This is a genomic window from Leifsonia sp. NCR5, from assembly GCF_002105485.1.
Lineage (GTDB): Bacteria > Actinomycetota > Actinomycetes > Actinomycetales > Microbacteriaceae > Leifsonia.
Map to the genome: position 1 here is coordinate 1 of NZ_NCSR01000025.1, position 56540 is coordinate 56540.

56 protein-coding genes (1 of these 56 running past the window's edge) are annotated in these 56540 nt (G+C 69.9%); 36 read left to right on the forward strand and 20 right to left on the reverse strand.

Features of this window, described 5'->3' with window-relative positions; genetic code table 11:
- Positions 1-160: 160 nt before the first annotated feature.
- Positions 161-1021 (reverse strand): tryptophan 2,3-dioxygenase, encoded by an 861-nt coding sequence (gene kynA, locus B7438_RS16955; protein ID WP_085370864.1) that lies wholly within the window; start codon positions 1019-1021, stop codon positions 161-163.
- Positions 1018-1233 carry a hypothetical protein gene (locus tag B7438_RS20395; protein ID WP_143466024.1) on the reverse strand — a complete coding sequence of 72 codons (216 nt, stop codon included), beginning with the start codon at positions 1231-1233 and terminating at the stop codon, positions 1018-1020. Before B7438_RS20395 ends, kynA begins: the two co-directional genes overlap by 4 nt.
- On the opposite strand from B7438_RS20395, the gene B7438_RS16960 reads away from it, so the two are divergent.
- The 6 genes from B7438_RS16960 to B7438_RS16985 all read left to right on the forward strand — a co-directional run bounded on the left by B7438_RS16960 (position 1220) and on the right by B7438_RS16985 (position 8110).
- Positions 1220-2158 carry a phosphate/phosphite/phosphonate ABC transporter substrate-binding protein gene (locus B7438_RS16960; RefSeq protein ID WP_085370865.1) on the forward strand — a complete coding sequence of 313 codons (939 nt, stop codon included), beginning with the start codon at positions 1220-1222 and terminating at the stop codon, positions 2156-2158. The genes B7438_RS20395 and B7438_RS16960 overlap by 14 nt on opposite strands.
- A gap of 214 nt (positions 2159-2372) precedes the next feature.
- Positions 2373-3227: a phosphonate ABC transporter ATP-binding protein gene (gene phnC / locus B7438_RS16965; RefSeq protein ID WP_085370866.1), complete on the forward strand. Its 855-nt coding sequence runs from the start codon at positions 2373-2375 to the stop codon at positions 3225-3227.
- Positions 3227-4828: a phosphonate ABC transporter, permease protein PhnE gene (gene phnE, locus B7438_RS16970; protein WP_085370867.1), complete on the forward strand. Its 1602-nt coding sequence runs from the start codon at positions 3227-3229 to the stop codon at positions 4826-4828. Before phnC ends, phnE begins: the two co-directional genes overlap by 1 nt.
- Complete coding sequence (locus B7438_RS16975) at positions 4825-6033, forward strand: TIGR03364 family FAD-dependent oxidoreductase (protein WP_247597180.1); 1209 nt, start codon at positions 4825-4827, stop codon at positions 6031-6033. The genes phnE and B7438_RS16975 overlap by 4 nt, the downstream gene beginning before the upstream one ends.
- A 59-nt stretch (positions 6034-6092) precedes the next feature.
- The gene (locus B7438_RS16980; RefSeq protein WP_085370869.1) at positions 6093-6947 is read left to right on the forward strand and encodes a phosphonatase-like hydrolase; all 855 of its coding nucleotides are present in this window, start codon (positions 6093-6095) and stop codon (positions 6945-6947) included.
- 125 nt (positions 6948-7072) lie between these two features.
- Complete coding sequence (locus B7438_RS16985) at positions 7073-8110, forward strand: alcohol dehydrogenase catalytic domain-containing protein (protein WP_256922093.1); 1038 nt, start codon at positions 7073-7075, stop codon at positions 8108-8110.
- A 71-nt stretch (positions 8111-8181) separates the two neighbouring features.
- Here the strand turns inward: B7438_RS16985 and B7438_RS16990 are convergent, their stop codons facing one another.
- The gene (locus tag B7438_RS16990) at positions 8182-10278 is read right to left on the reverse strand and encodes an Ig-like domain-containing protein (RefSeq protein WP_085370871.1); all 2097 of its coding nucleotides are present in this window, start codon (positions 10276-10278) and stop codon (positions 8182-8184) included.
- A gap of 268 nt (positions 10279-10546) precedes the next feature.
- Between B7438_RS16990 and B7438_RS16995 the strand changes: the two genes are divergently transcribed.
- Genes B7438_RS16995 through B7438_RS17005 form a run of 3 tightly spaced genes read left to right on the forward strand, consistent with a single transcriptional unit; the run spans position 10547 to position 13212 of the window.
- A complete protein-coding gene (locus tag B7438_RS16995; RefSeq protein WP_085370872.1) occupies positions 10547-11704 on the forward strand; it encodes a 3-oxoacyl-[acyl-carrier-protein] synthase III C-terminal domain-containing protein in 1158 nt (385 codons plus the stop codon).
- A 1-nt stretch (position 11705) separates the two neighbouring features.
- Positions 11706-12398: an iron-containing redox enzyme family protein gene (locus tag B7438_RS17000; RefSeq protein WP_085370873.1), complete on the forward strand. Its 693-nt coding sequence runs from the start codon at positions 11706-11708 to the stop codon at positions 12396-12398.
- Position 12399: 1 nt separating this feature from the next.
- Entirely contained in the window at positions 12400-13212 is an 813-nt protein-coding gene (locus B7438_RS17005; protein ID WP_085370874.1) for a hypothetical protein, read from the forward strand.
- 5 nt (positions 13213-13217) lie between these two features.
- On the opposite strand, the gene B7438_RS17010 is transcribed toward B7438_RS17005, so the two are convergent.
- Entirely contained in the window at positions 13218-14498 is a 1281-nt protein-coding gene (locus tag B7438_RS17010) for a sodium:proton antiporter (RefSeq protein ID WP_085370875.1), read from the reverse strand.
- Positions 14499-14574: 76 nt separating this feature from the next.
- Here B7438_RS17010 and B7438_RS17015 point away from each other — a divergent pair, with 76 nt between their 5' ends.
- Entirely contained in the window at positions 14575-15186 is a 612-nt protein-coding gene (locus B7438_RS17015) for a uracil-DNA glycosylase (RefSeq protein ID WP_085370876.1), read from the forward strand.
- A gap of 58 nt (positions 15187-15244) precedes the next feature.
- On the forward strand, positions 15245-15859 hold the full coding sequence (locus B7438_RS17020) for a TIGR00645 family protein (protein ID WP_085370877.1): 615 nt from the start codon (positions 15245-15247) through the stop codon (positions 15857-15859).
- 6 nt (positions 15860-15865) lie between these two features.
- Here the strand turns inward: B7438_RS17020 and B7438_RS17025 are convergent, their stop codons facing one another.
- From B7438_RS17025 to B7438_RS17035, 3 genes are all read right to left on the reverse strand, one after another.
- Positions 15866-17371 (reverse strand): alpha-N-arabinofuranosidase, encoded by a 1506-nt coding sequence (locus tag B7438_RS17025; protein ID WP_085370878.1) that lies wholly within the window; start codon positions 17369-17371, stop codon positions 15866-15868.
- A gap of 103 nt (positions 17372-17474) precedes the next feature.
- The gene (locus tag B7438_RS17030; RefSeq protein ID WP_085370879.1) at positions 17475-18479 is read right to left on the reverse strand and encodes a LacI family DNA-binding transcriptional regulator; all 1005 of its coding nucleotides are present in this window, start codon (positions 18477-18479) and stop codon (positions 17475-17477) included.
- Between the two features lie 96 nt (positions 18480-18575).
- On the reverse strand, positions 18576-19583 hold the full coding sequence (locus tag B7438_RS17035; protein WP_085370880.1) for an aldo/keto reductase: 1008 nt from the start codon (positions 19581-19583) through the stop codon (positions 18576-18578).
- A gap of 140 nt (positions 19584-19723) precedes the next feature.
- On the opposite strand from B7438_RS17035, the gene B7438_RS17040 reads away from it, so the two are divergent.
- The 8 genes from B7438_RS17040 (at position 19724) to B7438_RS17075 (ending at position 27198) form a co-directional block, all read left to right on the forward strand.
- Positions 19724-20740 (forward strand): zinc-binding dehydrogenase, encoded by a 1017-nt coding sequence (locus B7438_RS17040; RefSeq protein WP_085370881.1) that lies wholly within the window; start codon positions 19724-19726, stop codon positions 20738-20740.
- Positions 20737-21498 carry an SDR family oxidoreductase gene (locus B7438_RS17045; RefSeq protein WP_085370882.1) on the forward strand — a complete coding sequence of 254 codons (762 nt, stop codon included), beginning with the start codon at positions 20737-20739 and terminating at the stop codon, positions 21496-21498. Before B7438_RS17040 ends, B7438_RS17045 begins: the two co-directional genes overlap by 4 nt.
- Positions 21499-21643: 145 nt before the next feature.
- Complete coding sequence (locus tag B7438_RS17050; protein ID WP_247597178.1) at positions 21644-22966, forward strand: ABC transporter substrate-binding protein; 1323 nt, start codon at positions 21644-21646, stop codon at positions 22964-22966.
- A 1-nt stretch (position 22967) separates the two neighbouring features.
- A complete protein-coding gene (locus B7438_RS17055; RefSeq protein ID WP_085370884.1) occupies positions 22968-23909 on the forward strand; it encodes a carbohydrate ABC transporter permease in 942 nt (313 codons plus the stop codon).
- A 2-nt stretch (positions 23910-23911) separates the two neighbouring features.
- A complete protein-coding gene (locus B7438_RS17060; protein WP_256922094.1) occupies positions 23912-24820 on the forward strand; it encodes a carbohydrate ABC transporter permease in 909 nt (302 codons plus the stop codon).
- 28 nt (positions 24821-24848) lie between these two features.
- Positions 24849-26030, forward strand: coding sequence for a mandelate racemase/muconate lactonizing enzyme family protein (locus B7438_RS17065; protein ID WP_085370886.1), 1182 nt, complete (start codon positions 24849-24851; stop codon positions 26028-26030).
- Positions 26027-26365: an L-rhamnose mutarotase gene (locus B7438_RS17070; protein ID WP_085370887.1), complete on the forward strand. Its 339-nt coding sequence runs from the start codon at positions 26027-26029 to the stop codon at positions 26363-26365. Before B7438_RS17065 ends, B7438_RS17070 begins: the two co-directional genes overlap by 4 nt.
- Positions 26362-27198 carry an amidohydrolase gene (locus B7438_RS17075; RefSeq protein ID WP_256922095.1) on the forward strand — a complete coding sequence of 279 codons (837 nt, stop codon included), beginning with the start codon at positions 26362-26364 and terminating at the stop codon, positions 27196-27198. Before B7438_RS17070 ends, B7438_RS17075 begins: the two co-directional genes overlap by 4 nt.
- Here B7438_RS17075 and B7438_RS17080 read toward each other — a convergent pair.
- Positions 27183-28007 (reverse strand): FadR/GntR family transcriptional regulator, encoded by an 825-nt coding sequence (locus tag B7438_RS17080; RefSeq protein WP_256922096.1) that lies wholly within the window; start codon positions 28005-28007, stop codon positions 27183-27185. The two genes, B7438_RS17075 and B7438_RS17080, sit on opposite strands and share 16 nt — an antisense overlap.
- A 111-nt stretch (positions 28008-28118) precedes the next feature.
- Here B7438_RS17080 and B7438_RS17085 point away from each other — a divergent pair, with 111 nt between their 5' ends.
- Both B7438_RS17085 and B7438_RS17090 read left to right on the forward strand, forming a co-directional pair.
- Positions 28119-28700 (forward strand): PadR family transcriptional regulator, encoded by a 582-nt coding sequence (locus B7438_RS17085; protein WP_085370888.1) that lies wholly within the window; start codon positions 28119-28121, stop codon positions 28698-28700.
- A 13-nt stretch (positions 28701-28713) separates the two neighbouring features.
- A complete protein-coding gene (locus B7438_RS17090) occupies positions 28714-30390 on the forward strand; it encodes a DHA2 family efflux MFS transporter permease subunit (RefSeq protein WP_085370889.1) in 1677 nt (558 codons plus the stop codon).
- 64 nt (positions 30391-30454) lie between these two features.
- Here the strand turns inward: B7438_RS17090 and B7438_RS17095 are convergent, their stop codons facing one another.
- Both B7438_RS17095 and B7438_RS17100 read right to left on the reverse strand, forming a co-directional pair.
- Positions 30455-31327, reverse strand: coding sequence for a VOC family protein (locus B7438_RS17095; RefSeq protein WP_085370890.1), 873 nt, complete (start codon positions 31325-31327; stop codon positions 30455-30457).
- Between the two features lie 42 nt (positions 31328-31369).
- Positions 31370-31975, reverse strand: a complete 606-nt coding sequence (locus B7438_RS17100; RefSeq protein WP_085370891.1) for a TetR/AcrR family transcriptional regulator — start codon at positions 31973-31975, stop codon at positions 31370-31372.
- Positions 31976-32011: 36 nt separating this feature from the next.
- Between B7438_RS17100 and B7438_RS17105 the strand changes: the two genes are divergently transcribed.
- Positions 32012-32572: a hypothetical protein gene (locus B7438_RS17105; RefSeq protein ID WP_085370892.1), complete on the forward strand. Its 561-nt coding sequence runs from the start codon at positions 32012-32014 to the stop codon at positions 32570-32572.
- A 12-nt stretch (positions 32573-32584) separates the two neighbouring features.
- Here B7438_RS17105 and B7438_RS17110 read toward each other — a convergent pair whose 3' ends face one another.
- Complete coding sequence (locus B7438_RS17110) at positions 32585-33280, reverse strand: RraA family protein (protein WP_143466026.1); 696 nt, start codon at positions 33278-33280, stop codon at positions 32585-32587.
- A 97-nt stretch (positions 33281-33377) separates the two neighbouring features.
- On the opposite strand from B7438_RS17110, the gene B7438_RS17115 reads away from it, so the two are divergent.
- Positions 33378-35270, forward strand: a complete 1893-nt coding sequence (locus B7438_RS17115) for a heavy metal translocating P-type ATPase (RefSeq protein ID WP_085370893.1) — start codon at positions 33378-33380, stop codon at positions 35268-35270.
- A 159-nt stretch (positions 35271-35429) separates the two neighbouring features.
- Here the strand turns inward: B7438_RS17115 and B7438_RS17120 are convergent, their stop codons facing one another.
- Positions 35430-36341: a phosphoribosylaminoimidazolesuccinocarboxamide synthase gene (locus tag B7438_RS17120; protein WP_085370894.1), complete on the reverse strand. Its 912-nt coding sequence runs from the start codon at positions 36339-36341 to the stop codon at positions 35430-35432.
- A gap of 385 nt (positions 36342-36726) precedes the next feature.
- Between B7438_RS17120 and B7438_RS17125 the strand changes: the two genes are divergently transcribed.
- A complete protein-coding gene (locus B7438_RS17125; protein ID WP_256922097.1) occupies positions 36727-37137 on the forward strand; it encodes a GntR family transcriptional regulator in 411 nt (136 codons plus the stop codon).
- Positions 37138-37168: 31 nt separating this feature from the next.
- On the opposite strand, the gene B7438_RS17130 is transcribed toward B7438_RS17125, so the two are convergent.
- Both B7438_RS17130 and B7438_RS17135 read right to left on the reverse strand, forming a co-directional pair.
- Positions 37169-37561, reverse strand: coding sequence for an SHOCT domain-containing protein (locus B7438_RS17130; RefSeq protein WP_085370895.1), 393 nt, complete (start codon positions 37559-37561; stop codon positions 37169-37171).
- Positions 37562-37569: 8 nt separating this feature from the next.
- Entirely contained in the window at positions 37570-37998 is a 429-nt protein-coding gene (locus B7438_RS17135) for a DUF6325 family protein (RefSeq protein ID WP_085370896.1), read from the reverse strand.
- A gap of 215 nt (positions 37999-38213) precedes the next feature.
- Here B7438_RS17135 and B7438_RS17140 point away from each other — a divergent pair, with 215 nt between their 5' ends.
- Entirely contained in the window at positions 38214-39458 is a 1245-nt protein-coding gene (locus B7438_RS17140) for an FAD-binding protein (RefSeq protein ID WP_085370897.1), read from the forward strand.
- A gap of 96 nt (positions 39459-39554) precedes the next feature.
- Here B7438_RS17140 and purD read toward each other — a convergent pair whose 3' ends face one another.
- Positions 39555-40814 carry a phosphoribosylamine--glycine ligase gene (purD, locus tag B7438_RS17145; protein ID WP_085370898.1) on the reverse strand — a complete coding sequence of 420 codons (1260 nt, stop codon included), beginning with the start codon at positions 40812-40814 and terminating at the stop codon, positions 39555-39557.
- Positions 40815-40847: 33 nt separating this feature from the next.
- Between purD and B7438_RS17150 the strand changes: the two genes are divergently transcribed.
- The 10 genes from B7438_RS17150 (at position 40848) to B7438_RS17195 (ending at position 50553) form a co-directional block, all read left to right on the forward strand.
- Complete coding sequence (locus B7438_RS17150; RefSeq protein ID WP_085370899.1) at positions 40848-41204, forward strand: sterol carrier family protein; 357 nt, start codon at positions 40848-40850, stop codon at positions 41202-41204.
- A gap of 50 nt (positions 41205-41254) precedes the next feature.
- Positions 41255-41617: a hypothetical protein gene (locus B7438_RS17155; protein WP_085370900.1), complete on the forward strand. Its 363-nt coding sequence runs from the start codon at positions 41255-41257 to the stop codon at positions 41615-41617.
- 21 nt (positions 41618-41638) lie between these two features.
- Positions 41639-43213: an amidophosphoribosyltransferase gene (gene purF / locus B7438_RS17160; protein WP_085370901.1), complete on the forward strand. Its 1575-nt coding sequence runs from the start codon at positions 41639-41641 to the stop codon at positions 43211-43213.
- A gap of 27 nt (positions 43214-43240) precedes the next feature.
- A complete protein-coding gene (purM, locus tag B7438_RS17165; protein WP_085370902.1) occupies positions 43241-44362 on the forward strand; it encodes a phosphoribosylformylglycinamidine cyclo-ligase in 1122 nt (373 codons plus the stop codon).
- Between the two features lie 41 nt (positions 44363-44403).
- Positions 44404-45375: a glycosyltransferase family 2 protein gene (locus tag B7438_RS17170; protein ID WP_085370903.1), complete on the forward strand. Its 972-nt coding sequence runs from the start codon at positions 44404-44406 to the stop codon at positions 45373-45375.
- 102 nt (positions 45376-45477) lie between these two features.
- A complete protein-coding gene (locus tag B7438_RS17175) occupies positions 45478-46821 on the forward strand; it encodes a Calx-beta domain-containing protein (protein WP_143466028.1) in 1344 nt (447 codons plus the stop codon).
- Positions 46822-47008: 187 nt separating this feature from the next.
- Positions 47009-47995, forward strand: coding sequence for an ABC transporter ATP-binding protein (locus B7438_RS17180; protein WP_085370905.1), 987 nt, complete (start codon positions 47009-47011; stop codon positions 47993-47995).
- Positions 47992-48735, forward strand: coding sequence for an ABC transporter permease (locus B7438_RS17185; RefSeq protein ID WP_085370906.1), 744 nt, complete (start codon positions 47992-47994; stop codon positions 48733-48735). Before B7438_RS17180 ends, B7438_RS17185 begins: the two co-directional genes overlap by 4 nt.
- 25 nt (positions 48736-48760) lie before the next feature.
- Positions 48761-49942, forward strand: a complete 1182-nt coding sequence (locus tag B7438_RS17190) for a sensor histidine kinase (RefSeq protein ID WP_256922098.1) — start codon at positions 48761-48763, stop codon at positions 49940-49942.
- Complete coding sequence (locus B7438_RS17195) at positions 49939-50553, forward strand: response regulator transcription factor (RefSeq protein ID WP_085370908.1); 615 nt, start codon at positions 49939-49941, stop codon at positions 50551-50553. Before B7438_RS17190 ends, B7438_RS17195 begins: the two co-directional genes overlap by 4 nt.
- 42 nt (positions 50554-50595) lie before the next feature.
- Here B7438_RS17195 and B7438_RS17200 read toward each other — a convergent pair whose 3' ends face one another.
- The gene (locus B7438_RS17200) at positions 50596-50799 is read right to left on the reverse strand and encodes a DUF3073 domain-containing protein (RefSeq protein ID WP_055898390.1); all 204 of its coding nucleotides are present in this window, start codon (positions 50797-50799) and stop codon (positions 50596-50598) included.
- A gap of 145 nt (positions 50800-50944) precedes the next feature.
- Between B7438_RS17200 and B7438_RS17205 the strand changes: the two genes are divergently transcribed.
- On the forward strand, positions 50945-52018 hold the full coding sequence (locus tag B7438_RS17205) for an NAD(P)-binding domain-containing protein (RefSeq protein ID WP_085370909.1): 1074 nt from the start codon (positions 50945-50947) through the stop codon (positions 52016-52018).
- Between the two features lie 54 nt (positions 52019-52072).
- Here the strand turns inward: B7438_RS17205 and B7438_RS17210 are convergent, their stop codons facing one another.
- The 4 genes in view from B7438_RS17210 to B7438_RS17225 are tightly spaced (each overlapping or abutting the next) and all read right to left on the reverse strand, a layout consistent with a single transcriptional unit that may run on beyond the window.
- A complete protein-coding gene (locus B7438_RS17210; RefSeq protein WP_306293909.1) occupies positions 52073-54121 on the reverse strand; it encodes a glycogen debranching N-terminal domain-containing protein in 2049 nt (682 codons plus the stop codon).
- The gene (locus B7438_RS17215; protein WP_085370910.1) at positions 54118-54906 is read right to left on the reverse strand and encodes a Type 1 glutamine amidotransferase-like domain-containing protein; all 789 of its coding nucleotides are present in this window, start codon (positions 54904-54906) and stop codon (positions 54118-54120) included. The genes B7438_RS17210 and B7438_RS17215 overlap by 4 nt, the downstream gene beginning before the upstream one ends.
- Positions 54903-55829 carry a carbohydrate ABC transporter permease gene (locus tag B7438_RS17220; protein WP_085370911.1) on the reverse strand — a complete coding sequence of 309 codons (927 nt, stop codon included), beginning with the start codon at positions 55827-55829 and terminating at the stop codon, positions 54903-54905. The genes B7438_RS17215 and B7438_RS17220 overlap by 4 nt, the downstream gene beginning before the upstream one ends.
- On the reverse strand, positions 55826-56540 hold the 3' portion of the coding sequence (locus B7438_RS17225) for a carbohydrate ABC transporter permease (protein WP_085370912.1). Its footprint extends 425 nt past the window's final position; 715 of the gene's 1140 nt are visible here — the last part of the coding sequence; the start codon falls outside the window, past its right edge; its stop codon occupies positions 55826-55828. Before B7438_RS17225 ends, B7438_RS17220 begins: the two co-directional genes overlap by 4 nt.

Consider the following 56540-nt stretch of genomic DNA (forward strand, 5'->3'; position numbering starts at 1 on the left):
GGGGTGGGTGCTGCGACCGCGGATGGCGCCGCGGGGGTGGCCCTGGCGGGTGTGGCAGTGACGGCGCGCAGCAGGTCGCCGTCGACCTCGTAGGTGGCGGGGCCGCGGAAGGCGTGGCCGTCCCAGACTGCGTCGAACGTGTACCTCTGCGCGGTCGGGGTCATTGCGGGGCGCCGATCTCGGTGCGCACGGCGAACAGTTCGGGGAAGAAGGTGAGTTCGAGGGCTTTCTGCAGGAAGCCGACGCCGGTCGAGCCTCCTGTTCCCGTCTTCATGCCGATGGTGCGCTGCACGGTCTTGAGGTGGCGGAAGCGCCAGAGTTGGAAGTTGTCCTCCAGGTCGACGAGTTCTTCGCAGGCCTCGTACTCCGCCCAGTTGTCCGACGCGTTCTCGTAGATGCTTCGGAAGACCGGGACGAGTTCGGGGGTGAACACGTATGCCTCCGTCACGTCGCGGTCGAGCACGGAGGCGGGCACGGCGAACCCGGCGCGGTCCAGGTAGCGCAGGAACTCGTCGTAGATGCTGGGCGCTTCCAGCAGCTGGGCGAGGAGGGCGTGCGCGACGGGGTCGTTCTCGAAGACGCTGAGCATCCGGCGGTTCTTGTTGCCGAGCACGAACTCGACGGCCCGGTACTGGTACGACTGGAAGCCGGACGAGTTGCCGAGGAAGCCGCGGAATTCGGCGTACTCGGTGGGCGTCAGCGTGGCGAGCACCGACCACTGCTCGGTGAGGGTCCTCTGGATGTGCTTGACGCGGGCGATGCGCTTCAGTGCGGGGGCGAGCTGGTCTGCGCGGAGGAGATCGCGGGCCGACTCGAGTTCGTGGAGGACGAGCTTCAGCCAGAGCTCCGTCGTCTGGTGCTGGATGATGAACAGCAGCTCGTCGTGATGCTCAGGCATGCTCACCGGTTTCTGGGCGCTGAGCAGGGTTTCCAGGTCGAGATAGGAGCCGTACGACATCCGCTTTCGGAAGTCGGTGACGATCCCCGGATCGAACGCGCGCGTGTTGTCGTCGACGGTCATGCTGCAATATTGCACCGGTCGTCACGAAACTGCAACAGGTGGATGCGCCGGGCCCGCCGATCCGCCTCCGCGCGTTCATCGAGCCGTAACCGGAGGTTGCCGGGCGCGTCGCATGGCGACCGTACCGTTCCAACGTCCCACAGCAGCGCCGTCCGGCGCAGATGCCTCAGACCACGCACCACACCAGGAAGGTCTTCGATGAAACTGTCCATCTCCAAGACGCTCGCCGTCGGCGCAGCGCTCGTCCTCTCCCTCGGCCTCGCCGCCTGCACCGGGTCCGCGAACGCCAGCTCGACCGACGGCGCATCGTCCGGCGCGTCGGCCGCGACCTTCGCGAAGGACTCGAGCACGCTCGTCTTCGGTGTCGTTCCCGACACCGTGAACACGCAGTCCAACTACCAGCCGATCGCCGACTACATCGCGAAGATCACCGGCAAGAAGGTCGAGTACCGCGAGTCGAGCGACTACACCGCGCTGATCCAGGCGGCCATCGCCGGGCAGATCGACGTGGCCAGCTTCTCCGGGTTCACCTACGTCACCGCGACCAACGGCGGCGCCAAGATCACACCGTTCGCGTCGATCATCACCAAGGAAGGGCAGAAGCCCGGCTACTACTCCGAGGCCGTCGTGCCGGAGAAGTCGTCGATCACCAAGCTCGAAGAGTTCAAGGGCAAGAAGGTCTGCTTCGTCGACCCGAGCTCGACCTCCGGCTACCTCTTCCCCACCTACAACCTGCTGAAGGCCGGAATCGACCCGGCCAAGGACATCACGCCGGTGTTCGCTGGCAAGCACGACGCGTCCGCGCTGAAGGTCTCGCAGGGTGCGGAGTGCGACGCCGGCTTCGCTGAGGACTCCGCCGTCGAAGCGCAGCCCGGCCTCAAGGTCGTCGCCAAGACGATGGTCCCCGGCGCTCCGATGGTGTTCTCCAACACCCTCCCGGACGAGATCAAGAAGGACCTCAGCGACAAGCTCTCCTCCGTGACGATCGCCGACATCCAGAAGGCCGGAATCAAGAACGCGGACTCGGACGGCTTCAAGGCGACCTTCTTCGCCTTCAGCCCGGTCGACGACAAGTACTACGACCAGATCCGCGACATCTGCAAGGTCACCAAGGCCGCGCAGTGCGAGGTCAAGTAACGCACGAGCTGGCGCACCAGCACTAACGCGCACCACGGCCGCCGCTCGCCCTCACCGGGCGGGCGGCGGTCTCGCATATCCGGCCAGTGGATGCCGCTGCCGCCCCTCGACGCCGCCCGCCGTTCACCTGGCGGTAACCGGGCGTTGCGGCGTCGGACGCACCCGGCTCCTACTGTTGCCGCAGGTTTCGGATGGCAGGGACAGGTTGAGGAACATGAGCGAGGCAGCACGCATCGTCGAGGTGGCCGGGGTCACCAAGAGATTCGCGGAGACGACGGCGCTGGACGGCGTGACGATGAGCGTCGCACGGGGCGAGGTCGTCGTACTCCTCGGCCTGTCCGGCTCCGGCAAGTCGACGCTCCTCCGCCACATCGACGGGCTGGAGCGACCGACGAGTGGCGAGGTCAGGGTGCTCGGCCAGTCGGTGCCGCAGCTCGGCGCGCGGCCGTTGCGGGCGCTGCGCAGCCGCATCGGCTTCATCTTCCAGCAGTTCGAGCTGGTGGGCCCGCTCACGGTGCTCGAGAACGTCCTCACCGGGGCGCTCGCGACCCTCCGCGGACCACGCCTCGGCACGTTCAGCTACCCCGCCGCCCTGCGCCGCAAGGCCATCGCCCACCTCGACCGCGTCGGACTCGCCGACAAGGCGTACCAGCGCGCCGACACCCTCTCCGGCGGCCAGCAGCAGCGCGTCGCCATCGCCCGCGCGCTCATGCAGGACCCGGAGGTGCTGCTCGCCGACGAGCCGGTCGCGTCGCTCGACCCGGAGTCCAGCGAGCAGGTGATGGCCCTCATCCGCGAGATCGCCGCCGACAACGGCCTCACCGTGATCTGCAGCCTGCACCAGGTCGACCTCGCCCTCAGCTGGGGCGACCGCATCGTCGGCCTCCGCCACGGCCAGGTCGTGCTCGACACCCCCACCGCCGGACTCGACAAGGCGCAGGTGATGGAGATCTACGGCAGGGCCGCCGCCACCACCCGCGAGCTGACGGTCATCGACGACGAGCTCGCCGCCGAAGTGGATGCGGCTGAGCTCGACCTCGCCGCCCCGACCGCCGCCCCGCGCGCCTGATGGCCACCGTCCCGCTCGCCGACGCGCGCGCATCCACTGCTGCGCTCCGCCGCCCACGGCCGCCCGCGTCCAGGGTCGCCGCCGTCGTCGTCCTGATCGCGCTGCTCGCCACCGGCATCATCGCGTTCCCCGTCCTCGGCGTCAGCTTCGATACCGTCGTTCGCAGCATCCCGAAGGCCGAGGCCTTCTTCGGCCGGATCGTCCCGCTCCGTCTTCCTGCGCCCGACGTGCTGTGGCCCGCGATCGGCCAGACGCTCGGGATGGTCGTGCTCGGCACCCTGCTCGCCGCGATCATCTCGGTGCCCGTCGCCTACCTCGCCGCCGCCAACACGAGCCCGAACAGGGCGGCGCAGTGGGCCGGTCGGTTCATCACCGTCATGGCCAGGTCCATCCCGGATGTCGTCCTCGCGATGGTCTTCGCCGTGCTGTTCACGCTCGGCACGCTTCCGGGCATCCTGGCCATCGGCATCCACTCGGTCGGCATGATCTCGAAGCTGTTCGCCGACGCCATCGAGCAGATCGACGAAGGGCCGAGGCTCGCCATCCGCGCTGCGGGCGGCAGCAAGGCGCAGGAGTTCTTCTCCGGCATCGTGCCGCAGGTCGCTCCCAGCTGGGTCGCGACCGTCCTGCACCGCAACGACATCAACCTGCGCGGGTCGATCATCCTGGGCTACGTCGGCGTCGCCGGGCTCGGCTACGAGATGTGGAAGGCGCTCGCCACCCTCGACTACCGCACCGCCATGGCGCTCGCGCTCGTCATGTTCGCGCTGTGCGTGCTGATGGAGGTCGTCTCCTCGACCGTCCGGCGCGGGATGCTCGGAGGCGGCGCCGCCCGCAGCCTCGGTGCCCGCCGCGTGAGGAACACGATCACCTGGGTGCTCACCGGCGTGGTGATCGTCGGCGCCCTGCTGATCGCGCAGGTGCACTGGGGCGACTTCCTCACGTTCTGGCGCAACCTGCCGCTGATCAAGTTCTGGCCGCCGACCTTCGAGCCGTACTCGGTGGAGCAGATCGCGGTCGCCATGCGGGACACCGTGCTGATCGCGCTCGCCGCGACCGTGGTGAGTCTGCTGTTCTCGCTCGTGGTCGGCTCGCTCGCCGCGAGGAACGTCGCCCCGAACGCCGCGACGCGCAACATCTTCCGCGTGATCCTCGTCGCCGTTCGCGGCGTCCCGGAGCTGGTGCTCGCGATCGTGCTCATCATCATCACCGGGCTCGGTCCGACCGCTGCCGTGTTCGCTCTGGCGTTCGGCGGCGTCGGCCTGCTCGGCAAGCTGTTCGCCGACTCGATCGAGGAGGTGCCGGGCGGGCCGCAGCGTGCGCTCACCGCGGTCGGCGCCCGCCGCCTGCAGGTGTACACGTCGGCCACCGTTCCTCCGAGCGTTCCCGCGTTCGTCGGCCACAGCTTCTACCTGTTCGACAGCAACATCCGTGCGGCGACCGTGCTCGGCGTGGTCGGCAGCGGGGGGATCGGCTTCTACCTGAACAACGCGGCACGCGTGTCGGCCTGGAACGAGGTCTTCGCGTTCGTGCTGGTGATCATGGCGACCGTCTTCATCGTGGAGGGGATCGCGGTCTGGATGAGGAAGGCGCTGCGATGAGCGGCGCCTCGGGCAGGAAGGGCACTGGGATGGGCAGACACTACGACCTCGCCATCGTCGGCGGCGGCATCGTCGGACTCGGGCACGCGGTCGCCGCGTTGCGGCGCGGCCTCACGGTCGCTGTCGTCGACAGGGCGTCGAGCGTCGTCGGGGCGTCCGTCCGCAACTTCGGGCACCTCTGCATCACCGGGCAGGAAGGCGAGGCGCGCGCGTACGCCGAGCTGGCGAGGGAGCTCTGGCTGACGCTCGCCCCCGAGGCGGGATTCTGGCTGCGGGAGAGCGGGACCGTCGTGGTCGCGCAGGCGCAGGACGAGCTGGCCGTGCTCGACGAGTTCCGGCAGAGGAGGGGCGGCTCCGACGTGCGGCTGCTCACGCCGGCGGAGGTGCGTGAGCGCATCCCGGTCGCGGACGGTGTGGCGATCGGTGGGGCGTGGCTGCCGCGCGACCTGCAGGTGGATCCGCGCGAGGCCGCCCCGGCGATCGTGCGCTGGCTGGATGCGCACGGCGTGGACTTCTTCTGGCAGACCGCCGTGCTCGGCGTGCAGACCGGGGCCGTGCACACCACGCGCGGCACGCTGTCCGCCGACGCGGTCGTCGTCGCCGTCAATCACGACGTCGACCACCTCTTCCCCGGCCTCGCCGAGGCGCACGGCATCCAACGCTGCGGACTCGACATGATGCTGGTGGATGCGGAACTCGACCGGCCGCTCAGCGCACCGCTGCTGACGGGCTGGTCCCTGGTGCGGTACGCCGGATTCGCGCACACGCCGAGCGCAGCGGCGTTGCGCGAGCGGCTGGCGGAGGAGCATCCCGAGCTGTCGGCACTCGATCTGAACCAGATGTACACGCAGCGGCCGGATGGCGGGCTGATCGTCGGCGACACGCACTACCGAGGGGCCGATGTCCCTCCGTTCCAGTCGGAGGCGGCGTACGACCTGCTGCTCGAACAGGCGCGGCTGCTGTTCGGCACCGACCGCATCCGGGTCAGGGAGCGGTGGCAGGGCGTCTACGCCTCCGCACCGGACGAGTTCCTCGTCGCCGCGCCGGCCCCCGAAGTGCGCGTGGTCTCGGTGACCACCGGCATCGGGATGACGACCGGCCTCGGCCTCGCGGAGCGGGTGGTCGACGAGCTGTTCTCGTCGGCGTCCGGCGTTCTCGCCACCGCGGGCGCAGCCGGCGCACCCGGCGCAGCGCGCGTGGGCTGAGACCCCACCTCCACCCGTTTCACGAGTTTCACCTGAACCACCACAGAAGGGCACCGACCATGAGCACTGATGACGGAATCATCACCAGCGAGTTCGACGACTTCGGCCGCGCATCCACCGGGACGGCGGTCGACGAGCACGCCGCCGACGACGCGACGGACGAGGACTGGGAGGACGACGAGGAGTTCAGTGACGACGACCTCGACGACGCCGACGACCTCGACGCAGACCTCGAACTCGTCGTGCTCGACATGGCGGGCACCACCGTCGTCGACGACGGCCTGGTCGAGCGCGCCTTCGAGCGCGCGGCGGACGCGGCGGGCATCGGCAGCACGCCGGAGGAGCGCGAGCAGGCGCTCGACTACGTGCGCGAGACGATGGGCCAGTCCAAGATCGCCGTCTTCCGCGCCCTCACCGACGACGAAGACCAGGCGCAGCACGCCAACGCCCTGTTCGAGTCCGCGTACGGCGAGCTCGCGGCGAGCGAAGGGCTGCGCGCCGTCCCTGGTGCGGAAGACCTCATCCGGCACCTGCGGCAGCTGGGGGTGAAAGTCGCGCTGACCACCGGCTTCTCCCGCCCGACCCAGGATGCCGTCCTGGATGCGCTCGGCTGGCGCGACCTCGCAGACCTCACCCTGAGCCCGGCGGAGGCCGGTCGCGGCCGTCCGTTCCCCGACCTCCCGCTGACGGCACTGCTGCGCACGGGGGGAACGAGCGTGGAGGGCATGGTCGTGGTCGGAGACACGGCGAGCGACATCGCATCCGGAATCGCCGCAGGGGCAGGCCTCGTTGTCGGCGTGCTCACCGGCGCCCACGACGAGGAGACACTGACCGAAGCGGGGGCCGACGCGGTCATCGCGAGCATCGCCGACCTCGCTGAGCTGCTCGGCCTCGACGACACCGCCGGACGATGACCGTGCGGGCGGTGACCCCGCGCGTGGTGGAACCACCAGCGCGCTTGGGGAAAGGGGTCAGCGTCTATCCGTCGGCGACAGCGATGGTGTGGCCGGGGGAGGGTCATCTGCATGAGGCGGTGGCCGTGCCGGGGGTGCGGCTGTCGCCGGGGGACGCTCTGGTCGAGATCGAGCTGGCGACGGTGTGCGGCTCGGACGTGCACACGGTCCTCGGGCACCGGTCGGCGCCGACGCCGCTCATCCTCGGGCACGAGCAGGTGGGCAGGGTGGTCGCGCTCGGCCGCGGCGGAGCGAAGACGATCGACGGTCACCGGGTGAGCCTCGGCGAGAGGATCGTCTGGTCGGTCGCGGTGCCGTGCGGACGGTGCAGCAGGTGCCGTCGCGGCCTGCCGCAGAAATGCGCGAACCTGCAGAAGTACGGTCACGAGCGCATGCGCAGGGGCTGGGAGCTGTCCGGCGGTTTCGCCACACACGGCCACATCCTCGACGGCACCCCGATGGTCGCCGTCCCCGAGGACGTGCCCGCCGAGGTGCTGGCGCCGGCATCGTGCGCCACCGCGACGGTCGCGGCTGCGCTGGAGGCGGCATCCGGGATCACCCCCCTGGAGGGCGCGCTCGTGCTCGTCGCCGGGGCGGGGATGCTCGGTCTCACGGCGACCGCGATGGCGTCCGACGCCGGCGCGCACGTCGTGGTCAGCGACCCGATCGCCGAACGCCGGGATGCTGCGCTCGCGTTCGGCGCGGCGGCGGTCAGCGACCCCCGGGTCGCCATCGACGCCCCCGGCGGCCTCAACGCCGCCCTCGCCGCAGCGGGCGGTCGTGGTGCTGCGCCGACGATCGCGCTGGAACTCTCCGGGGCACCGACGGCCGTGCGCTCGCTGTTCCACGCCGTGGACGTCGGCGGCGTCCTCGTGCTCGTCGGCTCGGTCTCCCCCGGTCCAGACCTCGCCATCGACCCCGAGCAGCTGGTCCGCCGCCTGCTCACCATCCGCGGCGTCCACAACTACGCCCCTCGCCATTTGGCGGAGGCCGTGCGATACCTCGCCGGCGCGTGGCAGCGCTACCCGTTCGCGGCGCAGGTGGGCGAGACCTTCCGGCTGGCCGACGTGGATGCGGCGCTCGCTGCGGCAGGACGGCACCCGCGGGTGGGGCTCCGGCCGTAGAGGCGGGTCAGGCGTGACCCGCTCGCGGTGAGCGGGTCACGCCTGGTGTCCCTGCGTGGTGTGAACGGTCGTTAGGAGACCGTGTACGAGATGGGAACGGTGTGGGTCTCGACCTCGTCGATGATCTGCACGACGAAGCCGACGTACTCGCCGGCGGTCAGATCGAACAGCGCGTCGGCCGACCAGGTGCCGTCCGCGCCGACCGTGGTCGTCGCGACCGTCCGGCCGGAGGATCCGCGGACCAGCACCGTCGCTCCGGCGTCTCCGCGGCCCGAGTACGTGGGAACGGGGCCGGACACGGTGCCGCCGCTGACCGGGCTGGTCAGGGTGACGGCGCTCGCGATTCGGTACGAGATCGGGTTCACCGTGGTCGCGCCACCGGTGGTGTGGTGGATGGCGCCGATGTATGGGCCGGATTCGAGGTCGACGGTCGACTGCGCCGACCAGTTTCCGCTTGCATCCACGGTCGCGCTGGCGATCACGCGACCGCTGTTGCCGTGCACCTCGACCGTCGCGCCCGGCGTGCCGGTGCCGCGGAAGATGGGCCTGATGCTGACGAGCGTGCCGTCGACCGTGGGGCTGGTCACGGCGAACGGAATGGCGGGAGCGTCCGGCGTGCGAACGACGGAGTACCGGAGAGCTGCGGTGGTCGTGGATGCGCCGAACGTCTGCTCGATCACCCCGACGTATGCGCCGTTCCCGAGCTCGATGGTCGACGTGGCCGACCAGGTGCCCGCGGGGTCGACCGTGGCGATCGCGAGCACGAAACCGCTGCTTCCGCGGACGACCACGCTCGCTCCCGGGTGCCCGGTGCCGGAGAACACCGGCCGCGCGACGGTGACGGTCTCGCCGTCGGCGGGGGAGGTGAGGGTGACCGCGGTGACCGCGGTGACGGTGCTGACGCTGTACGCCACCGACGCCGAGCTGACGTCGGCTCCCGCGGTCTGCGTCACGGTGGCGGCGTATTCGCCGTCGGCGTGGTGGTTCGCGGCCTCGACCGACCACTGGCCGTCAGCATCCACGAGTGCGCTGCCGTGCAGCGTGCCGTCGTCGGCCTTCACCTCGACGGTGGCCCCGGGGTGTCCCGTACCGGAGAACACCGGCTTCGTGGTCGAGACGACCTCGCTGTCCGCCGGCGTTGCGACTGTCACCGCGGTGACGGGCTGCGCGAGCGTGGTGGGCATCTTCCAGAACACGCTGCCGACCTGGGTGCTCTCGCTCAGCACGGCCGGGTCGTACGAGACGCCGGTGCAGTCCTGCGGGGCGGTGTCCTTCGAGCTGGAGGCCTGCGGCCAGATCACCAGCTTGTAGTATCCCGGAGCGTCGAGGGAGAACCGGCCTTCGTTGACGAGCACAGCGCCCTTGACGCCCGCCGAGTGGTTCGCGATGCTCATCAGCTGTGGGGTCGGCGTGACCGACGCGGGCGTTCCGTCGTCGCCGCGGACGAACTGGTAGTACAGGGAGTCCGTCACGTCGCAGCCGTTGGCGGCAGAGCGGCCGGAGTTGAGCGCGTCGACGTGGAACTTCACTCCGAGGAGGGCGTCAGAGCTGTCGGCGGCGACGACGTTGCCCCAACCGGTCTCCGAGTTCGGTCCGTAATAGCCGGGGAGGGTGGAGGTGGTCGTCCCCCACGCCTCGATCGGCACGGGGCGGCCGGTGGATGCGTTCCTGCCGACGTTCTCCACGGCATGCGTCGTGGTCGTGGTCCCGTCTGCCATCGTGATGCGGAGGCCCAGCTGGTACGTGATCGACTGCGCGACCGCGGGCACGGACGCGTCGCCGCGGGCGCTGATGTACAGCACGTCCTCCTCGCCGTCCTGGACGGTCTGCACGATCGAGTACACGCTGGCGACGGAGGCCTGGACGGAGGCAACCTTGGTCAGAGCGGCCCAGGCGGCCGGGTTGTACGGGGCGTAGTTCCACTCGATCTTGGACGGAACCGTGCCGGACTTCACCCGCAGGGTGAAGTCGCCGCGCCACTCGTCGTGGCTGCCGACGGTCCTCTCCGACCATCCGAGCATGGTGGTCGGCGCCGAACCCGTCTCCTGGAGCGTCGTCGCGCTCGCCGGCGCGGCGAGCCCGGCGGACCCGACGGTCAGTGCGCCGAACGCCGCGAGGGCGCAGAGCCTCGTGGCTGCAGCGTGTGAATGTGATCTCTTGCTTCGCATGGGGATGCGATTCCTTTCTCAGTTCTCACCGGACAGGTCGTGTGACGCGTCGCGGAGGGGCCAGCCCTAGGGCGCCAGTTTCACATCTTTGCGACGACAAAGATTTATATTCAAAAGGGTATATCCGATATACAATTGACGCGGCGTGCGCGAGGGAGGGACAGACGACGACACAAAGGGGGGTAGCTTCGACGGTCGCGGGTCCGAAAACTGGTGTCAGGTATGTTTGCCTGACCGAAAGGACGCCTCCGATGACACGAATCGCGCCATGACGGCAAGCGCATACCTGACCGGCTTCGGGAGCTACCTCCCGGGGGAGCCCGTCGACAACGACGGCATCGCGGCGAGGCTCGGCGGCGACGACCCGGTGACCGAGCGCATCCGCCGTCGGGTGCTGGCTGCGAACGGCATCCGGAAGCGGCACTACGCGCTCGACGAGCACGGCGAGCCGACGGAGCTCAACGAAGAGCTCGCGGTCAAGGCGCTGCAGGCTGCCCTGGACGACCGCGGGATCCCGGCCTCCGACCTTCGGATGCTCGCGACGGCGACCACGATGGGCGACGTGCTCGTGCCCGGCTTCGCGTCGATGGTGCACGGCAGGCTCGGCGGAGGCCCCATGCAGGTGCTGTCCGCCTCCGGCGTGTGCGCGTCGAGCCTCGCCGCCCTGGATGCCGCCGCGAGCAAGATCCGGCTGGGCGACCATCCACGGGCCGCCGTCGTCGGTTCCGAGCTGCCCAGTCGGAGCCTCCGGCAGCGCCGGTTCGACGGCAAGCGCGCAGGGCTCGACTCGCACTTCCTGCGCTGGATGCTCTCCGACGGCGCCGGGGCGGTGGTGCTGGAGTTCCAGCCGCACCCGAGCAGGCCGTCGCTGCGGCTCGACTGGGTGCGGCAGGTGTCGCTCGCCCACGAGCATCCGGTGTGCATGCGGGCGGGGATGGACGGCACGGAGGCGAGCGTCGGGAGCACCTGGCAGGACGTCAGCGTCGCCGAGGCGGATGCGGCGGGGATGTTCCTGCTGCGGCAGGACGTGAGCGTGCTCGACGAGCTGGCGGAGGCCGGGCTGAAGCAGTTCGAGGAGCTGGTCGACATCGGCCTGGTGGATGTGAAGCACCTCGACCACGTGATCTGCCACTACAGCACCAACACGTTCAGGGACCTCGCATTCGACTCCCTGCGCCGCCGCCTGCCCACCCTGGACACCGACCGCTGGTTCTCCAACCTGGAGAGCCGCGGCAACACCGGCTCCGCCAGCATCTTCATCGCGCTGGAGGAGGCGTGGAGCACCGGACGGTTCGCCGTCGGGGACACCGTGCTTCTCGCCGTGCCGGAGTCCGGCCGGTTCTCGTTCGCCTTCGCCCACCTCACCGTTGTGGGGCCGGGAGCCCCGCAGAACACCAGCACGCAGAACACCACCAAGGAGCAGTGACATGACGACAGCCACAGCCACGCCAGACGCGACCGCCGTCGCCGAATCCCTCGTCACCCGCCTGACCGAGGTGTGGGCCGACCTGGAGGAGCGGCTGGATCGGGTCCCCATCCTGAGCAGGCTCGCCGAGGGCACGGTCACCATCGACGACTACAGCAGGCTGCTCTTCAACCTCCGGCAGCAGGTGGTCGACGGGTCGCTGTGGATCTCCCGCGCGGCGTCCAGCTTCGACGTCGACCACTTCACCCTGCGGTCGGCGGCGATCCGCCACGCGGAGGAGGAGCACCGCGACTACCTCATGCTGGAACGCGACTACGTGGCGATCGGCGGATCGCTGGATGAGCTGCGCGCCGGCAGGAAGAACCTCGGCTCCGAGGCGCTGTCCGGCTACATGTTCCACTACGCCGACCGCCCGAACCCGGTGGGCCTGCTCGGCGCGATGTTCATCATCGAGGGGCTCGGCGCGAAGCGGGCGGCCGGCTGGGCCGCGCGGTTCCAGGAGGTGCTCGGACTCGCAGACAACCAGGTGCATTTCATGCGCTACCACCAGGATGCGGACGCCGAGCACACCGGGGCTCTGGAGGCGATCCTGACCTCCGGCATCATCGACGACGCCGCGGCCGACGACATCGTGCGCTGCGCGCAGGTGGTCGCGAGGCTGTACGTGCTGCAGCTCGAGGAACTGGATCAGTGACATGCCGCAGGTAGGGCTGTCCGACCCGAGCATGTGGGATGCGATCTCCGCCGACCCGTCCATCCCGCTCGACCGCGCGCTGGTGCGGAAGATCCTGGACGACCAGCGGCGGCTGTCCCGGCGCTGGTTGTACCCGATCGCCCGGGTGCTGTCCCGGGTGATCGTCGCCCTGGTCTCGATCGTCAAGCGGGTGCTGCCGTTCCGCTGGATGTCGCTCGGCACGATGGATGTGCTCTGCGTCTGGTTCCTGCGCCGGTTCGTGCATCCGGATGCGGTGGAGCTGCTGATCCGGCACTTCGTGGTCGAGACCAACCTCGTGAACTTCCTCATCCGCAACACCCCCGCCGCGATGGAGCCGGTCACCCTGCGGCCGGTGACCCTCGCCGGACTGGGCGACCACGCCGTGGTCGAGCACGACGTGAACGTCTACGACGTGTTCATCGCGCTGGACGGCGTTCCGGTCACCCGGCGCGAACCCCTCGACCTGCAGCGGTTGGATATCCCTTCCATCGACCCGGAGCGCGGCCGCCGCCGGCTGCTCAGGCTGGACATCCAGACCGCCCTCTGCTTCATGAACATCCCGTTCTCGATGGCGCTCACCCTGGAGGAGTACCGCAGGGCGATCCACTCCATCCGGTTCGACGACTCGCTCCTCGAGCTGCTCGCGGTGGTCTGCGACGACGACACGTTCCGGCACTGGAAGACCGGCGCGCTGAGCCTGCGCATGGACTCCAACGTGGATGTACCGCAGGCCGTCTACCTGCATGCCCTCGTCTGCGAGTACGCCCACGCCCGCCTGGTGGAGCTCGCCTGACGCGATCAGACCCGGGCAGGCAGCCGCTTCACGATGTACGGCGCGACCAGGCCGTGCAGGATGATGCTCGAGACCACCGTCAGCACCGCGACATCCCAGACGTCGTCTCCGGCGCCGGTGGGCAGCTTGTTGAACGCCAGCAGGCCGAAGACGATGGATGCGGCTCCGCGCGGCCCGACGAGCCCCACGATCGTGCGGTCCCGCCACGAGATGGATGAGCCGAGCGTCGCCAGGTAGACCGGCGCGGCGCGGAACACGGTGAGCGCGAGCAGCGCGACCAGCAGGAGCATCCAGTCGACGCCTCTGACGATCATGTCGGTGGTCATGGCGCCGAGGACGAACCAGACGAAGTTGGTCGCGAGGACGCCGACCTCCTCCACCAGCACGAGCTCGTCGTGCGCGATCGACAGTTGCCCGGTCTTGCGCGTGCGGGTGAAGCGGAACATCACCCCGGCGACGAAGGCGGCGACGAAACCGTTGGCGCCGACCCCGTGGATCGTCGCGATCCCGTAGGTGAGGAGCGGGGTGACCAGCATGACGATGCGCACGCCGGTCGGGTTGGCGAAGCCACGGCCGGACGCCCACCGGGTGAGCAGACCGATCGCGCCGCCGAGGAGCACACCGACGAGGATGGCGACGATGGTCGCCGGCACGGCGCCGAAGAACGCGTTGATGAAGTCCTCGACGTTCTTCTCCAGTTCGGTCTCGGTGCTGTGCGACGGCTCCGTGCCGCTGTCCGCGACCTTGATCAGCGTTGGCAGCACCACCGCGATGGCCAGCGACATACCGAAGATCGGGGAGATGAGGCCGTCGTTGTACCCGCTCTCCACGTTGAGGATCTGCCGCACTCTGGCCGGGATCCTCGGAGAGCGGAGCAGCGCCGTCGCCGGCGCGAAGTCGGTCGGCATCACGACGCAGGCGATGACGATGAGCACGAACAGGTTCACGCCGGGCAGCAGCCAGAGCCCGCTGACGACCACGAGCGCGAGCGACAGCGGGAGCGCGATCAGCACCAGCCGCGCGATCATCTTGCCCTCGCCGCCGAAGACGCCGCCCTTCACCTCGCAGGCGTCCACGAACAGCAGCACGGCCAGGATCAGCTCCACCACGTGCTCGGCCACATCGCTGTCGACGGCCTCGACGAACGCCGGGATGTCGATGAGCACCACCAGCGAACCGATCAGGGCCAGCGCCAGCGGCCCGGCGATCCCGCTGCGCTCGAACCGATGAGCGACCAGCGACCACAGCACGATCGCGGCGAACCCCACGAGGATGATGGTCGGCATCCGGGACCCTTCGCTCCGACTCTCGGCCCCGCGGCGCGAGGTGGGACAATTCTGCCCTGTCTGCGACCATGAAGGGATGCTCGACACCTTTTTTCGCCTGCTCGACGCGGTGCCGGTGCCGCCGGACGCGGAGTACCTCTACGGCGACGACGAGCTCGGCCGGATGCGGGAGCGCAACCTCCGCCGCTACCTCGCCGCCGTGCACGGGACCAGCGTGCTGCTCCTCGCCGAGGCGCCGGGCTGGCGCGGCATGACGGTCACCGGCGTCCCGTTCGTCTCCGCGCGCGAGGCCGGAGAGGGCGGGCCCGCCGCGCGCGCCGTTCCCGGGCTGGAGCTGCCCGAGCATCCACAGGCCCCGTGGGAGGCGTCGAGCAGGGTGGTCTGGGCGGCGCTCGCCGACTGGCGCGGGCCGCTGCCGCTCACCTGGCCGATCTACCCGCACCACCCGTTCGTCGCCGGAGACCCGCGCACCAACCGCACTCCGCGGCCCGCCGAGGTGCGCGACGGAACACCCGTCGCCCTCGAACTGGCCAGGGCGTTCGGCATCCAGACCATCGTCGCTGTCGGCAGGAAGGCGCAGGGCGCGCTCGCAGCGGAGGGGGTGGATGCGCCCGCCGTGCGCCATCCGGCCCAGGGCGGCGCCCGGGCGTTCACCGAGCAGGTGCTGGCACTGAACGCCCGATCCTGAGCGTTCTCACATAAATGCCCGTTTAGGCTTTCCCTCCCGAATACGTGAGGAAGCCCCCGTGTCAGAGACTGCCCCACCCGTCCTCGCCCCCACCCAGGCAGAGCAGCCGTCGCCGCGCCGTCCGAACGCTCCGCAGCGCGGGATCAGCTCGCTGATCTTCGCCAGCCGGTGGCTGCAGGCCCCGCTCTACCTCGGCCTGATCGTCGCTCAGCTGATCTACGTCTACGTCTTCATGGTGGAGCTGTGGCACATCGCCGAGGACGTGGTCGCCCACCCGACGCACATCGAGGAAGCGGACATCATGCTCGCCGTCCTCGGGCTGATCGACGTGGTGATGATCGCGAACCTGCTCATCATGGTGATCATCGGCGGCTACGAGACGTTCGTCTCACGCGTGAACGTGGAGGGACACCCCGATCAGCCCGAGTGGCTGTCGCACGTCAACGCCAATGTGCTCAAGGTGAAGCTGGCGATGGCGATCATCGGCATCTCCTCCATCCACCTGCTGAAGACGTTCATCGCCGTCGCCGACATCGGAGCAGCCAACGGCGGCGTCCTCGGCAGCGAGAAGTACACCAGCGAGGGCGTCTTCTGGCAGGTGGTCATCCACTGCGTCTTCATCCTGTCGGCCGTGGCGCTGGCCTGGATCGACAAGCTGTCGAAGACGAAGTGACCGGCGTCAGCCGAACGACACGGCCGTCCACGACACGGGCGGCAGCACGACCGTGAGGCGGCCGTCCTCGATCGCCGCCGACGTGTTCGGCGTGAGGCCGACACGCGTCTGGTTCTCGAGGGTGTTCTTCGCGTAGACGTCGTCGTCGGCCAGCGTGACCGCTTCGTCGATCCGGGATGCGCCGAGGTCGCGCACGTCGATGGTGACGGTCCGGGATGCGGTCTGGTCGCGGTTCACGAGGAACACCGCGCCGGTCGCGGTCTCGTCGTCGAACGTGGCGACGGCATCCACCACCGCTGCATCGCCGTGGACCGCGGTGGTGTAGGTCGGCGAGTCGATGGCCGGGCGCAGCACCGTGCCGCGCGCCAGCCTGCTGGTGACCGAGAACGGGAAGAACGTGGTCTGGCGCCAGGCGTCCCCGCCCGGCTCCGTCATGATCGGGGCGATCACGTTGACCAGCTGGGCGAGGGAGGCCGAGGTCACCCTGTCGCTGTTCTTCAGGAGGGTGATCAGCAGGTTGCCGAGCACCACGGCGTCCGCGACCGAGTAGACGTCTTCGAGCTGGCGCGGGGCGACGCGCCACTCGTCGTTGATCTCGTCGGAAGCCTGGTGCTCGTCGAGGTACCAGATGTTCCACTCGTCGAACGAGATGTTGATCTTCTTCGTGCTCTTCTTGCGGTATCCGACGTGGTCGGCGGTCGCGACGACCGTGTCGATGAAGTACTGCATGTCCACCGACGAGGCGAGGAACGACCCGAGGTCGCCTCCGCGCTCCTGGTAGTAGGCGTGCGCGGAGATGTAGTCGACGTGGTCGTATGCGTGCTCCAGGACGACGCGCTCCCACTCGCCGAAGGTGGGCATCCCGGAGCCGGAGGAGCCGCAGGCGACCAGTTCGAGGTCTTTGTCCGCCATCTTCATCGCCGCGGCGGTCCTGGCGGCGAGCTTGCCGTAGTCGTCGGCCGTGAGGTAGCCGGTCTGCCACTGGCCGTCCATCTCGTTGCCGAGGCACCACATCCGGATGTTGTGCGGTTCGGGCGTTCCGTTGGCGATGCGCTGGTCGCTGAGCGCCGTGCCGGACGGGTGGTTGGCGTATTCGAGCAGGTCGAGCGCCGACTCGATGCCGCGGGTGCCGAGGTTGACGGCGAGCATCAGCTCGGAGTTCGTCAGTTTGAGCCAGCGGGAGAACTCGTCGAGTCCCACCTGGTTGGTCTCCAGCGAGTGCCAGGCGAGGTCGCGGCGCACCGGGCGGCTCTCGCGTGGGCCGACGGAGTCCTCCCAGCGGAAGCCGGAGACGAAGTTGCCTCCTGGATAGCGGACGGTGCTGGTGCCGAGCTCCTTGACGAGGTCGACCACATCCCGCCGGAAACCGTCGGCGTCGGCGGTCGGGTGGCCGGGCTCGTACAGGCCGTCGTACACGCACCGGCCGAGGTGTTCGACGAAGGCGCCGAAGGTGCGGCGGCGCACGGGGCCGACCGTGTTCGCGCGGTCGAGGATGATCGTGGAGTCAGACATTCGTTGGCTTCCTTCGTCGTAGTACAACGTTTACCTATAACGTTGTAGGAAGACTATCCGACATTCCGGGGCGCCCTGTCAACCCCGGCTCGGAGACGCGCGGTCAGCGAGCGGTCGACTCGCGGGCGACCAGCCGGAACGGCGCCTCGTGCTCCTGGAACGGAGTGGTGTCGCCGCCGATCCGCGCCAGCAGCAGGCGCACGGCCGTCTCCGCGATGTCGTCGCGGCCGGGCTCGATCGACGACAGGGTCGGGATGGAGTACCTCGTCTCGTCGAGGTCGTCGAAGCCGATCACCGCCACGTCGTCCGGGATGCGGAACCCGCGGTCCTCGATGGCGCGCATCGCGCCGAATGCCAGCGAGTCGTTGAAGGCCACGACGCCGTCCACGTCGATGCCGGTCTCGAGGAACGTCCGCATGGCGCGCGCGCCGTCGACGCGGCGCCACTCCCCGGCTTCGAGCACCAGCTCGTCGCGGTACTCGACCCCGGCCGCCTCCAGAGCCTCGCGGTACCCGGCCAGCCGCAGCCCGGCCGAGCCCACGACCTCACCGGGATGCGCGCCCAGCGCGACGATCCGGCGACGCCCGAGCGACAGCAGGTGCTCCGTGGCCGCCCGGGAGGCCGCGATGTTCATCATCGTGACGTGGTCGGCGGGACCGTGGAAGATCCGCTCGCCCAGCAGCACGATCGGGGTCGGCACGTCGACGAGGGCGGCGTCCTCCTGGCCGAGGCCGGCGACGCTGAACAGGATGCCGTCCGCCATCCGCATCTGCGGGCCGCGCAGGATCGCGAGCTCCCTGTCGCGGTCGCCCCCGCTCTGCTGGATGAACACCGCGACGTCGTGCGTGGCGGCTTCGCGCATCACGGAGTCGGCGAGCTCGGCGAAGTACGGGTTCTTGAGGTCGGGGATCACGAGGCTGATCACGCCCGTGCGTCCGGAGCGCAGGCCGCGCGCCGACAGGTTGGGCTGGTAGCCGAGCTCGGCGATAGCGGCGTCGACGGCCGCCCGCGTTGCGTCGCTGATATACGCGTAGCCGTTGATCACGTTCGAGACGGTCTTGATGGACACGCCGGCCGCTGCAGCCACCTCGCGGAGCGTCACGGCCACAGTCGAATCCTTCCCGAGCCACCCCGGAGCGGTCCCCTGGAATGCTACAACGGCGCGGGCGCGGAGGGCTGGCGGCAGAGGGCGGCGGGGCGGGCGTCAGTGGATGCGCGCCGGGTCGGCCGCCAGGCCGCTCGCGTCCAGCTCCTCCCAGAGCGCATCCGGGATGGTCGCCGCGTACCGGTCCGCCGTGCTCCGCACGTGGGAGGCGGTGCGCATCCCCGTCACCACGGAGACGACGGCCGGGTGCCGCAGCGGATATTGGACGGCCGCCTCCGGCAGGCTCACGCCGTGCCGCGCGCACGCCTCCGCAAGCGCCTCCGCACGTTCGACGACGGCCGCCGGGGCCGTTCCGTAGTCGAAGTGCGCGGCCCTGTCGACGGTCGGGCTGCTCAGCAGGCCGGAGTTGTAGACCGCCGCAGCGACCACGGACACCCCGCGGCGCAGCGCCGCGGGAAGGAGGTCGGTCAGCGCCGACTGGTCGAGCAGGGTGAACCTGCCGGCGACCATCACCACATCCACGTCGGTCTGCTCGACGAACGCCGTCAGCATCGCCGACTGGTTCATCCCGGCCCCGATGGCGCGCACGACGCCCTGGTCGCGGAGTTCGACGAGTGCCCCGATGCCGGTGGTCGACGCCTCCGGCCAGTGGTCGTCCGGGTCGTGCAGGTACGCGATGTCGAGGTGGTCCGTTCCGAGGCGTTCGAGCGACGACTCGACCGAGCGGAGGATGCCGTCTCTGCTGAAGTCCCAGACGCGTCTGCGGTCGGCGGGCACGACGAACCCGTCGTCGTCGAGCCGGTCGGCGGTCTCCGGGCTGTCGACGAGCAGCCTGCCGACCTTCGACGAGAGCACGAGCTCGTCACGCCGCGCATCGTTCGCACGCAGAGCGGCACCGAGCCGCCGCTCCGACAGCCCGAGCCCGTAGTGCGGGGCCGTGTCGAAATAGCGGATGCCGGCGCCGAGCGCTGTGGCGACCGCACGCTCGGTCTCCTCATCCGTGGTCTCGCGGAAGAGGTTGCCGAACTGGGCGGCGCCGAGGCCGAGTTCCGTCACCGCTGCTCCCGTGCGCAGGGTGCGCGCCGGGATGCTCGTTCGTGGATTCATCGCTTCTCCATGTCCGTGATGATAACTCAGCATACGTATTATGTTTGCCGATATTCTGATCTAAGCTGTGGTCGCCGCATCCCGCCAGGGGTCGAAGCGGCGCGACGAGGCGTGAACGCAGAGAAGAGGAGCAGTCGGCGATGTTGGCGGCAGAGTACACAGGGGCACGAACGATCACGGTCGAGGAGCGCGAGCCGGCGGCTCTGCGCGACGGGGAGGTCAGGATCGCCGTCGCGTACGTCGGCATCTGCGGCACCGACCTGCACGTCTACCACGGCGACATGGATGCGCGGGTGACCACCCCGGCGACCATCGGCCACGAGATGTCCGGCACCATCGCCGAGCTCGGCCCGGGCGTCGACGGCTGGGCGGTCGGCGACCTGGTCACCGTGATGCCTCTCGACTGGGACGGCACCTGCCCGGCCTGCCTCGCCGGAAACCAGCACATCTGCCAGAACCTCGACTTCATCGGCATCGACAGCCCCGGAGCGCTCCAGCAGTACTGGAACGTGCCGGCCCGCACCCTCGTCCGGCTCCCGGATGGCGTGTCGCTGCGGGATGCCGCGCTCGTCGAGCCGGTCGCCGTGGCCGTGCACGATGTCCGCCGATCCGGCGCGGGTGCTGGGGACAAGGTCGTCGTGATCGGCGCAGGACCCATCGGCGTGCTCATCGCGACGGTGGCCACCGCATCCGGTGCCGAGGTGGTGATCGCGGAGATCGACGCGAACCGCAGGGCGGCCGCCGAGGACATGGGGCTGCGCACCATCGACCCGTCCGGGGTCGACCAGGTGGCGTGGGTGAACGAGTGGACCGGGGATGCGGGCGCCGACGTGGTGTTCGAGGTCTCCGGCGCCGCGGCCGCCGTGCTCGGCGCGACCGGGCTGGCGAAGGTGCGCGGCACCGTGGTCGTGGTCGCGATCCACTCGCAGCCGAGGCCGCTCGACCTGCACCGCGTCTTCTGGCGCGAGCTCACCATCCTGGGTGCGCGGGTGTACGAGCGGCAGGACTTCGAGCGCGCGGTCGAGCTGGTGGCCGGTGGCACCATTCCGGCCGGGAAGCTCATCACGCGTGTGGTCGCCCTGGACGAGGTCGCGGCGGCGTTCGAAGCGCTCGAGGCCGGCCAGGCCATGAAGCTGCTCGTGGAGGTCGGAGCATGAACCCGTTCGATCTGACCGGCAGGCTCGCCGTCGTCACGGGCGCGAAACGCGGGATCGGGTTCGCGATGGCCGAGGCGCTCGCCGCGGCCGGAGCGGACATCGTCGGCGTCTCGGCGACGCTCGATCCGGAGGCGTCTGCGATCGCCGACCGGGTGCGCGGGATGGGTCGCTCCTTCACCGGGCACAGGGTCGACTTCGCGGACAGGGCGCAGGTCACGGCGTTCGCCGACGGACTGGTCGCCGGGGATCGCACGGTGGACATCCTGGTCAACAACGCGGGCGTCATCCGCCGCGCGCCCGCCGCCGAGCATCCGATGGAGTGGTTCGACGAGGTGCTGGAGGTGGACCTGACGAGCGGCTTCCTGCTCAGCCAGGTGCTCGGGCGCCGGATGCTCGATGCCGGCCGGGGGCGCGTCATCTTCACCGCGTCGCTGCTCTCGTTCCAGGGCGGCATCAACGTGCCTGGCTATGCGGCGGCGAAGTCCGGTGTCGCCGGTCTCGTGCGTGCGCTCTCCAACGAGTGGGCGGGGAGGGGTGTGACCGTCAACGGCATCGCTCCCGGCTACATCGCGACGGACAACACCCAGGCGCTGCAGGACGACGAGCAGCGGTCGCGGTCGATCATCGAACGCATCCCCGCCGGTCGCTGGGGTGCTGCGGAGGACGTCGCGGGGGCCGCCGTGTTCCTCGCATCCGACGCTGCGGCGTACGTCACGGGCGCCATCCTGCCCGTCGATGGGGGCTGGCTCGGCCGGTAGGCGATTGCCTCTTGGCAAACATCATACGTATGCTCTATGCTCGCACTACGCCTCCTCGGCGTCGTCAACGAAGTCGACAAGACAAGGACATCTCATGGTCGGAATCCACACTGTGGTGCGTTCGAGCCGAAGGCCCGCGCTGACGGTGGCAGCGATCGGAGCCGCAGCGGCACTGATCGCCCTCACCGGTTGCAGCACCGGCGGAAGCACCACGAACGGTTCATACGGCTTTCCCGAAGCCAAGCAGGACACCTCCTCGACGATCACCGTCTGGGTGGACGCGGACCGCCAGTCCGCTGCGAAGGCCTTCGAGAAGGCCAATCCCGAAACGAAGATCAAGGTCGTCACGTACGACGGATCGGCGAACGGCTCCAACTCGTTCCGCACGAAGATGCAACTCTTCGACAGGGCGGGCAGCGGCTGGCCGGACGTCGTCTTCTCCAGCCAGAACAGCGACGCATCCTGGGCCAGCCAGAAGTCGGGAGGCAAGCAGGCCTTCGCCGCTGTGCTCGACAAGGGGCTCGTTCCCAGCGACACGCTGAGCAAGTTCACCGGAGGGGCCCTGAACCCCTGCACCGTCGAGGGCAAGGTCTACTGCCTCCGCAACGACCTCGCGCAGGCGGTGCTGTGGTTCGACAAGTCCCTGATGGACCAGTTCGGCTACACGGTCCCCACCACCTGGGAGGAGTACCAGGCCCTCGGCGAGAAGGTGGCCAAGGAGCACCCCGGCTACATCGTCGGCACGGCGGGCGACGCCTGGACCCCCGAGGTCTTCATGTGGGCGAGTAAGTGCCAGGCCAACGACGTGACCGGTCCCAAAGCCGTCACGGTCAAGACGGACAGCGAGGAGTGCAAGCGGGCGGCATCGATGCTCGACACGCTCCGCGAGAACAAGACCGTCCCCGTCGTGAGCGTCTTCACCCCGGAGTTCGTCAAGAACTACAGCGGCAAGGTCCTGATGATGCCCGGCCCGGCCTGGTACGCGGGCGCCATCTTCAACAACGCGCAGTCGCTGAACGTGCCGGCCGGACAGCTCGGCGTCGCAGAGCCTCCCACCTGGAAGGGTGAGGACAAGGCGGTCACCGGAAACGTCGGAGGCGGCACCTGGTTCATCTCCAGCCACTCGAAGAACCTGAAGGCGGCTGCGAAGTTCGCGGAGTTCGTCACGACGGCGGACGACTACCAGGTCGCCCTCGCCCCCGGATACCCGGCGTTCGCGCCGGCCGCGGAGAAGTGGATCGCCAAGCAGGAGTCGAGCAAGTACTTCGCGACGCCGCTCAAGCCCATCGTGACCGCCGCCTCCCAGGTCTGGGACGGCTGGGGCTACCCGGTCTTCAGCCAGGAAGCCGTCTGGGCGAAGACCATGACCCCGGCCATCACCGGAGGCAAGTCCATCGTCGACCTGCTGCCGACCTGGCAGACGGCCATCGAGAACCAGGCCAAGGTCGACGGATACACGGTGAACTGACATGACACTCGCTCCCCCGAGCGACCAGCTGACCGTCGGCGCCTCCGGGCGCCGGCGGTCAGCCCGGCCAGGCGGCCGGGCACCTGGGCGCACCCCGATCGGCTACGTCTTCATCTCGCTCTACGCACTGCTCACGATCGCCTTCGGCGTGCTCCCGGCGCTGTATGCGGTGCTCCTGGCCTTCACCACGGCCGACGGCGGATTCGCCGGGTTCCAGAACTTCGTGACGGTGGTCACCGACTTCCGGTTCTGGCCCGCCGTGCTCCACGTCACGGTCTACCTCGTGATCTGGCTGATCAGCCTCGTGATCTTCGTGGTCGTGCTCGCGCTGATCGTCCACTCGCTCCGCGCGCGCTGGGCCGCCACCTCCCTGCGCTTCATCTACTACCTGCCCGGCGCGCTCGCCGGCGCGTCGAGCGTCCTGCTCTGGCTCTTCGTGCTCGACCCCACCGCCAGCCCGGTCAGCGGCATCCTCCGCTTCCTGGGGCTGAACAGCTTCGTCGAGGTGATCCAGCCGGGAAACCTGCCGGCGATCTTCGCGATCATCGCGTTCTGGACGGGTGCAGGCGGCTGGATCGTCATCATGTACGGCGCGCTGAACAACATCAGCACCGACATCCTCGAGGCGGCCAGGATCGACGGAGCGAACGCGTTCCAGATCGCCCTGCGCATCCAGTTGCCGATGCTCCGCAAATGGATCGCGTACATGGGCGTCATGTCGCTGGCCGCCGGCACCCAGCTCTTCGTCGAGCCGCAGCTGCTCAGCCAGGCCAGCAACGCGATCGTCCCCAACGACTACTCGCTCAACCAGCTCGCGTACCAATACGCCTTCCAGCAGAACGACTTCAACGGCGCCGCCGCGATCTCGCTCATCCTGCTGGTCGTCGCGCTGCTCCTCTCGTGGGTGTTCGTCACCCGCGGCGGCCTCTTCGAGAAGGAATGACCATGACAGCACTCCAGAGCGAACGCCGCGGACTGGGCTCGGCCCTCCGCGGCTGGAGCGGGCGCTCCATCGCGGCCGTCGTCCTCGCCGTCTTCGTCCTGTTCTTCGCCATCCCGATCGTGTGGCTGCTGTTCGCCGTGACCAAGTCGTCGAAGGCGCTCATCCTGTCCAACCCGTTCGCGCTCGGCTCGTGGTCCGACTTCGTCGCCAACTGGAACCAGCTGTTCGCCTTCCAGGGCGGCGCGGTGACGACGTGGATCGGCAACTCGGCCATGTACTCGATCGGCGCCCTGGTCATCACCCTCATCGTCAGCGTCCCGGCCGGATACGCGCTCGCGCTCACCGAGTTCCGGCTGCGCAAGGCGATGCTCGTGCTGACCCTGGTGGTCATGCTCATCCCGAGCACGGCGCTCGTGCTCCCGATCTTCCTCGAACTCAACGCGGTCGGTCTGATCGGCAGCCCGCTGTCGGTGATCCTGCCGATGTCGTTCTTCCCGTTCGGGGTCTACCTCACGTACATCTACTTCTCCACGAGCATCCCGAGGGATCTGCTCGCCGCCGCCCGCATCGATGGATGCTCGGAGCTGCAGGTGTTCACCAGGGTGGCTCTGCCGCTGGCGGCGCCGATCGTCGCGCTGGTCGCGTTCTTCAGCTTCGTGCAGAACTGGAACAACTTCTTCCTGCCGTTCGTGATGCTGCCGTCGAGTGACGGATACCCCGTGCAGGTCGGGCTCACCTCGCTGCTCTCGGCCACCCCGGCCTTCAACCCGAGCTCGGCCGGCTCGGACTCGGTGCAGCTGCCGACCCTGGCGCTCGCGACCATCGTGTCGATCCTGCCCGTCCTGATCGTCTTCCTCTTCTCCCAGCGATTCCTCGTCTCTGGCATGACGGCGGGAGGAACCAAGGAATGACCGCGCCAGAAATCAAGGAGTACCACCGATGAAGATCACCGGATATCGCAGCCTCTCGACCGTCCACGACTGGGGGAGGGTCACCGGCGACGTCAACGGCGTGCAGAGCGGGAACACCACACCCGTCCCCGTCCTCATCATCGAGACGGACGCCGGCATCGAGGGCGTCGGCCTCGGGGCGCACAGCGACATCGAGCGCGTGTTCCCCGCCGTGGAGGGAGAGGACCCCCGCTCGGTGGTCGCCCTCTACGACCGGATGCTCGACTGGGTGTTCAAAGCCGGTCACTCGGGCTCGACCTTCGGCACGATCGGCGCCATCGACATGGCCCTCTGGGACCTCAAGGCGAAAGCGGCGGACGAACCGCTCTGGCGGATGCTCGGCGCGCGCGAGCGATTCGTGCCCGGCTACGCCTCCGGCCTGGAGTACGGCCTGTCCGACGAGGAGGTCGCCGCTCTCTACGAGCAGTTCGCCGACCGCGGCTTCAAGGCAGGCAAGCTCAAGGGCGGCCGTGACCTCGACCGCGACCTGCCCCGCCTGGAGATCCTGCGGGACACGCTCAGCCGCAACTCCCGCAGGCCGGCCATCATGTTCGACGTGAACGAGTCGTGGAACCACGCGCAGGCCGCGCGGTTCCTGTCGGCGATCGAGGAGCGGATGGACCTCACCTGGGTGGAGGAGCCGCTGCGGCGCTGGGACGCAGCCGGGATGGCGGCGCTCCGCGGCACGGTCCGCGCGGCCATCGCCAGCGGGGAGAACCTCACCGGGCTGGAACAGTACCGGCCGCTGCTCGACGCGAACGCCGTCGACATCGTGCAGGTGGGCAATGTGTGGGGAATCACCCACCTGCTCCGCGTCGCGACGCTGGCGCACGGACGGGATCTGCCGGTGAGCCCAGTCGCGTACAACGCGAACCCGGCCGCGCACGCCGCCGCGGCCATCCCGAACCTGCTGACGCACGAGGTGCAGGATCTGCACTTCCCGGTCGGCCTGGACGTCGATCAGGAGTTCGACGACGGCGGGATCGTGCTGGGCGACCGGCCGGGCATCGGGATCATCGTCGACGAGGCGTTGCTGACGTCCTCCGTTCCGAGCCCTGTCCTCTCGTCGGCGTCCGGTCCGCACATCCGGCCGGAACGGGCAGCGCTGCGGCTCGTCGCCGAGCCGGACGTGATCGACGTGCCGGTGAACCCGCTGAGGCCGGTCTCGTGAGCGCCACGCCGGAGCGCAGGGCGCTCGTGGTCGGGGTCCGGCCGGAGAAGCGCGAGGAGTATCTCGAACTGCACCGCGCCGTCTGGCCGGGCGTCGAGGCGAAGATGACGGAGTGCGGCATCCGCAACTACAGCATCTTCCTCTTCGGAGACACGCTCTTCGCGTACTACGAGTACGTCGGGGACGACCACGACGCCGATATGGAGCGCATCGCCGCCGATCCCGTCTCGCAGGAGTGGTGGACGCACACCGACCCGTGCCAGGTGAGGATCGCGGAGGAGCGCACCGAGGGTGCGCTGTGGCAGCCCATCGACGAGATCTGGCACCTCGCGTGAGCGGTCGGATCGACGCGCACGTGCACCTGTGGGATCGTGCGACCGACCCGCAGGACTGGATCGACCCGCAGGCGATGCAGGCCATCGACCGCGATTTCGGTGCGGACGAGCTGACCGCCATGCTCGCGAGCACGGGGGTGCAGAGCGCGATCGTCGTGCAGGCGAGCAACAGCCTGGACGAGAGCGTCCGGCTCGCACGGCTCGCCTCGCCCGCCATCGCGGGACTCGTCGCCTGGGTGGACCTGGCGGGCGACATCCGGGGGCAGCTTGACCGCATCCGGATGGGCGGTGCAACCCCGGTAGTCGGGATCAGGCACCTCGCGCACATCGACCCGGACCCGGAGTGGCTCTCGCGCGAGGAGGTCGGCCGGGGGATGGCGGCCCTCGAAGCCGAGCGGCTGAGCTTCGACCTCGTGGTGCGCGACTGGCAGCTGGGCCAGGCGGCCCGGCTGGCCGAGCAGCACGACGGCATGCGGTTCGTGCTCGATCACCTCGGCGGCCCTCCTGCACCGGGAGGCGACCTCGGCGAGTGGGCGGCCGGGCTGCGCGAGCTTGCCCGGCGTCCGAACGTGACGGCGAAGCTGTCCGGGCTCAGCTCCGGGCTCGCGGCAGGATCCTGGACGGCGCGCGAGCTCGCTCCGGTGGTCGACGTCGCGCTCGACGGCTTCGGCCCTTCCCGGCTGATGTACGGCTCCGACTGGCCGCTCGCCGAGCTCGGCGGGGGAGCCCCGGCGTGGATCGCCGCGGTGGAGACCCTGCTCGACGGTCTCTCCGCCGCAGAGCGCGACCGCGTGTTCGGCGGGACGGCGCGGGAGGCCTACTCGCTCGGCTGAGCGCGCTGCGCCTTCTGGCCCGGCTGCCCTTTGCCCGGCTGCCCTTTCTGGCTCGCCCTGCTGCGCGGTGCGTGGTCGGGAAGGCGGCGGCGCTCCCACGAGATGTGGATGTGGTCGTGCATCGCCTTCTGCGCTCCCTGGATGTCTTTGCGCTCGATCGCCTCGACGATGGCCGCGTGCTCATCCAGGGTCAGCGCCACGGCATCCGGGGGGTTGATGCCCTGGTAGCGGCTGGACTCGACGGCGCGTTTGTAGAGGTGCTTGGCGATGTTCTCCGCCAGCCGGTTCCCCGAGATCTCCATCAGCGCGTAGTGGAAGACCACGTCGGCCTGACGGAACGAGTCCGTCTCGGACTCGCTCTCGCGCATCGCCGTGAGCGCGTTGTTCAGCCGGCGCAGCTCCTCGGAGGTGTGCGTCTCCGCGACGGCGCCGGCCATCGCGGATTCCAGACTCGCCCGCACCACGGTCAGCTCGTCCAGCACGCCGACGCTCTCGTCGTTGTCGATCAGCGCGGACAGCACCACGGGATCCAGCATGTTCCAGTACCCGGGAGCGAGCACCTGCGTGCCCCGCCCCTGGGAGACGATCACGAGGCCCTTCTCCTCCAGCCGCTTGACCGATTCGCGCAGCACCGTGCGGCTCACGCCGAAGTGCTCGCTGAGTGGTCCCTCGGGCGGCAGGAGGTCGCCCTCGTTGAGCTGTCCGGTGACGATCAGCTCGACCAGCTCGGCGACCACGGCCACGCCGAGCCGGGCGGCGGGGAGCCGCTGCGGGATGAGGCGGGCCGCCGAATGTGAGTCAAGCGCCATACGTATGACCTTAGCTCGCCTGTCCGGCCGCCGGGGGTTGACATTGCCTTAGTCCACGCCGTATATTCCTCAAGGAATAATCAGCCAGGAATACCAAGGGTCCCACCACACATGCCCCCCACCACCACGCTCACGCCGCTCGGCGTCGCAGCCCTCGCGCTGCTCGTCGAGCGACCGATGCATCCGTACGAGATGTACCAGACCCTGGTGCAGCGCTCGGAGGAACGCGTGGTCAAGGTGCGGCCCGGGTCGCTGTACCACACCGTCGACCGGCTCGCCGGGCAGGGGCTGGTGCGTGCGATCGGAACAGAGCGCGAAGGCAACAGGCCGGAGCGCACCACGTACGAGATCACTGAGAGCGGCTATCTCGTGCTCACCGAACGGGTCGCGGAAATCCTCGCGACGCCCATCAACGAATACCCGGAGTTCCCGCTCGCCCTGGGCGAGTCGCACAACCTTCCCGTCGAGTCCGTCATCCAGCTCCTACGCAACAGGGTCGCGCTCATCCGCGCCGACCTGGCGTCGATGGATGCGGGGATCGCCGACCTGGAGGCCAAACGGCTGCCGCGCAAGTACTGGATCAACGTGCAGTACAGCAGGGCCATCAGCGAGGTCGAAGCGACCTGGCTGGAATCCCTCATCGACGACCTCGTATCAGGCGAACTGTCCTGGTCCGAGGAGAAGCATCACTGACAGGAACACTTCCATGGAAAAAGAACTGAAGCCGTGGCCCGCACTGTGGGCCCTGGTCATCGGGTTCTTCATGATCCTCATCGACACGACCATCGTGTCGGTCGCCAACCCGGCGATCATGAAGGGCCTCGACCTCGGCACCGACTACAACGCGGTCATCTGGGTGACCAGCGCCTACCTCCTCGCCTACGCCGTCCCTCTGCTCATCACCGGTCGTCTCGGTGACCGCTTCGGCCCGAAGAACCTCTACCTCATCGGCCTCGTGATCTTCACGCTCGCCTCCGCCTGGTGTGGCTTCTCCGGTGTCATGCCGGGCGGCGGCATCGGGATGCTCATCACGGCCAGGGTCGTGCAGGGTCTCGGCGCCGCGCTGATGACGCCGCAGACGATGGCCGTCATCACCCGCATCTTCCCGCCGGACCGCCGCGGTGCTGCGATGGGGCTGTGGGGCGCCGTCGCCGGCGTCGCCACCCTGATCGGCCCGCTGCTCGGCGGCGTGCTCGTCGACGGCCTCGGCTGGGAGTGGATCTTCTTCATCAACGTGCCCGTGGGCGTCGTCGCGTTCATCCTGGCCGCCCGGCTCGTGCCGAAGCTGCCGACGCACTCGCACAGCTTCGACATCCTCGGCGTCGTCCTGAGCGGCGTCGGCATGTTCCTGCTGGTGTTCGGCATCCAGGAGGGCGGCACGTACGACTGGGGCACCATCACCGGCCCGATCACCGTCTGGGGCCTGATCATCTCGGGCATCGTCGTGCTGATCGCGTTCGTCGTCTGGCAGGCGTTCAACAAGAAGGAGCCGCTGCTGCCGCTGAAGCTGTTCCGCGACCGCAACTTCTCGCTCTCGAACGCCGCGATCACCACCGTCGGCTTCGCGGTGACCTGCATGGCGCTGCCTCTCGTGTTCTACTTCCAGACGGTCCGCGGTCTGACCCCGACCCAGTCGGCTCTGATGCTCGCCCCGATGGCGGTCTTCTCCGGTGTGCTGGCGCCGTTCGTCGGCAAGCTGATCGACCGGATCAACCCGCGCTACTTCGCCACCACCGGACTCGTGCTGTTCGCGCTGTCGCTGTTCTGGTATTCGCGCCTGCTGACACCGGATGTGTCGATCTGGTGGCTGCTCGCACCGAGCGCCACGCTCGGCATCGCGATGTCGGGCGTCTGGGGTCCGATCTCCACGACCGTCACCCGCAACCTGCCGATGAACCAGGCCGGCGCCGGTTCCGGCGTGTACAACACCACCCGTCAGATCGGCGCGGTGCTGGGCAGCGCATCCATCGCCGCCCTCATCTCGAGCCGTCTCGCCGTCGACCTGCCCAAGGCGCCGGGCGGAACGCCGACCGAGGCTGGAGCGGGAACCGAGCTGCCGACCTTCCTGCACGCCGGGTTCACCCAGGCCATGTCGGAGGCGCTGCTCCTGCCTGCTGCCGTCGCGTTCCTCGGTGCGCTCATCGTCGTGTGGTGGGAGCGGCCCAAGCCGCCGGCGTGGGGTCCGGGAGCCGCGGCTGCTGCCGGTGCGCCCGCCGAGGCCCCTGCTCCTGTCGGCGCTGCGTCGCACGGCTCGCACGCCGCGCCGGTGCCGGTGGATGCCGTCCAGCACGGCTCGCACGCCGCGGACGTCCCTCCCGCGACCGGCCTCGCCTCCGGCGAGGAACCGCCGCACGGAGCGCACGCAGCGCCCGTCGTCGACTGACGCCGACCGCGCATCCCGCAGCCGCTCGCCCCACGCCGGGACGGGCGGTTGCGCCGTTAACGGGTCAGGCGACGACGCGCACGGCGTTGGCCCACGGGTCGTCGAACGCCACGGAGCGCCCGTCGTCGCGGGTCTGCACGCCGTAGTGCCGCATGCGCTCGGTGAGTTCGCCGAGGTCGTCGGCGGTGGGCACGTGGATCTCGACCTCGCCGAGTCCGAGTGCGAGGCGTCGCGGGCCGGCGCCCCTGCTGTTCCAGGTGTTCATGGCCATGTGGTGGTGGTAGCCGCCCGCGCTGACGAACAGCGCCTGGTCGCCCAGCGTCGCCGTCGCCTCGAAGCCGAGGCGGTCGACGTAGAACGCGCGAGCGGAGGCCACATCCCCGACCGAGAGGTGCACGTGGCCGACGACCGCGTCGCCGATGCGCTCGTCTCCTGCCGCGTCGGCCAGGGTCGCGGCCCGCTCGGTGAGGTGCTCGCCGAGGAAGCCGTTCGGGTCGAGGTAGAGGGTCGCCATCTCGACCTGGCCGTGGGTCCAGCTCCACTGGCTGCGGTCGCGGTCCCAGTACAGCTCGACGCCGTTGCCCTCCGGGTCGGTGAAGTAGAAGGCCTTGCTGACGAGGTGGTCGGCGCTGCCGGTGAACGTGCCTGGCGCGCGGCGGGCGACCGAGTACACCGCGGCGGCGAGCGTCTCCTCCGTGTCGAACAGGATGGCCGTGTGGAACAGCCCGGCGTCGCGCGGCCCGGCGTGGCGCAGCTCGGGGGCGTGCTCCAGGATCACGACGGGGGTGCTGCCGCGTCCCAGGATGGTCCTGCCGCCCTCCTGTGCGAGCACGCTCAGGGTCACGGCGTCGCGGTAGTAGGTGGTCATGGCGTCGAGGTCGGCGACGCGGAGCGTCACCGCACCCATCGCGGAGTCGGCGGGAAGGAGGTCGGTCATGGCGTTCTACAACGCTGGCGGGCCTGAATATATTTCAGAACTTCACTCCCCGGGGCTCGGTCGCTCCCACAGCCGCCGGTAGTCCTCGGCCAGGATCGAGCGCGCCGACTCCGGCGTCAGTGCCGGGTGTCTCCCGACGAGGTGGGCGGCCAGGCCGTCGATCAGCGCCCGCATCCGGTCGGCCTCCCGCTGGATGCGCGCGGCGGGAACGTCGTCCGGAGCGCTCGCCGCCACCACCTGCCGGATGAGGTCGAGCATCGCGGCGTCGGACTCGCGCTTCACCGGCGCGAGCTCGTCGTCGGCGATGGCCGCCCCCGCGAAGACCAGCCAGACTTCCATCTCCTCCCTGCGGTCGTCGTCGAGCGGCAGGAACTGCTCCAGCAGGGCGAGCCCGTCCGGTCCGGCGTCACCCGCGTCCGCGATGATGCTCTGGATGCGGCCGGTGGCCCGCTCGATGACGAGTCGCATGGCGAAGGCGACGGCGTCCGGCTGCCGCGGGAAGTAGTGCCGCAGCGAGCCGAGGGCCATCCCGGCCTCCGCGGCGACGGTGCGCGTGCTCACGGCGTTGATGCCGTCGCGCCGGATGATGCGCCAGACGGCCTCACCGATGTCGCGGCGGCGTTCGTCCGGGGTCTCTGTGGTCCGCATGACCCCACTCTAGTACAAATGTGCTAGACATGGACCATGCTCGTCTTCGTCATCGTCGCCTGCGAGATCCTGTTCTGGGTCTTCCTGCTCGGCGGCCTGCTCGCCCGCTACGCCCTGCGCCGCCGCCGCCTCGGCTCCGTGCTCCTGGTGCTCGTGCCCGTCGCCGACCTGGTGCTCCTCGCCGCGACCGTCGCCGACCTCGCCGGAGGGGCGACGGCCGAGTGGGCGCACGGGCTCGCCGCCGCATACCTCGGCTTCTCCGTGGCCTTCGGGCGCGGCATCATCAGCCGCATGGATGCGCGGTTCGCGCACCGCTACGACGGCGCCCCGGCGCCGGAGCGCATCCCGAAAGGCGGGCGGCGGCGCGTGCTGCACGAGTGGAAGGTGTTCGGTCAGACCGTCATCGCCTGGGCGATCGCCTGCGCCCTGCTGCTCGCAGCGATCCTGGTGGTCGGCGACGAGGCCCGCACCGCGGCGCTCAGCGCCTGGCTGGGCACGCTGACGCTGATCCTCGGCATCGCCGCGATCTGGCCGATCAGCTACACGATCTGGCCGGGCTCGGACGGGCAGAAGCGCACGGGCCAGCCTGCGCGCTGACGCAGGCGGTCGTCAGGTCTCGATCGCGCCGCCGGTCTCCTGTAGGTAGCGCCGCAGCGTGAGTTCTGGGTCGGCGGCCTGCCTGCGGCGGTACTCGGCGAAGTCCAGCTGATCGCGCAGCGACGCCCCTGCGCGCATCCGCTGCGACTGCTCGCCCTCCACCGACTGGATGCGCACCGCCGTCGCCACGAGCTCCTCGCGCCGGTCCTGCCCCACCACCAGCACGCCGTCGTCGTCCGCGACGATCCAGTCGCCTGCGCCGACGGGCACGCCGTCGAGGTACGCGCTCCGCATCGCCCGGCCGGCGGGCGGCACCCGCCGCGGTCCGAACGGGTACGCACCGAGGCTGAACACCGGCAGACCGATCTCGCGAAGTTGCGCGGTGTCGCGGTGGCGTCCCCAGATGACCGCTCCGCGCATCCCGGCCTCCCGGGCTTCGAGCAGCATGAGGTCGCCGACGCAGGCCTCGTCGTGCCGGCCGCCGTTGTCGACCACGAGCACCGCGCCGGGCGGGGCGTCGTCGATGGTCTCGAGCAGCACATCCACGCTTCCGAGGTGCGTGACGGGCGCCGCCGGTCCGGCGAACGCCGTGCCGGGGAGCAGCGGGATCAGGGCCGCCGGGGCGGCGGAGACCCGGATTCCGAGCCGCACGGCGGCGTCCGCGATGGCGGCGGTGGGGAGCGGCTCGCTGAGTTCGTCCATGTCCATGCGTCAGAACCTAGTCCCGTCCGTATGCGGGCAGCGGCATGGACGCGTGCGACCACCGGCCCTGGCGCGGCGGCGGATCGTGGGCAAGACTGGCCGCATGTCCCGCGTCCTCGGTCTCGCCCGGCGCTACTGGGTGGTCACGCTCACCGTCGTCATCGGCGTGGTCGGGATCGCGCTGGCCGCGACCGGCGCCGGCTGGACCGTGCAGTGGCTGTTCAGCGCGTACTCGCTCGTGATCGCCGCGTGGCAGGCGGTGGGGATGGTCCGCGCGATGCTGCGGCGCGAGTTCGGCCTCGACATCCTGGCCGTGACCGCCATCGTGTCCACGGTGCTCGTCGGCGAGTACGTCGCTGCCCTGGTCGTGGTGCTCATGCTCACCGGCGGCGACGCCCTGGAGGACTACGCCAACCAGCGGGCCAAGCGAGAACTGGATGCGCTGCTCACCAGGGCGCCGCAGCTCGCCCACCGCGCTGTCCAGGGCCGCGGGTACCAGGACGTGCACATCGACGAGGTGCGCGCCGGGGACGTGCTGCTCGTGCGTCCGTCCGAGATCGTGCCGGTGGACGGCGTGCTGCTCTCGGCGGAGACCACGGTGGACGAGTCGTCGATCACGGGGGAGAGCATCCCGGTCGAGAAGCACGAGGGCGACACCATCCTCAGCGGGGTGGTCAACGGGAACGCGGCGGTCGAGCTGCGTGCGACGGAGACCGCATCGGCCAGCCAGTACCAGCAGATCGTCGCGCTCGTGGCGCAGGCGGCCGAGAGCAAGGCGCCGGTCGTGCGGCTGGCCGACCGCTACGCCGTGCCGTTCACCGTGTTCTCTCTCGCGCTCGGCGCCATCGCCTGGGCGGTCAGCGGGGATCCGGTGCGGTTCGCGGAGGTGCTCGTGCTCGCTACCCCGTGCCCACTGCTGATCGCCGCTCCTGTCGCGTTCATCGGCGGGATGAGCCGGGCGGCGCGCAACGGCATCATCGTCAAGAGCGGCGGAGTGCTGGAGTCGCTGTCGCGGGCTCGCACGGCGGTGTTCGACAAGACGGGCACGCTCACCTATGGGACGCCCGCTCTCACCGAGGTCAGGGTCGAGGCGCCGTTCACCTCCGCCGAGGTGCTCGGCGCGGTAGCGAGCGCCGAGCAGTACTCGTCGCACGTCCTCGCCGCGGCGATGATCGACGCCGCCAGGGAGAGAGGGCTGCCGCTGCACGAGGCGGAGTGGGCGGAGGAGGCGGCCACGAACGGGGTGGTCGCCCGCATCCAGGGCAGGGAGGTGGTGGTGGGCAAGTTCGCGTTCGTCGCCGCCCACGCCCCGGATGCGCGCCGCACGGACATCGCGCCCGGCGAGCTGGCCGTGTACGTGGCGATCGACGGACTATACGCCGGTGCGATCCTCGCCCGCGACCGGCTGCGCGCGAACGCGAAGGCGACGATCGCCCGGCTCGCCGAGCTGGGTGTCACCCGCACGATGATCCTGACGGGCGACGCGCAGGAGACGGCGTCGCACATCGCCGCAGAACTCGGCGTCACCCGGGTGCGCGCCGAGTGCCTGCCCGCCGACAAGGTCGCGGAGGTGGCCGCCATCGCGGAACGCCCGGTGATCATGGTCGGAGACGGCGTGAACGACGCCCCGGTGCTGGCGGCGGCCGATGTGGGCGTCGCGATGGGCGCGAAGGGGGCGACGGCGGCGAGCGAGTCGGCCGACGCAGTGATCCTGGTGGACGACATCTCCGGCGTCGCCCGCGCCGTGCAGTTCGGGAAGGACACGGTCAGGATCGCGCTGCAGAGCATCTGGCTCGGCATCGCGGTCTCCGTGGTGCTGATGCTGATCGCGGCGTTCGGGTTCATCCCGGCGACCGCGGGCGCGCTCATCCAAGAGGTGGTCGACCTCGCCACCATCCTCGCCGCGCTTCGTGCGATCGGCGGCCGGCTGGACGCGCGCGCGGCTCCCGCCACGGCCTCCCTCGCCGACCCGCGCCCCGTCCGCGCCGCGCGCTGATGCGCCGGCCCCGGCCCCGGCCCTGGTCCTGGGCGGCCCTGGGCTGCGCCCGCGCCACACCCACCCCACGGCGAGATGCCACTAACTGTTGCGAAACGCCCGGGATGCGCGACAGATACTGGCATCTCGTCGCGAGGCGCGCGGCGAGCCGCGCGGCGGCTACGCCCGCGTGAGCCGCTCGAGGAGCTCGCGGTAGCGGGCGGCCGTGCGCTCGACGATGTCGGCGGGCAGCTCGGGCGGCGTTCCCGTCTTGTCCCAGTTGGCGCTGAGCCAGTCGCGCACGATCTGCTTGTCGAAGCTGGCCATGCGCTCGCGCGGGGTGGTGCCGGAGGCGTAGGCCACCGCATCCCAGTACCGGCTGGAATCGCTGGTGAGCACCTCGTCGGCGAGGGTGATCTCGCCGGTGTCGCGGTCTGCGCCGAACTCGAATTTGGTGTCGGCGATGATCACGCCGCGCTTCTCGGCGATCTCGGACGCGCCCGTGTAGATGAGGAGGGAGAGCCTCCGCAGCTCCTCCGCGACCTCGGCGCCGACCAGCTCGACCGTGCGCTCGAAGCTGATGTTCTCGTCGTGCTCGCCGAGCGGGGCTTTCCAGGCCGGGGTGTAGATCGGCTCGGGCAGGCGGTCGCCGTCGGTCAGGCCGGCGGGCAGTGGCACACCGCACACGCTCTGGGTCTGCTGGTACTCCAGCCAGCCGCTGCCGGTGAGATAGCCGCGCACGACGCACTCCACCGGGAACATGTCGAGCGGCTTCACCAGCATCGCCCGCCCGACGACTTCGGCCGGGATGCGCTCGATCGCCTTCTCGCCGTCGAGGACATGGTCCGGGATCAGGTGGTTCGGCACCTCGGTCAGCTGGTCGAACCACCACAGGCTGAGCGTGGTCAGCAACTCGCCCTTGCCGGGGATGCCCGGCTCGAGCACGTGGTCGAACGCGCTGACCCTGTCGCTCGCGACGACGAGGACCGCGTCCGTGTCGTCGAGGCCGGAGCGCCCGGCGGGGACGTAGAGGTCGCGGACCTTGCCGGAGTAGACGTGCGACCAGTCGGCGAGGGAGGCGGAGGATGTCACGCGTCCATCGTACGGGCTGGCCGCAGGAGTGTTTCCCCAGTTGAGCAGTGGTGCTCGTGGTTGGCTCGGCCACGTCGCTGTCTCTGACGCGAGCAGACCGGTCGTCGCCGTTCGGCCCAAGCCTGGGGAATCTTCACCGACCGCTAACGCGATTGGCAACAACGCATACATTTAGCGTTTTGTACTTAAGCTATCTCATATGAAATGCTTAACGAATGCTTCAGGATGCATCAGTATCAGCGCCTCCTTCGGGAGATGATCTCTACGGAGAGGAGATCGCTGAGATCTACGACCTGATATACCCGTTCCCGGTGACCGATCAAATTGGGCTCATGGAGGCTCTGCCTACCCTTCATGCTGCGGCCGACCGCATTAGTTGATCCCGATGACCGAGACCATGGAGGAGTCGATGCCGTTTAGCGGCCGGGCTCTCTTCGTCAAAATTGCTACGACTATCGAAAACTCGATCCTGCGAGGCGAGCTAGTCGAGGGTGACTTCACTCCGTCTACCAATAGTCTCGCCGCGACCCTCGGGGTTAACCCGGCGACCGCCCAGCGTGGGGCTGCCCTCCTGGTGGCGGACGGGGTTCTCGAAAAGCGCCGAGGAATTGGGATGGTGGTTGCATCCGGAGCGCGCGACGGGATCCTTGCACGACGCCGTGCAGCACTCCTCGACAACTACATTCGTCCCATGCTGCGCGAGATCTGGATACTGGGTCTCGAACTGCAGGATCTTGAGCAATGGATCGACGCGGTCTCCCACGAGGGTGGAGACAGGCGGGCGGGACGCCCGTGAGTCGTCACGGACGGAGTTGCTGACGCCTCGGTCAGCTCAGCAGCTTGGCCTTCGCCGCCGAGAACTCGTCGTCCGACAGGATGCCCTGCGCGTGCAGTGCGGCGAGCTGCTGCAGCTGCGCCATCATGTCGCCGCCGGCGCCACCGCCGGCGGGAGCGGCGGGCGCTGCGGGCGCCGCCTGCTGCTGCGCCTGCCACTGGGCCTGCTGCTGGGCCTGCTGTTGCGCGACGGCCTGCTGGGCGGCCGCATCCATCTGCGCCTGCTGCTGCTGGGCCTGGTAGTCGGCGGCCTGCTGCTCCTCCATCGCCCTGTCCTGCTGGCGACGCTGCATCCCGCCGCTGACGGCGGTGGCCGTGCCTGCGACGACGGCGGTGCGTGCGGCCAGCCCGAGGAGTCCCGGACGGCCTACTCGACGTAATGGCATGATGTCTCCTACTCTTCCGACGCTTCGGTGAGAACGGCGTTGACCACGGGAGCGGGGATGCGCTCGGCGTGGACGACGCTGCCGCCCGCGGCGAAGAACTTGCTGGCGAGGTCTTTCGCCCAGGTGTGCTCGATGACCAGGATCGCGCCGGAGGTGCCCGGCTCGATCAGGTCGGCGATGTCGTCGACATCCTCGGTGCCCGCGATCCCGCTCGCTTCGAGCGTGATCTCGGTGAGGCCGTATTCGTCGCCGACATCCTCGAACTCGACGATGTCGACCTCGCCGCTCAGCGAGCGGGAGACGAAGACGAGGTCGAGGATGCGCACGCTTCCGGAACCGATCAGGTCGACGATGGCCTGCACGACGCCGGGCGACGGGCGATCGCCGTCGAACTGCGCCACGATGAACTCAGCGGGGCCGTACTCGAACTCGGTCACGTTGTACTCCCTCCGTGCCGGATCATCCCGACAGGCGTCACGCTACTCGCGGGGGTGAGAGCGGCACAATGATGGCTTTCCGCGTCCTGGAGGGGGAGAGCCTCCGGGATTGGAAACTTTTCCTCATGGTTAGCGGCATATTTCGCAGAGGCGACGTTCTCATCGGTGTCAGACTGGGCAACGCTGTACACGAGACGGTGCGAGGAAGGACCACGGTGACCGAACAGAACTGGGCAGGAAACTACACGTACAGGGCGGAGCGCATCGCGCATCCACGTTCTCTGGACGAACTGCGCGAACTGGTGCTCGGCGCCGAATCGGTGCGCGCACTCGGCAGCCGCCACTCCTTCAACGACCTCGCCGACGACGACCGTCTGCTCGTGAGCACGGCGGGCCTTCCGTCCGCGATCCGGATCGACGAGGCGGCCTCCACGGTCACGGTCGGCGGCGGCGTGCGCTACGGCGACCTCGCCCGCGAACTGCAGAACGCCGGATGGGCGCTGCACAACCTCGCCTCCCTCCCGCACATCTCCGTCGCAGGAGCCATCGCGACCGCGACGCACGGCTCGGGCGACAGGAACGGCAACCTGGCCACCGGCGTCAGCGGGCTGCGCATCCTGCGGGCGGACGGCGAGCTGGTCGAGCTGCGCCGGGGCGACCCCGGATTCGACGGCGCCGTGGTCTCGCTCGGCGCGCTGGGCATCGTCACCGAGGTGACCATCGACATCCGGCCGACGTTCGACGTGCGGCAGCGGCTGTTCGGCGGCCTGCCGTGGGATGCGGTGCTCGACCGGTTCGACGAGGTCACCTCGGCCGCATACAGCGTCTCCCTCTTCACCGACTGGGCGGAAGACGCGGTCAGCCTCGCCTGGCTCAAGGAGCGCGCGGACGATCGGACCGAGATCGGCGACGACTTCTTCGGAGCGACGGCGCTCACCGAGGCCCGCCACATGATCGCGACGATGGATGTGCGCAACACCACGGAGCAGCTCGGCGTCTTCGGTCCGTGGAGCGAGCGGCTGCCGCACTTCCGGTTCGAGTTCACGCCGTCGAACGGTGCGGAGATCCAGTCGGAGTACCTGGTGCCGCGCGCCAACGCCGTCGCCGCGATCGCCGCCGTGCGCGAGCTGGGTCCGCTCATCGCGCCCCTGCTGCAGATCAGCGAGATCCGCACGGTCGCGGCCGACGAGCTGTGGCTGTCGAGCGCGTCCGGCACGGATGCGGTCGGCCTGCACTTCACCTGGCTGCGCGATCAGGAGGGCGTCGAGGCGATCCTGCCGGCGCTCGAAGCAGCGCTGTTGCCGCTGGGCGCCCGCCCGCACTGGGGAAAGCTCTACCTCGACGTCGACGGCGTCGTCCCCGGCCTCTACCCGCGCCTCGACGCGTTCCGCGACCTCGCCGCCTCCTTCGACCCCGCTGGCACCTTCCGCAACGCCTTCGTCACGCGCCTCCTCGGCTGACCCCAAAAAAATCGAGTCCGAAGTTATTCACGCGACACGCCGTGTCGAACCGTGAACAACTTCGGACTCGATTATTTGGGAATGGAGTGGGCGCGGTCAGTCGGCGACGCGGGCGGCGATGTCGGTGCGGAAGTGCGAGCCGGGAAGCTCGATGAGCGCGACCGCCTCGTACGCCCGGGCGCGGGCCTCGGCGAACGTGGTGCCGCGGGCGACGACGCTGAGCACGCGCCCGCCGGTCGCGAGCAGCGCGCCCGTCTCCTCGTCGCGGGCCGTCGCGGCGTGCGCGATGGTCACCTCGGGGACGCGCGCCGCCTCATCCAGCCCGGTGATCGGCCGCCCGATCTGCGGCGCCTCCGGGTATCCCTCGCTGGCGAGCACCACGGTCACGGCGGTGTCGAGCGCGAACTCCGGACGTGGCACTCCGGCCAGCGCGCCGGTCGCCGCGGCGAACAGCAGCGACGACAGCGGCGTCACGAGCCGGGGCAGCACCACCTGCGTCTCCGGGTCGCCGAATCGCGCGTTGAACTCGATCACCCGGATGCCGCGGCTCGTCATGATGAGCCCGCAGTAGAGCAGGCCGATGAACGGCGTCTGCTCCTTCGCCAGCTGGCGCACGGTCGGCAGGGCGACCGTGTCGATGACCTCGTCGACGAAGTTCTCCGGTAGCCACGGCAGCGGCGAGTACGCGCCCATCCCGCCCGTGTTCGGTCCGCCGTCGCCGTCGAGCAGCCGCTTGTAGTCCTGCGCGGGCGACAGCGGCAGCACGTTGTGTCCGTCGCTCACCAGGAAGAGGGACACCTCCTGGCCGTCGAGGAACTCCTCGATCAGCACGCCGCCGTGGCCGAGCCAGTGGGTCGCGTGGGCGACGGCCGCCTCGCGGTCGGAGGTGACCAGCACGCCCTTGCCCGCCGCCAGGCCGTCCGCCTTCACCACGTACGGAGCACCGAACGTGTCCAGCGCGCTCTCCGCCTCCGCCAACGTGGATGCGCGCACCGCGCGTCCCGTCGGAACCCCGGCAGCGTCCATGATCCGCTTGGCGAACGTCTTCGACCCTTCGAGCTGCGCCGCGACCTTGCCCGGGCCGAACACCGGGATGCCGCGGGTGCGCAGCGGGTCGGCGACACCGGCGACGAGGGGGGCCTCCGGACCGATCACCACGAGCTCGATGCCGTTCTCGATCGCGTACTCGGTGACCGCCTCGCCGTCGAGAGGGTCGAGCCCGGGCTCGACGGCGGCTTCCGCTGCGATCCCCGCGTTGCCGGGAGCGACGACGATCCGGTGATCGGCCTCCTCGCTCAGCAACGACGTGACGATGGCGTGCTCGCGTGCACCGGAACCCAGGACCAGAATCTTCACGCGACCAATGGTAGAGGCTGCGAGGATAAGGGGATGGCCAGAGCGAAGATCCAGGATGCGGAGGGCGGCCCGGCCGTGCGTGCAGCACTGGCGGGTGGAGCGGACCGCAACACCACGGCGATGGCCGTGCGCTACCTCCTGCAGCTGCTCGCCGAGCGTGCGCCGGGCAACACCGTCGAGGTGCGGGTGCCGCCGTTCGGCGCCACCCAGTGCATCCCGGGCCCCCGGCACACCAGGGGCACCCCGCCCAACGTGGTGGAGATGGATGCGCCGACCTGGCTCGCGCTCGCCAGCGGAGCGACCCCGTGGGCCGACGCCGTCGCATCCGGTGCCGTGCACGCGTCCGGTCAGCGCGCATCCCTCGACGGGCTGCTGCCGCTGCGGTTCTGACGCGGCCCCTCCCGTCCGAGCTCCCAGACAACGTGAGGGAGAATGGATGCATGAGTCAGGAGAACGACGAGCAGGCCACGGTCACCGAGAGCTCGGTGCTCGTGCGGCGGTCGCCGCGCTACTTCCGGTTCATGCTGGCCGGGGCGATCCTGTTCGCGATCGTCGCGCTCATCCTCACGTTCGCGTTCCCGGCGAACCCCACGTACGACCGCGGCAGCGTCTTCGGCTTCCTGCTGGCGATCGGCGTGGCCGTCGGGGTCACGATCGGGGCGGTCGTCGCCCTGATCCTCGACCGTGCGACGAACCGTCGGGCGCGCACCGTCCAGGCGGATAGAATCGACGTGCGCACCACCCAGGGCGAGCAGCCAGGGGATGGCGACGCACCTGACACCCGCTCATCCATCGAGAGCTAATTCCCTGAAGGGGGTTCCGGTTTGTCCGGAGGCGACGGTCTTCTCAGTCACGATCTACTTCCCGGCGAGAAGGGTCCGCAGGATGCCTGCGGTGTCTTCGGTGTCTGGGCCCCTGGCGAGGAAGTCGCCAAACTCAGCTACTTCGGTCTCTACGCCCTGCAGCACCGCGGGCAGGAGTCCGCGGGCATCGCGACCAGCGACGGCTCGAAGATCCTCATCTACAAAGACATGGGTCTCGTCTCGCAGGTGTTCAACGAGAACGCGCTGAACTCGCTGACCGGCCACATCGCCGTCGGGCACACGCGATACTCGACCACCGGCGCATCCAGCTGGCAGAACGCGCAGCCGACGCTCGGCCGCACGTCGAGCGGCACGGTCGCCCTCGGCCACAACGGCAACCTGACCAACACGGCCGAGCTGATGCAGCTCGTCCACGACCGGTATCCGGAGCACGACGGCGAGCTGTCCAGGGGCAACACGACAGACACCGCCGTGGTCACCGCGCTGCTCACCGGCGACCTCGACCACACCCTCGAAGCCACGTCGCTCGAAGTCCTTCCGCGGCTGCGCGGCGCATACTGCCTCGTCTACATGGACGAGCACACCCTGTACGCGGCGCGTGACCCGCAGGGCGTCCGCCCGCTGGTGCTCGGACGCCTGGAGCGCGGCTGGGTCGTCGCCTCGGAGACCGCTGCGCTCGACATCGTCGGCGCGAGCTTCGTGCGCGAGGTCGAGCCCGGCGAGCTGATCGCCATCGACGAGAACGGCCTCCGCAGCCAGCGCTTCGCCGAGGAGAAGCGCGCGGGCTGCGTGTTCGAATACGTCTACCTGGCCCGTCCCGATACGACCATCGCCGGCCGCGGCGTGCACGAGGCGCGCGTCGAGATGGGCCGCCAGCTGGCCCGCGAGCACGCGGTCGAAGCCGACCTCGTCATCCCGACCCCCGAGTCCGGAACCCCGGCGGCGATCGGCTACGCGCAGGCGTCCGGCATCCCGTTCGGCCAGGGACTTGTGAAGAACTCGTACGTCGGCCGCACGTTCATCCAGCCGTCGCAGACCATCCGCCAGCGCGGCATCAAGCTCAAGCTGAACCCGCTGAAAGAGGTCATCAAGGGCAAGCGCCTGGTGGTCGTCGACGACTCGATCGTGCGCGGGAACACCCAGCGCGCGCTCGTCTCGATGCTGCGCGAGGCCGGAGCGGCGGAGGTGCACGTCCGCATCTCCAGCCCGCCCATCACCTGGCCGTGCTTCTACGGCATCGACTTCGCCTCCCGCGCAGAGCTCATCGCCACGGGCCTCGGCGTAGACGAGGTGCGCCAGTCGATCGGGGCGGACAGCCTCGGCTACCTGTCGGAGGACGGCATGATCGCCTCCACCGAGCAGCCGCGCGAACGTCTCTGCACCGCCTGCTTCACCGGCGTGTACCCGATCGAGCTCCCGGATGCGCACCACCTCGGCAAGAACCTGCTCGAACGCCCGGAGGCTCCGCGCGGCGAGGGTGAGGGCGCGGCGGCCGATGGATGCGATCCCGGTCCGGACGCCGAGTTCGAGAGCGTGCTGCTGCCCTCGTACGGAGATCCGGGGCGCAAGGAATAGCAGCCCGGTCCCAGTACGATTGACCCCGTGACCGAACAGCCCGCATTCACGTCCGCCTCCTACGCCGAGGCCGGCGTCGACACAGCCGCCGGTGACCTCGCCGTCGAGCTGATGAAGTCGGCGGTGTCCCGCACGCACGGTCCGAACGTCCTGGGCGGGGTCGGCGGGTTCGCCGGGCTGTTCGACGTGTCGTTCCTCAAGCTGTTCGACCGCCCGCTGCTCGCCACGTCCACGGACGGCGTCGGCACGAAGGTCGCCATCGCGCAGGCCATCGACAAGCACGACACCATCGGTCAGGATCTGGTCGGCATGGTCGTCGACGACATCGTCGTGGTGGGTGCGAAGCCGCTGTTCATGACGGACTACATCGCCTGCGGAAAGGTGGTGCCGTCGCGCATCGCCGACATCGTCGCCGGCATCGCGCGCGCCTGTGAGGAGACGGGCACCGCCCTGGTCGGCGGAGAGACCGCGGAGCACCCCGGACTCCTTGGCCCGGACGACTACGACGTGGCGGGCGCCGCGGTCGGCGCCGTCGAGGCGAACGCCGTGCTCGGCGCCGAGCTGGTGCAGGACGGCGACCTGGTGATCGCGCTCGCGTCCTCCGGCCTGCACTCCAACGGCTTCTCACTCGTGCGCCACATCCTGGCGAAGAACAGCATCGGCTTCACCGACCACTCGGATGCGTTCGGCGGCACCGTCGGCGAGGCCCTGCTGGAGCCGACCAGGCTCTACACCACGCCGCTCCTGCGGGTGCTGAGCGAGCCGTCGCTCGCCGGCGCCATCCACTCGCTGAGCCACGTGACCGGCGGAGGCATCGCCGCGAACCTCGCGCGCGTGCTTCCGGTCGGATCGTGGGTGGAGGTGGACCGCGCGAGCTGGTCGCCGAGCCCCGTGTTCCGCATCCTGAGCGACCTCGCCGGCAGCAGCCTGGAGTCGAGCGAAGGCACCTGGAACCTCGGCATCGGGATGTTCGCCGTCGTCGCCGCTCCGGCCGCCGACCGGGTCATCGCGGCGATCGAGCAGGACGGCATCCCGGCCTGGAGCGTCGGGACGGTGTCGACCTCGACGCGCGACCTCACCGGGTTCGAGCAGGGCGCGAAGGGCGTCGACGGCGGCGCTGTGCGTCTCGTCGGGAGCTACGCGAACTGATCGGCTAGCAGGCGGCGCCCCGCGCGCGTACGTTTCACGGCATGATCGACGCCGAATACGTGCTGCCGCTGCGCTGGGACGACGACGATGACGACGCTGACGCGGATGGTGCGCTGTCCGAGCTCGCCGCGTATCTGCAGGTGCTGTCCGCACTGATCGACGTGACGGTGGTCGACGGCTCTGCGCCCGCCGCGTTCGCCCGGCACGCGTCGGCGTTCCCTGCGGCGGTCAGGCACCTCCCCGTCGAGCCGCGGCCCGGACGCAACGGCAAGGTGGCCGGCGTGATGACCGGGATCCGCGCATCCCGGCACGAGCGGATCGTCCTCGGCGACGACGACGTGCGCTACGACGCTGCCGCCCTCGCGACCGTCGTGGACCTGCTCGGCGTCGCCGACGTGGTCACGCCGCAGAACTTCTTCGCGCCGCTGCCCTGGCACGCCAGGTGGGATACGGCGCGCATCCTGCTCAACCGGGCGCTGGCGCACGACTACCCCGGCACGCTCGCCCTGCGCCGGTCGGCGCTGCCGGAAGAGGGATACGACGGCGACGTGCTGTTCGAGAACCTGGAGCTCATCCGGACGGTGCGGGCAGCGGGTGGGACGCATCTCGCGGCGGACGACTGCCTGGTGGCGCGACGCCCTCCGTCTGCCGCGCACTTCCTGCGGCAGCGGGTGCGGCAGGCGTACGACAGCTTCGCGCAGCCGGGACGCCTGGCGGCCGAGCTGCTGATCCTGCCGGTGGTGCTCGTGTTGGCGGTGCGCGCGCCGCGCTGGCTGCCCGCCCTGGGGGCGGTCGCGGTCGCGGCGGCGGAGGCCGGGCGGCGGCGCGGGGACGGGGCCCGGCGCGCGTTCCCGGCGACGAGCGCCCTGTGGGCGCCGCTCTGGCTGCTCGAACGCGGCGTCTGCGCGTGGATCGCGGTGGGGCTGCGGGTACGCGGCGGGGTCCGCTACTCCGACGGCCGCCTGGCCCGCGCTGGCAACTCGCTGCGCGCGCTGCGGACGAGATACCAGTAACTGCGCCGCATCCCGGGCGTTTCGCGACAGTTGGTGGCATCTCGCGGTGTCACCCGTTGTGGTAGACGCGCCGGTCGGCCCCCACCGGCTAGAGTTGCGGTCGTGGCCGCCAAGTATTCCAGTATCCGAAGGATGCTCGGCGTTGCCGGACTCGTCGTCGCCGTGAGCGGCGGCGCACTGCTGGCGCAGGCCGCGGCGGCTCCCGCGCAGGCGGCGACGCCCTCCGCCCCTGCCGCCGGTTCCTCCACGTCCGCACCGTCCTCCACATCCACACCGTCGTCGCCACCGGCTCCCGCCTCCGCCGTCCCGCCGGGGACGCTCACGCCGCTCGTCGACTGCATCGTGGATGCGCCGCTCGGCAGCACGGTCACCTCGCGCACCGTCCTGCTCGGCTACCGCAGCTCCGCGCACGACACCCTGCGGGTCGTGGCGGCCGCTGGCAGCAACGGCCTCGCGCCCGGCCGTGCCGACCGCGGCCAGCCCACCGCGTTCGAGCCGGGCGAGCACCACGCCGTCTGGTCGCTGACCCTGGATGCGCACAGCACCCCGTCCGCCACCTGGCAGCTCGGCGGCGCGACCGTCACCATCGATGCAGGCGCCCCGTCCTGCGCCACCGTCACCACCGTGGCGCTCTCCGCTCCACGCGTCGCGGCGTCCGGCGCGACCATCGCCGTGTCCGCAGCGGTCGGTCGGCTGTTCCTCGCGCCGCCCACCGACGGAACCGTCGAGTTCGCCGTCGACGGCGCAGCGCCCGTGACCGCCGCCGTCGGCGCAGACGGCGTGGCGCGCGCCGACCTTCCCGCTCCGCCGCCCGGCGACCACACCGTCACCGCCGCGTACCGCCCGGCGGACGGCTCGCAGCTGCGCCCGTCCACCCGCACGTCGCCGCTCACGGTGACGACGGCCACCGGCGCGCTCGGCATCTCCGCCACCTCCGTCGTCCCCGCCGCGGACGGCGGAACGGCGACGGTCACGGTGAGCCGCGCATCCGGTGCGGGGGCCGCCTCCGTCGACTACGCCACCGCGGACGGAACGGCCGTCGCCGGGACCGAGTACACGGCCTCCCGCGGCACTCTCGCCTTCCACGACGGCCAGACGAGCGCCGCCATCGAGATCCGGCTCGCGGCGCGCGCTCCCGGGGCACCGGCATCCACGTTCTTCGTGCTGCTGCAGCGCGCGACGACCACCGTGGATGCGGCCTCCGCCACGATCACGCTCCCCGCGGTCCCGTCCACCCCGGGCGGCGCGGCGATCACCGGAGCATCGCGCTCCGGCGGCATCGGCGGCGACTCCGTCCTCCCCGCCGGCGACCCGACGAGTCCGTCGCCGGTCGCCCACGCCGAAGACCTGGCCATGCTGATCGGGGCAGCGCTGCTCACGGCGGGCGGCATCCTGGGCGTGGTCGGGCTGGTGCGATTCGGCGGCTCGCGCGAAGCGCGGGTGTGAGCGGCGGACGCACCCCGCGCGCTCGTCGCACCCCGCGCGCTCGTCGCATCTCGCGCTCATCTCGCAGCCCGCTCGCTCGCCGCACCCAGCCCCACCCCACCCGCTCCACACGCCCATGACAAATGTCACCCGGCATCCCTGACATCCGCTCTGCTCCCCGCCGCCTCCGCGCCGCCAGTCTGAGAGGGTGAATCAGACACCAGCCATCCAGCTCACCGACCTGCGGAAGTCGTTCGGCTCGTTGCACGCCGTCAACGGCGTGAGTCTCAGCATCGCGCCCGGCGAGGTCGTCGCGCTGCTCGGGCCGAACGGCGCGGGCAAGTCGACCACCATCGACCTGGCGCTCGGGCTCGCGCATCCGACGTCCGGCACCGCCGCCCTGTTCGGGGAGAGCCCGCGCAACGCCATCGAGCAGGGGAGGGTCGGGGCGATGCTGCAGGGCGGCGCGCTGCTGCCGACGCTCACCGTCGCACAGTCGGTCGCGCTCGTCGCCGCCGCGCACGCGCATCCGCTCAGCGTCGAGGAGGCGCTCGAACGGGCGCGGTGCACCGAGATCGCCAAGCAGAAGGTCAGCAAGCTGTCCGGCGGGCAGATGCAGCGGGCGCGGTTCGCGGTCGCCGTGGTCTCCAACCCGGACCTGCTGTTCCTCGACGAGCCGACCGCGGCGATGGATGTGGAGGCCAGGCGCACCTTCTGGCAGTCGATGCGCGAGTTCACCGACGAAGGACGCACCGTCGTCTTCGCCACCCACTACCTCGACGAGGCGGACACGTACGCCGACAGGATCGTGATGCTCTCGAAGGGCGTCGTCGTCGCAGACGGCACGCCCAACGAGGTGAAGGCGGTCGTGTCCGGGCGCCGGATCCGCACATCCATCGACTTCGACTGGACCGACGCAGCACGGGATGCGCTCGGCCGCCTCCCCGGCGTCCGCTCGCTCGACCACCGCTCCGGCCAACTCACCATCGTCAGCGACGACTCCGACGCCACCCTGCGCGCTCTGCTCGCCGCACACGACGACATCCACGACATCGAGGTCACGGCGCACACGATGGACGACGCGTTCCTCGCCCTCACCGAAGGCGCGACGGGCCTGGCAGGCACCGCGCCCACCAGCGCGCCCACCACCACCGCGCCCACAACCGACACCATCACGAACGGAGCACTCCGATGAGCATCGCCTACCTCGGGCTGGAATCCTTCCGCCAGCTCAAGAACGCCCGCTCGATGATCTTCACCCTGGCCGTCCCGCTCATCATGCTTGTCGCGTTCGGCGGCAGCTTCGGCGGCAGCGGGCAGGTGGACCCGGTGACGAAGCTCCCGTGGATCGTGGTCACCACCATCCAGGTCGCCAGCTACGGCGGGATGATGGCGGCGCTGTCCCAGGCGTTCAACATCGTCACCGAGCGTTCGATCGGCTGGAATCGTCAGCTGCGAATCACGCCGCTGACCGGCACCGGCTACCTAGTCTCCAAGGCGATCACGGCGATGCTGATGGCGCTGGTGTCCATCGTGGTCATCTTCACCGTGTCCGAACTGCTCTACCACCCGCCGCTCTCCCTCGGGAACTGGCTCACGACCGGGCTCGCCATCTGGTGCGGGGTCATCCCGTTCGCGCTGCTCGGCATCCTGATCGGCCAGTTCGCCAAGCCGGAGTTCGCGCAGCCGCTCTTCATGGCGGTGTTCATGGGGATGGCCGTGCTGGGCGGCCTGTGGGTTCCGCTGCAGATCTTCCCCGCCTGGGTGGCGAACGTCGCCCAGATCGTCCCGTCGTACTGGCTCAACAGGATCGGCCAGATGGGCGCCCACCAGAGCGGCGACATCCTCTCGCCCGCCCTCGTGCTGGCCGGCTGGACCATCGCCCTCGGTGCGTTCATCATCTGGCGCTACCGGCGGGATGCCGCCCGCAGCTGACGGCGTGCGGCCTAGGCTGGTGAGCGTGCAGAGCACAGAGAGCGGCCGCCCGGCCGGAGTCGTCCCGCGCCTCACCCACCCGGCCGCACGCCGCTGGTATCCCGGGGCCATGATCGGCCTGCTCTACCAGATCTCGGTGCTGGTCGGCCTGTGGACGGCGGTGGGCGACACCGCCACGAAGGTCACGGCGACCGCGCTGCTCGTGGTCGTCTACGTCGGCTTCCTGCTCCTTCCCCCGCTGCTGTGGTGGGAGAGCGAACGGGTGCGGCTGACCGGGGTCGGCGTGTACTTCGCGTTCACCTGCCTGCTGTTCCCGTTCATCGGGACGGCGACCACCTGGACCTGGGTGTACGTCGCCTGCGCGGCGGGGATGGTGCTGACCAGCGCGCGGGCATCGCTGATCATAATCGGGATCATCGGCGCGCTGCAGCTGGCCATCATCTTCCTCGCGGGCGAGTTCGACGACAGCTGGTACATCGCCCTCGTGACCGTGTCCATCGGGGTGATGATGTCGGCGTTCTCCCGCCAGATCGCGTCACTGCGGGCGCTGAGGGAGGCACAGGGCGAGATCGCCAGGCTGGCCGTGATCGAGGAGCGCGCCCGGTTCTCGCGCGACATGCACGACGTGCTCGGGCACTCGCTCACCGTCGTCACGGTGAAGTCGGAGCTGGCCAGGAGGCTCGTGCCGCTCGACCCGGCCAGGGCGGAGGACGAGATCGCGGACATCGAGCGCCTGGCCAGGTCGGCGCTCGCCGACCTGCGCGCCGCCGTCGCGGGCTACCGCGAGATGAGCCTGTCGACCGAGCTGGCCGCCGCGCAGGCTGCGCTCGCCGCCGCCGACATCGAGGCGCACCTGCCGCGCAACGGAGACGGCGTCGACCCCGAGCTGCGGGAACTGTTCGGCTGGGTGCTGCGCGAAGGCGTCACTAACGTGATCCGGCACTCCGGGTCGCGCAACTGCTGGGTGACGGTGACCGAAGACAGGCTGGAGATCGACGACGACGGCCGGGGGATGGCCGGGTTCGGCGCCGTGGGACCTGGCTCGGCGGCGGATCAGCGCGCGCCGGGAGGCGTGGCACTCCCGCCCGCGGGCGGCAATGGGCTCGACGGGCTGATCGCGCGGGCCCGCGCGGTCGGAGCCAGGGTGCTGGTGAGTGCCAGCCCCCACGGCGGTGTGCGCCTCACGGTGCGGAAGGCGGAAGCGTGACAGAACCCATCCGGCTGCTGCTGGCCGACGACCAGGCGCTCGTGCGCGGTGCGCTCGCCGCCCTGCTCGACCTCGAACCGGATCTCACGGTGGTCGCCCAGGTGGGACGCGGCGACGAGGTGGTGGATGCGGCACGAGCGTCGGCGGCGCAGGTCGCGCTCCTCGACGTGGAGATGCCGGGCCTGGACGGGATCCAGGCTGCCGCAGCTCTGCGCTCGCAGTATCCGGACTGCCGGTCGCTGATCGTCACGACGTTCGGGCGGCCGGGCTACCTGCGGCGTGCGATGGAGGCGGGCGCATCCGGTTTCGTGGTGAAGGACACGCCGTCCGGGCAGCTGGCCGACGCGGTGCGGCGGGTGGCTCAGGGGTTGCGGGTGGTCGATCCGACGCTGGCAGCGGAGTCGCTGGCGTCGGGGACGTCGCCGCTCACGCCGCGCGAGACGGAGGTGCTGTCCGTGGCCGCCCGGGGAGGGAGCGTCACCGATATCGCGCGGGAACTGCACCTCAGCGAGGGAACGGTGCGCAATCACCTGTCGAACGCGATCGGGAAGACGGGCGCGCGAAACCGCTCGGAAGCGGCGACGATCGCGGCCGCACAGGGGTGGTTGTGAGGTGCGGGAGCCGGCCGTGATGCACGACATCCGCGGGGGCCGTCAGGCGCGCTTCGGCGTTTCCTCGTCTTCGTAGTCGTCCTTGTAGCCCTCGGGCTCGTAGTCCGCCCACTTCTCGTACTGCTCGTCGTTGTGAGAGTGTCCCGTCAGCTCACGTTCGAGCGCGTCGTAGTTCACGTTCGGGCTGAATGACTTCAACTCGCGCGCGATCTTGGTGTGCTTTGCCTTTTGACGGCCGCGCCCCATGCGTGACCCCCTTACGGTGCCAGGCCGGGTAGGAGATGAGCCACCCGGGAATCCGAACATGAACGTGAAAACTAGCGTCTAGTTTAGCATGTAGGACCTGAGTGGCCCTTAGTTCGCGCACAGCGAGACATGATGGGATGGGCGCGTGACAACGACGAGGACCGACACTCAGGTGGCGATCATCGGCGCAGGCCAGGCAGGTCTCGCTGTCGCCTACTATCTTCGCCGGTTCGAGCTGACTCCCGGCACCGATTTCATCGTCTACGACCGCGGTCCGTCCACGGGCGGAGCGTGGCAGCACCGCTGGGATGCACTGAAGCTCGGCAGCGCTCACCACGTCAACGATCTGCCGGGGATGGCCGAGCTCGGCATCAGCTTCGAGACCGCGGACAGGTCGCTCCCTGCCAAAGACATCGTCGCCGGCTACTACCGCCGATACGAGGAGCATTTCGGGCTGGACGTCCAGCGTCCCGTCACCGTGACGAGCGTGTTCGACCGCGGGGCAGACCTGATCGTGCAGCACACCCGCGGCGAGACGGCGACACGGATGGTGGTCAACGCATCCGGCACCTGGGGCGCGCCGTTCGTGCCGTACTACCCGGGGATGAACGCGTTCGCCGGGCGGCACGTGCACACCTCGGGCTATCTGGCGGCCGAGGAGTTCGCCGGGCTGTCCGTGGTGGTGGTCGGAGGGGGGACGTCGGCGATCGGGTTCCTGCTGGAGCTCGAGAACGTGGCGGATGCGGTCGTCTGGGCCACCCGCAGGCCGGTCGAGTTCAAGGACGAGTCCGAGCTGACCATCGAGGGCGGCGTCGCGGCGGTGGCCGCACAGGATGCTGCCGCCCGCGCAGGCGGGGCGCTGCCCAGCATCGTGAGCGGCACGGGCGTCCCTCGCACCAGGCGCATCGCCTCCGGGATCTCGCGCGGGCTGCTCGTCGAGCGGCCGATGTTCGCCGCCATCGAGCGGGACGGCGTGCGCTGGGGCGACGGCTCCTTCACGCGCGCGGACGCGATCATCTGGGCCACCGGCTTCCGCCCGGAGCTGCGTCACCTGGCGCCGCTGCGGCTGCGCGAGAAGTCCGGAGGGCTGACCGTCGCATCGGGTGCGTCGTGGCAGGACCCGCGCATCTTCCTGGCCGGATACGGCCCGCAGGCGAGCACCATCGGCGCGAACCGTGCAGGGCGCGTGATCGCCAGGCAGATCATGGCGCAGCTGTAGGAGCCCCCCGGAGGCTCCCACAGCAGCGCTCAGCTGCTCAGCCTGCTCAGCCCCTCAGCTCCGCATGACCACCCCGGCGTCGTCGACCGCGATGCTCACCGGTTCCCCGGCGAACCGGAGCCCGGAGACCTCGATGGTGCCCACGCCGGGCGCTGGGGAGACCGAGAGGGTTCCGGCGCGCGCGTCGGCGCGGAGGCCGAGCCGCGCTCCGAGCACGGCGACCGCCGCCGCTGCCGACCAGGCCTGCGGACGGCACGCGGCGGGGTACGGGATGGGGGTCGCGGTCAGCGTCGCCGGGTCGCCGGAGTGCAGCTCGGGCATCCGGTAGCCGAAGCCCTCCGCGGCGGCGAGCAGGCCGCTCGCGAGCGCCTCCGCCTCGGCCGTGTGGCCCTCGCGGGCGAGTCCGGTGATGACGATGGCCGTGTCGTGCGCCCACACCGAGCCGCCGTGGTAGCTCAGCGGCCAGTATCCCCCGGACGCCGACGACATGGTGCGCAGCCCGTAGCCCGAGTTCAGCTCGGGGGAGGCCAGACGGCGGGCCACCAGTGCGGCCTGGTCCGGGGTGAGGATGCCCGTGCCGAGAAGGTGCCCGATGTTGCTGGTGACGGTGTCGACCTTGCGCTTGGCGCTGTCGAGGGCGATCGCCGGGTATGCGCCGTCGGGGTCGTCGATCCAGAAGGACGCGGCGAAGCGCTCTTTGAGCTCGGCGGCCCAGGTGCGCCACTCGTCGGCGCCGGAGCGGCCGAACGCCTCGAGCAGCTCCGCGCCGCCCACGGCCGCCTCGTAGGCGTATCCCTGCACCTCGCAGAGCGCGATGGGTCCGTCGGCGAGGGTGCCGTCCATCCACTGGATGGAGTCGCCCGAATCCTTCCAGCCCTGGTTGGCGAGGCCGTGGCCGGTGGTGTCGACGTATTCGAGGAAGCCGTCTCCGTCGCTGTCGCCGTAGTCGCGCATCCACGCGAGGGCGGCCTCCAGGTGGGGCAGCAGGGCTTCCACCTCTGCGGCGGGCATGCCCCAGGTCCACGCGTCGTGCAGCAGCGTGACCCAGAGGGCCGTCGCATCCACGGTGCCGTAGTAGAGCGGGGGCAGCACGACGCCCTCGCCGGGGATGGTCAGCGCAGCAGGGCGGAGCTCGTGCATGATCTTGCCCGGCTGCTCCGCGGTGGCGTTCACGGTCTCGGTGCCCTGCATCGCGGCGAGCACGCGCAGCGTGGAGGCGGCGATGTCGGTGCCGAGCGGCAGGAGCATCCTGGCCGCCCAGAGGGAGTCGCGGCCGAACAGCGTGAAGAACCAGGGGGCGCCCGCCGCGAGGAAGACGTCCTCCGGGCGGTCGGTGGTGGACATGCGCAGCGCCTGCAGATCGCCGAGCGCGCGGTGCAGCCAGGCGGCGAGGCGGGAGTCGCCCGTCGCGGCGGTGAACGATGCCCAGTCCTGCGACGGCTCCGCCCCGGCGACCACGGCCGTCGGGTCGTCGACCTCGATGCGCCAGGCGAAGGTGACGGCGCTGTGCGCGGGGATCTCGGCGGTCCAGGTCAGCGTCGCGGAGGGGTCGTCCACCGCGCCGTCACCGACTGAGATGGCGGCAGCCGGCGCGACCACCGTGGCGGCGACCACTCCGGATGCGAACGTCACGCCGTCCGCCGTCGCCGTCGCGACCAGGGGATGCTCGCTGCCGTTCAGTCCGGCCTTCACCACCTGCATCGGGCTGAAGTCTGCGAGCAGCGACACCTCGACGGTGGGCTGGACGGCCGTGGACAGCGCATTGCTGACGGTGATCGACTCCGCCAGGGAACCGGCGTCGACCCTCCTGGTGCGGTCGATGCGCACGCGGGGGTCGGCGGTGTGGTCGTCGATGCCGCGGGCGAGGGAGGTGAACACGGCCGTCGCCGCGTCGGGGGAGCCCGTGGCGATGTGCTCCGGCGTCGCGCCGTCGATGGTGAGCCCGATTCCGCCGAGGACCCGCAGGTCCGAGTGGTAGAAGCCGTGGATGCCCCGGCCGTCGACGGTGCCGTCTGCTGTGGACCACGCCTGGCTGGGCGCGGTGAGCACCACGACACTGTCGTGCAGTAGGGGTTGGAGCGGCTGGGTCATCGTGGCGTTCACGCCTCCTCGGAGTGGGGGTTGTCTGATGGTCTGGTCGAAGTGAGTGTGCGCGGCACGATCCTGCTCTCGCGGACGCCGGGTGAGGACGGGTCGGCGCTCGCCATGTCGCGCTCGACGCGCCAGGCGAAGCGGCCGGGCTGTTCGGCGATCACCTCGACGAGGCGGGTGCCCTCGTAGACGAGGCCGACCCCCTCGTCGAGCGCGTAGCCGTCCGGCAGGATCCCGGCGGCGACCGCCGCGCGGTGGGCGACCCTGCGGTTCGGGTCGGAGTCGTAGTGGACGCCGAGGGAGCCGGGCAGCAGGCCGAGCCCGTCGGGAACGGCGCCGATCTGCGGGCCGAACGACGACGTCGTCCCTCCGCTGTGCCAGCAGAGCGCACCCGCCGACCCTCCTGCGAGCACGACGCCGGCCTCCCAGGCTTCGCGGAAGACCGCATCCAGTCCGTGGGCGCGCCACACGGCCAGAAGGTTGACCAGGCTGCCTCCGCTCACCCAGACCACATCCTGAGACAGGAGGTGCGCGCGCACGTCCTCCACGTTCGGGTGGGGGAACAGCCGCAGATGCACGGCGTCGACCCCCGCGAGACGCGCGGCTTCGAGTTCGGTGCCCTCGATCTGGCGCTGATCTCCGCCCGCCGTGTTGACGTGCGTGACCCGCGGACGGCGGCCGGAGACCCGGGCGAGCGACACGGCGTGCTCGATCAGCGGGCCGTAGACCGCGTCGGTCCAGGTGCCGGGGGTGAGACCGCCGCAGGTGGCGACGATGGTGGGCGCTGCGGCGGTCACTCCTTCACCGCCCCTTCGCTGGTGTTCATGATGCGCCGCTGGAAGATGAAGAACAGCACGGCAACCGGGATGGTCATGATCGCCGCCGCCGCGAGTTTGATCGGGTACTGGCTGCCCTGGCTCAGCTGCCCGCTCGCCAGCCCGGCGACGCCCTTGGTCAGCGTGGTCAGCGACGGATCCTGGGTGGAGACGATGAAGTGCGCGAGTTCGTTCCACGACCCCTGGAACGACAGGATGACGATGGTGATGAGTGCCGGCCTCGCCATCGGAAGCACGATCGACCAGAACACCCGGAAGGTGCCGGCGCCGTCGATGCGCGCCTGCTCCTCGACGCTCGCCGGGATGGACTCGAAGAAGTTCTTCATGATGAACACCCCGGCCGCATCCGTCAGCAGCGGGATGATCATGCCCGCGTACGAGTCGTAGATCCCGAGCTGGTTGATGACCAGGAACTTCGGGATGAGCAGCACGACGACCGGCACGGACATCACGGCCACGAGCCCGGCGAACACCACGCCGCGGCCCCGGAAGTGCAGGCGCGCGAGCGCGTAGCCGGCCAGCGAGTTGAAGAACACGCGCCCCGCCGTGACGAACACGGTGACGATGATCGAGTTCTTGAACCAGGTGGGGAAGTCGGAGTTGAGGAAGAGCTTCGTGTACGCGGCGGTCGTCCAGGTCTCCGGGATCAGGGACACCGGGTTGGCCGTCGCATCCGCGTCCGTCTTGAACGAGGTGGCCAGCTGGATGAGGAACGGCGCGATGTAGATGACGGCGATGACCACGAGGATCGCGTACGTGATCGACGACGCGACGACGGAGCCGGTGGACCGCTGCCGCTGAGGGCGGAGCGGGGGCTGCGCGTTCGCGAGGGTGCCGACGGCGATCGTGTTCGCGGCATCGGAGGTGGTGGTCCCGGCGGTCATCGGCGGACTCCTCTGCTGTCTGCACTGCTGTCTGCTGACTGCGCAGGCTGTGACGCCGCCGTCACGGCCGGCTGGTACAACCGCATCCGGCGCTTGGACACGGTGCGTTCGCGCAGCACCCAGCGCTGGAAGATGGTGAAGACCACGATGATGACGAACAGGATGAACGCGATGGCGGCGCCCTGTCCCCAGTCCTGGTCGACGAACGAGCTCTTGTATGAGAGGTACGCCGGCGTCAGCGTCGTCTTGCCCGGCGCGCCTCGCGTGCCGGTGTAGATGGCGTCGAAGACCTGCCAGCACCCGATCAGCCCGAGGGTGAGCACCGTGAACAGCGTCGGGCGGAGCTGCGGGAGCGTGATGCGCCAGAACCGCTGCCAGCCGTTCGCGCCGTCCATCATCGCCGCCTCCGTGATGTCGCCGCCGAGGTTCTGCAGCGCGGCGATGAACAGCAGCATGAACGTGCCGCTCGTGGTGAAGACGGCCATGATGACGAACGCGCTCATCGCGACGGACGGACCGCCGAGCCAGTCCCACCAGGAGACGCCGAGCAGGGTGTTCTGGGTGAGAGCGCTCGGCCCCTGCTTCACGCCGAACAGCCCGAGGAAGTTGTGCACGATGCCGTCTGGATCGTTGAACCAGTTGGGTCCGTTGATGCCGACCCAGGAGAGCACCTTGTTCACGGCGCCCGTCGTGCTGAACAGGAACAGCCAG

Excerpts from the sequence above, each read along its gene's own strand:
- B7438_RS16995 (WP_085370872.1), top strand. The coding sequence starts at position 10,547 with ATGACGGCAAGCGCATACCTGACCGGCTTCGGGAGCTACCTCCCGGGG.
- B7438_RS17040 (WP_085370881.1), top strand. The coding sequence starts at position 19,724 with ATGTTGGCGGCAGAGTACACAGGGGCACGAACGATCACGGTCGAGGAG.
- B7438_RS17185 (WP_085370906.1), top strand. The coding sequence starts at position 47,992 with ATGAGCATCGCCTACCTCGGGCTGGAATCCTTCCGCCAGCTCAAGAAC.
- B7438_RS17055 (WP_085370884.1), top strand. The coding sequence starts at position 22,968 with ATGACACTCGCTCCCCCGAGCGACCAGCTGACCGTCGGCGCCTCCGGG.
- B7438_RS17150 (WP_085370899.1), top strand. The coding sequence starts at position 40,848 with ATGGCCAGAGCGAAGATCCAGGATGCGGAGGGCGGCCCGGCCGTGCGT.
- B7438_RS20395 (WP_143466024.1), bottom strand. The coding sequence starts at position 1,233 with ATGGACAGTTTCATCGAAGACCTTCCTGGTGTGGTGCGTGGTCTGAGG.
- B7438_RS16980 (WP_085370869.1), top strand. The coding sequence starts at position 6,093 with ATGAGCACTGATGACGGAATCATCACCAGCGAGTTCGACGACTTCGGC.
- B7438_RS17035 (WP_085370880.1), bottom strand. The coding sequence starts at position 19,583 with ATGAATCCACGAACGAGCATCCCGGCGCGCACCCTGCGCACGGGAGCA.
- B7438_RS17110 (WP_143466026.1), bottom strand. The coding sequence starts at position 33,280 with ATGGACATGGACGAACTCAGCGAGCCGCTCCCCACCGCCGCCATCGCG.
- B7438_RS17000 (WP_085370873.1), top strand. The coding sequence starts at position 11,706 with ATGACGACAGCCACAGCCACGCCAGACGCGACCGCCGTCGCCGAATCC.
- B7438_RS17105 (WP_085370892.1), top strand. The coding sequence starts at position 32,012 with ATGCTCGTCTTCGTCATCGTCGCCTGCGAGATCCTGTTCTGGGTCTTC.
- B7438_RS17220 (WP_085370911.1), bottom strand. The coding sequence starts at position 55,829 with ATGACCGCCGGGACCACCACCTCCGATGCCGCGAACACGATCGCCGTC.
- B7438_RS17155 (WP_085370900.1), top strand. The coding sequence starts at position 41,255 with ATGAGTCAGGAGAACGACGAGCAGGCCACGGTCACCGAGAGCTCGGTG.
- B7438_RS17015 (WP_085370876.1), top strand. The coding sequence starts at position 14,575 with ATGCTCGACACCTTTTTTCGCCTGCTCGACGCGGTGCCGGTGCCGCCG.
- B7438_RS16960 (WP_085370865.1), top strand. The coding sequence starts at position 1,220 with ATGAAACTGTCCATCTCCAAGACGCTCGCCGTCGGCGCAGCGCTCGTC.
- B7438_RS16990 (WP_085370871.1), bottom strand. The coding sequence starts at position 10,278 with ATGCGAAGCAAGAGATCACATTCACACGCTGCAGCCACGAGGCTCTGC.
- B7438_RS16975 (WP_247597180.1), top strand. The coding sequence starts at position 4,825 with ATGAGCGGCGCCTCGGGCAGGAAGGGCACTGGGATGGGCAGACACTAC.
- B7438_RS17080 (WP_256922096.1), bottom strand. The coding sequence starts at position 28,007 with ATGGCGCTTGACTCACATTCGGCGGCCCGCCTCATCCCGCAGCGGCTC.
- phnE (WP_085370867.1), top strand. The coding sequence starts at position 3,227 with ATGGCCACCGTCCCGCTCGCCGACGCGCGCGCATCCACTGCTGCGCTC.
- B7438_RS17005 (WP_085370874.1), top strand. The coding sequence starts at position 12,400 with ATGCCGCAGGTAGGGCTGTCCGACCCGAGCATGTGGGATGCGATCTCC.
- B7438_RS17115 (WP_085370893.1), top strand. The coding sequence starts at position 33,378 with ATGTCCCGCGTCCTCGGTCTCGCCCGGCGCTACTGGGTGGTCACGCTC.
- B7438_RS17130 (WP_085370895.1), bottom strand. The coding sequence starts at position 37,561 with ATGCCATTACGTCGAGTAGGCCGTCCGGGACTCCTCGGGCTGGCCGCA.
- B7438_RS17025 (WP_085370878.1), bottom strand. The coding sequence starts at position 17,371 with ATGTCTGACTCCACGATCATCCTCGACCGCGCGAACACGGTCGGCCCC.
- B7438_RS17200 (WP_055898390.1), bottom strand. The coding sequence starts at position 50,799 with ATGGGGCGCGGCCGTCAAAAGGCAAAGCACACCAAGATCGCGCGCGAG.
- B7438_RS17010 (WP_085370875.1), bottom strand. The coding sequence starts at position 14,498 with ATGCCGACCATCATCCTCGTGGGGTTCGCCGCGATCGTGCTGTGGTCG.
- B7438_RS17125 (WP_256922097.1), top strand. The coding sequence starts at position 36,727 with ATGACCGAGACCATGGAGGAGTCGATGCCGTTTAGCGGCCGGGCTCTC.
- phnC (WP_085370866.1), top strand. The coding sequence starts at position 2,373 with ATGAGCGAGGCAGCACGCATCGTCGAGGTGGCCGGGGTCACCAAGAGA.
- B7438_RS17170 (WP_085370903.1), top strand. The coding sequence starts at position 44,404 with ATGATCGACGCCGAATACGTGCTGCCGCTGCGCTGGGACGACGACGAT.
- kynA (WP_085370864.1), bottom strand. The coding sequence starts at position 1,021 with ATGACCGTCGACGACAACACGCGCGCGTTCGATCCGGGGATCGTCACC.
- B7438_RS17060 (WP_256922094.1), top strand. The coding sequence starts at position 23,912 with ATGACAGCACTCCAGAGCGAACGCCGCGGACTGGGCTCGGCCCTCCGC.
- B7438_RS17065 (WP_085370886.1), top strand. The coding sequence starts at position 24,849 with ATGAAGATCACCGGATATCGCAGCCTCTCGACCGTCCACGACTGGGGG.
- B7438_RS17095 (WP_085370890.1), bottom strand. The coding sequence starts at position 31,327 with ATGACCGACCTCCTTCCCGCCGACTCCGCGATGGGTGCGGTGACGCTC.
- B7438_RS17085 (WP_085370888.1), top strand. The coding sequence starts at position 28,119 with ATGCCCCCCACCACCACGCTCACGCCGCTCGGCGTCGCAGCCCTCGCG.
- B7438_RS17090 (WP_085370889.1), top strand. The coding sequence starts at position 28,714 with ATGGAAAAAGAACTGAAGCCGTGGCCCGCACTGTGGGCCCTGGTCATC.
- B7438_RS17100 (WP_085370891.1), bottom strand. The coding sequence starts at position 31,975 with ATGCGGACCACAGAGACCCCGGACGAACGCCGCCGCGACATCGGTGAG.
- B7438_RS17045 (WP_085370882.1), top strand. The coding sequence starts at position 20,737 with ATGAACCCGTTCGATCTGACCGGCAGGCTCGCCGTCGTCACGGGCGCG.